Here is a 55,351-nt window from a genome sequence, read left to right as displayed (position 1 = left end):
TTGACGGCGCGTGCGAGGTCACCGCCGGCCCCAGCCGAGGCGGTGGGAGAGCTCCTCCGCGGCCTCCAGCAGCAGGGGCAGGACCTCGGCCTGCCGCGCGACGGTGAGCCGGAAGGTCGGCCCCGAGATGCTCATCGAGGCGATCACGTCGCCGTGCGCGTTGCGCACCGGGGCGGCGACCGCCGCGAGCCCGACCTCGAGCTCGTCGACCGCGGCCGCCCAGCCCTGCTGCTGGACCTGCTGGAGCTCCTTGCGCAGCGCCGCCCTGGCGGTGACCGTGCGGTCGGTGTACGCCGGCAGCCTGCCGAGCACCTCCTTGAGCACGGACTCGTCGAGCCAGGCGAGCAGCACCTTGCCGTTGCTCGTCGCGTGCAGCGGGATGTGCTGGCCGACCCAGTTGTGGGAGCCCAGCGCGCTGGGCCCGGCCACCTGGTCGAGGTAGAGGGCGCTGCCACCCGACAGCGTGGCCAGGTTGACGGTCTCGCCGCTGCCGGCCGCCAGCTGCTTGCAGAGCGGTCGCGCCTCCTGCACCACGTCGAGGCGCGCGCTGGTCGCGCCGGCCAGGCGCAGCAGCCCGACGCCGAGGCGGTACTTGCCGCGGCCCTCGACCTGCTCGACCAGGCCGTGCTGCTCCAGCGTGGCCACGAGCCGGAAGGCCGTGCTCTTGTGCACGCCGAGGTCGGCCGCGATCTCGGTGACGCCCGACTCGCCCGAGCGTGCGAGGATCTCGAGCACCGTCAGGGCCCGGTCGACCGACTGCACGCTCCCCCCGGATCCGGTCTCGGCGGCAGCGTTGCTCATGGCGCGACCGTAGACCGTGTGACGCAACGGCACCAGGTGTGTCCCGGTGGTGGTGGCCCGCGAGCCACAATGAGCGGGTGCAAGCCCGATACGCCACCACCTGTGCCGCCTGCTCGACCCGGATCGCGCCGGGGGAGGAGATCGCGCGCGGTCCCGGGGGCAACGGCTGGAAGCACCGGGAGTGCCCGGCGACGCTCGAGGGGGTCGCGCCCGCCACGAACCCCTCGGCCGGCTCGGCCGGCTCGACGGGGGCGCCGGTCGTCGACGGCGCCACGGAGGTCTTCACCGACGGCGCCTGCCGCGGCAACCCCGGTCCCGGCGGCTGGGCGTGGGCCGTCGAGGCCGGCCCGCAGGACTCCGGCCACGACCCCGCCACCACCAACCAGCGCATGGAGATCAAGGCGGCGCTCGAGGCGGTGCGGGCGCTGGAGGGGCCGCTGGTCGTGGTGAGCGACTCGACGTACGTCGTCAACTGCTTCCGCGACCGCTGGTGGGCGGGCTGGCGCCGGCGCGGCTGGACCACCAGCGCCAAGAAGCCGGTGGCCAACCGCGACCTGTGGGAGCCGCTGGTCGACCTGGTCGAGGAGCGTGGCGACGTCACCTTCCGCTGGGTCAAGGGCCACTCCGGGCACGCGATGAACGACCTCGTCGACAAGCTCGCGGTCGAGGCCAGCCACGCCGGTGGCTGAGCCCCCTGTCTCGCGGCCGCGGGCGCCCGGCGACGTGCTGGTGCACCTGCGCCGGGCGCGCGACCACATGGACGCCCACTACGCCGAGCCGATCGACCTCGCGACGCTCGCCGGGCGCGCCGGCCTCTCCAAGTGGCACTTCCACCGGCTCTTCGCGGCGACCTACGGCCTCACGCCCGCGGCGTACCTCTCCCAGCGGCGGGTGGAGCGCGCCCAGGACCTGCTGCGCGGCGCCAACCTCACCGTCACCGAGGTCTGCCACGCCGTGGGCTTCAGCAGCCTCGGCTCCTTCAGCGCCCGCTTCAAGGAGGTCGTGGGGGAGACGCCGAGCGACTTCCAGCGCCGCTGGGGTGGGGCGGCGCCCCGGATCCCGGGCTGCTACGTCTTCATGTGGGGCCTGGCGGAGCGGTCGGCGAGCTCCGCAAGCGAGGAGAAGCGCCGGCGCGACGACCCGGCCTAGCGTCGCCGCATGATCACGAACATCTCCCTGACCAGTGTCTTCGTCAAGGACATCACCGCCTCGAAGCGCTTCTACGTCGACGTGCTCGGCTTCGAGGAGCGCGAGGACATCGACCTCGGCGACTTCCGGTGGTGCACCGTCGGCCACCCCAGCCAGCCCGAGCTGCACCTGCACCTGACCACGCCCAGCCCGCCCTTCAGCCCCGAGATGATCGCCGCGCTCGAGCGGGCGCTCGACGAGGGCGGCCTCAACGGCCCCGGGCTCAACGTCAGCGACTGCCGCGCCACCGTGGCCGACCTCGAGGCGAAGGGCGTCACCGTGCTGCAGCAGCCCGAGGACCGCCCGTACGGCGTCGAGGCGCTGATCCGCGACAACTCCGGCAACTGGGTCGTCCTGGTGGAGCCCCGCGACTTCGACCCCGCCGAGATCAGCCGCGAGTCGCTCGGCCAGTAGACGGACCCGTCAGCCCGGGACCCAGCCCAGGGCGGGGCCGAGCCGGGTGGCGATGTCGGTGAGGATCTGCGTGTAGTCCTCGGGGGCGACGTCGAAGGGGAGCGCGAAGGCGACCTCGTCGACCTCGCGGTAGGCGACGTGGTCGAGCAGCCGCTCGGCGATCTGCTCCGCGCTGCCGACGAGGTCGGGGGCGAACATCATCCGGGCCGGCCCCTGCGGGCTGGTGGTGCGCGGCAGCCGCGACTCGGCGTACGCCGCGTAGCGGTCGCGCTGCGCAGGCGTGGCGGTGTCGGTCGGGACGACGACCAGCCCTTGGGAGACCCGTGCGGCCTGCCCCTGCGGGTGGTGGTCGCGGAAGGCCCGCACGTGGGAGAGCTGGATCTCGGCGAAGTCCTCGGACTCCTCGGCCTTGACCACGCTGCTCGTCAGCAGGTTGAGGCCGTGGCGCCCGGCCCACTCCGCCGAGCGCAGGCTGCCGGCGCCGTACCAGACCCGCTCGGCCAGGCCCGCGGCGTAGGGCTGCACGCGCTCGGAGAACTGCTCGATCCCGACGGTGCCCGCGAAGGGGCTGACGGGCTCGCCCCGCAGCATGCGGAGCAAGCGCTCCGCGCGGGCGTAGCCGAAGTCCTCCTGCTCGGCGGTGTCGGGGTAGAGCGCCTGCCTCACGTCGTCCCACCGCATCGGAGGCCCCACGCTGATGCCGGGGTTGAGGCGACCACCCGAGAGCAGGTCGACGGTGGCGAGGTCCTCGGCGAGCCGCAGCGGGTTCTCCCAGGCGAGCGGGGTGACCGCGGTGCCGAGCTCGATCCGGCTGGTGCGCTGCGCCGCGGCCGCCAGCATCGCCACCGGGGAGGAGATGCCGTGCTGCAGGTGGCGGTGGCGCACCCAGGCGCTGTCGAAGCCCAGCTGCTCGCCCTGCACGATCGTCTGCAGCGTCGACTCCAGCCCCGGCCGCGGGTCGGCCGCGTCGAAGAGCCCGATGGTCAGGAAGCCGAGCCGGCGCAGCGGCCGCGAGGGTGCGCCCACGTCAGCGGAAGACGACGGTGCGGTGGCCGTTGAGGCGCACCCGCGACTCGCTGTGCCAGCGGACGGCGCGGGAGAGCACGGCGGCCTCGACGTCGCGCCCGGCGGCCACGAGCTGGTCCTGGGTGTGGTTGTGGTCGACGCGGATGACGTCCTGCTCGATGATCGGGCCCTCGTCGAGGTCGGCGGTGACGTAGTGCGCGGTCGCGCCGACCAGCTTCACCCCCCGGTCGTGGGCCTGGTGGTAGGGCTTGGCGCCCTTGAAGCTCGGCAGGAAGGAGTGGTGGATGTTGATCGCCCGCCCCGACAGCTTGCGGCAGGCATCGTCGGAGAGCACCTGCATGTAGCGGGCCAGCACCACCAGGTCGATCCCGAGCTCGCGGTGGAGGTCCAGCAGCTCGGCCTCGGCGTCGGCCTTGGTGGCGGGCGTGACCGGGATGTGGCGGAAGTCGAGGCCGAAGGAGCGCACCAGCGGCTCGGCGTCGCGGTGGTTGGAGACCACCACCGGGATCTCCACGTGCAGGCTGCCGGTGCTCTGCCGGAAGAGCAGGTCGTTGAGGCAGTGCAGGTGCTTGGAGACCATGATCAGGGTGCGGTACGGCGCCCGCGCCGCCCACAGCTCGAAGGTCATGCCGAAGCGCTCGGCCACCGCGGCGAAGTCGGCGCGGAGCTCCTCGGCGGTGGTGCCGGAGTCGGTCTCGAAGTCGATGCGCATGAAGAAGCGGCCGCCCTCGCGGTCGCCGTACTGCTGGCTCTCGACGATGTTGCCGCCGTGCTCGACCAGGAAGCCGGTGACGGCGTGCACGATGCCGGGCCGGTCGGGGCAGTCGAGCGCCAGCACGAAGTCACCGGCGACGGGCCCGGCGTTGACCGAGGCGTGGGAGGGCGCGAGCTCGCTCATCAGTCACCGAGCTCCTTGCGGCGACGTGTCACGAACTCCTCCATCTCCTGCCGCACGCCCTCGTCGAGGGCGGGCTGCTCGTACTCCTCCAGCTTCTGCTGGTAGATCTTCCCAGCCCGGGCCGCGGTGTCCTGCGCGCCGTTGCGCATCCAGCGCTCGTAGTTCTCCGAGGAGGAGAGCAGCGGCCGGTAGAAGCAGGTGCGGAAGCGCTCCATGGTGTGCATCGCCCCCAGGAAGTGCCCGCCGGCACCCACCTCCTCGTGGGCGCCGAAGGCCAGCGACTCCTCGTCGATCTCGAGCGGGGTGAACTCGTGCTGCAGCATCTGCAGCAGCTCGACGTCGACCACGAACTTCTCGAAGCCGGCGACCAGGCCGCCCTCGAGCCAGCCGGCCGAGTGCATCACCCAGTTGGCGCCGGCCAGGAAGGTCGGCATCAGCGTCATCAGCGCCTCGTAGCCCGCCTGCGCGTCGGGCACCTGCGAGGAGGTCAGGGTGCCGCCGGAGCGGAAGGGCAGCCCGAAGTGGCGGGCGATCTGACCGGTGCAGAGAAGCCCGATGCCCGACTCCGGCGTGCCGAAGGTGGGCGAGCCCGACTGCATGTCGATGTTGGAGAGGAAGGAGCCGAAGACGACGGGGCAGCCCGGCCGGATCGTCTGGGCCAGCGCGATGCCCGTGAGCGCCTCGGCGATCTGCTGCACCAGCGCGGCCGGGATCGTCACGGGGCTCATCGCGCCCATCAGGATGAAGGGCGTCAGCACCACGGCCTGGTTGGCCTCGGCGTACTCGAAGAGCGAGTCGAGCATCCGGTCGTCCCAGCGCAGCGGGGAGTTGCAGTTGATCAGCGAGATCAGCGCGGGGGTCTGCTCGATGCTGGCGCGGCCCGCCTCACGGCCCGCGCTGCCGCCGAGCAGGATCGAGGTCAGCTCGATGGTGTCGCGCGCGTTGGGGCCCGAGACGACGTTGCCCATGAAGGGCTTGTCGGTCAGCGTGGCCAGCGCGTAGGTCATGTCGAGGTGGCGGCTGTCGAGCGGGGTGTCGTTGGGCTCGCAGATCACGCCGCCGGCCGAGTCGAGCACGGGGAAGGTCTGCGCGAGCTTGGTGAAGCGCTCGAAGTCGTCCATCGTCGCGTCGCGGCGTACGTCGCCCTCCCGCACGAAGGGCGGGCCGTAGACCGCGCCGAAGGCCATCGCGTCGCCGCCGATGTGCAGGTTGTGCGCGGGGTTGCGGGCCTGCAGGTCGAACTCGCGGGGCGCCTTGGCGACCTGCTCGAGGATCCACTCGGGGTCGAAGAAGACCTTGTCGCCCTCGACCTTCTGCCCGGCGGCGCCGAGCAGGTCGAGCGCGCGCTGGCTCATGAACTCCACGCCGAGCTCGCTGACCAGACGTCGCCAGCCGCGGTCGAGGGTCTCCATCGCGTCGGCGGAGAGGATCTCGTAGCGCGGCATCCGGTTGTGGAACATGGGGCTCCTCGAGCGGGGGGTCGGACGGGTGGGACACGGGTGGAGCAGTTGGTGCTTGACCTGGGCTCCGATCCAAACCTAGCCTCACCATATGGGCACGTGGTTCCACATCGTGGGAGTCGGTAGCGACACTCTCCCTCGCGCGCCGAGGGACGGTCAAGGGTGACCGCCGGCGCCGCGGGCGAGGGCAGCGGCACGCAGGCCGTCGACCGCGCGGCCGCGCTGCTGACGATGGTCGTCGAGGCCGACGCGCCCGTGACCTTCGGCGAGCTGACCGAGGCCACCGGCCTGGCCAGGTCGACCACCTCGCGGCTGATGGCGGCCCTCGAGCGCACCCACCTGGTCGAGCGCACCCAGCAGGGGGAGTACGTCGGCGGCCCGCTCTTCGTGCTGTACGCCGCCCGCCACGACCGCAACGCCCAGCTGGCCCGGCTGGCGACGCCCGTGCTCGAGGCCGTCGCGGCCGAGACCCGCGAGACCACCCACCTCGGGGTCGCCAACGGCGGCCGCGTGGAGCACATCGCCCAGGTGGAGGGCAGCTACCTGCTGGGCGCCCCCGACTGGAACGACGTCGAGGTGCCGGTCCACTGCTCGGCGCTCGGCAAGGTGCTGCTCGCGTGGAAGGCGCTGGACGTGCCCGACGGCCGGCTCGCCACGCCGACCTCGCAGACCCTCGCGGTGCGCGGCGACCTCGACGACGACTTGGCCTGGGTGCGCGAGCGCGGCTACGCCACCACCTTCGACGAGCTGGAGCTCGGTCTCTCCGGCATCGCCGCCCCCATCTTCGGCCCGGACGACGACGTCGTCGCCGCGGTCGGTGTGTCCGGTCCCACGACGCGCCTGGAGGCGCGCGCGGAGGAGGTCGGGCGATTCCTGGTCGAGCACACGGAGCGGCTGTCCCGGCAGCTCCGCCGCGGCTCCAGCACGAAAGGACCCACGTCATGACCCCTGAGGAAGTCCTGCGCGGCCTCTTCGACGAGACCCTGGTCGGCAACGGCCCACGCGTCCTCGAGCTCACCCACGAGGGCCTCGGCCTCGGCATGGAGCCGCAGACGATGCTCTTCGAGGCCCTGATCCCGTCGCTGGAGGAGGTCGGGGCGCGCTTCGAGCGCGGCGACTTCTTCGTCCCCGAGATGCTCATCGCCGGTCGCGCGATGGCCGGCGCGATGGAGGTGCTGCGGCCGCTGCTGGCCGAGACCGGGGTCGAGACCATCGGCAAGTTCCTGATGGGCACGGTCAAGGGCGACGTGCACGACATCGGCAAGAACCTCGTCAACATCATGCTCGAGGGCGCGGGCTTCGAGGTCATCGACCTCGGCGTGCAGGTGGCCCCCGAGACCTTCATCGCCAAGATCCAGGAGCACCAGCCCGACATCGTCGGCTTCTCGGCGTTCCTCACCACGACCATGCCGATGTTCAAGGCCAACATCAACGCGCTGCAGAAGGCCGGCATGCGCGACGACGTGATCGTCATGGTCGGCGGTGCCCCCGTCACCCAGGAGTACGCCGACGCGGTCGGTGCCGACGGCTACGCCGCCGACGCGTCCGGCTGCGTACGCCGTGCCAAGGACCTCCTCGCCACCCGACGCGCAAAGGTGCCCGCCTGATGTCAGAGACCACCCCCGCCACCCCGCTCCACACCTCCATCCGCTCGGCCTCCCGCGAGGTCGTCATCGGCAGCGACCTGCCCTTCTGCGTCATCGGGGAGCGGCTCAACCCCACGGGGCGTCGCATCTTCCAGGAGCAGATCAAGGCCGGTGACCTCTCCGCGATCGAGCGCGACGTCAAGGCACAGGTGCTCGGCGGCGCCGACGTCCTCGACGTCAACATGGGCGTCCCGCTGGTCGACGAGGCCGAGCTGCTCGCCAAGGTCATCACGATGGTGCAGGGCATGACCGACCTGCCGATCTGCATCGACTCCTCGGTCGTCGAGGCGCTCGAGGCCGGCCTGTCGGTCTACCAGGGCCGCGCGCTGGTCAACTCCATCACCGCCGAGGACGAGCGTCTCGAGCAGGTGCTGCCGCTGGTCAAGAAGTACGACGCCGCCGTCGTCGCGCTGCCCAACGACGTCGACGAGATCCCGATGGAGGCCGAGAAGCGCCTCGAGCTGGTGGAGAAGATCGTCCGGGTCGCGACGCAGGAGTACGGCATCGCGATCGAGGACATCGTCATCGACCCGTTGGCCATGCCCATCGGCGCCGACCAGGCGACCGGGATCTCCACCCTCGCGACGATGCGCGGCATCCGCGAGACGTGGGGCATGAACATGACCTGCGGCGCCTCCAACGTCTCCTTCGGCATGCCGGGGCGCCACGAGCTCAACGGCGCCTGGCTCGCGATGGCCATGACCGCGGGGCTCTCCAGCGCGATCATGGACGCCCGCACGCCGAGCGTCGTCGCCGCCGTACGCGCTGCCGACCTGCTCCTCGGCCACGACGAGTGGGGCATGGCATGGATCTCGCGTCATCGGGAGATGCAGCGGGCCGCCGAGGAAGCGGCCGCGCAGGCTCCCGCCGGCGTCTCGTGACCCGCCCGGCCAGCCCGCCGCCCGGGCTGGCCGACGAGGCCACGCTCGACCAGGTCGGCCGGGAGGGGCTGGTCGCCGTACCGGGGGCGCCCACGCCCGCGCACGACGGCAGCGGCCGGGTGCAGCTCTCCTTCACCGTCACCGACGGGCAGGACCGCGCGGTGCGGGTGCCCCCCGGCGTCACCGTCTTCGACTCCGCGTCGTGGAACGGCATCGCGATCGACTCCACCTGCGGCGGCCACGGCACCTGCCACAAGTGCAAGGTGCGCCTCGACGTGCCCACGCCGGTCTCGCGCCACGACCGCCGTACCTTCAGCGAGGGCGAGCTGGCCCAGGGCTGGCGGCTGGCCTGCCTGGCCACCGCGACGCAGGACCTGGCGGTCGAGGTGCCGCCGCTCACCACCCGGCCCAAGGCCGCCACGGTCGGGGTCGGACGGCAGGTGATCCTGCGCCCGGCGGTGCAGAAGCGCTACGTCGAGTTGACCGAGCCCACGCTCGCCGACCAGCGCACCGACCTGCAGCGGCTCTCCGACGCCGTCGACGACCTCGAGCTCCGGGTGCCGCTCGCGGTGCTGCGGCTGCTGCCGGGCGTGCTGCGCGACGCCGACTGGAAGGTCACCGCCGTCGTCGTCGACGACGAGCTGGTCGACGTCGAGCCCGGCGACACCACGGCCACGCGCTACGCCGTCGCCTACGACCTCGGCACCACCACGGTGGTCGCCACGCTGCTCGACCTCGGCACCGGCACGCCGGTGGCCGTGGCCTCGCGGCTCAACAAGCAGCAGCCCTTCGGCGGCGACGTGATCACCCGCATCAGCGCCACGATGATGGACCCCGACGCGCTCGCACGGCTCCAGTCGCTCGCCGGGGAGACCCTCGACGAGCTCGCCCAGCAGGTCTGCGCCGAGGGCGGCGTCGACCCGACGCAGGTCTACGAGGTCGCCATCGCGGGCAACGCGACCATGACGGCGCTGGCGCTGGGCATCGACCCCGAGCCGCTGGGGGTCGCCCCCTTCGTGATGTCCTCGGCCCACCCGCCGGTCGTGGCGGCCGCCGAGCTGGGGCTCTCGCTGCACCCGCGGGCGCGCGCCGTCGTCTTCCCCTCGCTCGGCGCCTACGTCGGCGGCGACATCGTCGCCGGCATCCTCGCCACCGGCATGGACCGCGACAAGCGCACCCGGCTCTTCATCGACGTCGGCACCAACTGCGAGATCGTGCTCAGCGACGGCGAGACCGTCGTCTCCACGGCAGCCCCGGCCGGACCGGCCTTCGAGGGCGGCGCCATCCGCTGCGGCATGCGCGCGGCCGACGGCGCCATCGAGGTGGTGCGCATCGAGGCCGACGCCGGCACCGTCGAGCTCGGCGTGATCGGCGACGTCGAGGCGCGCGGCCTGTGCGGCTCGGGACTGGTCGACGCGGTGGCCGAGCTGGTCAAGGTCGGCCTGCTCGACGGCTCCGGCCGCCTGGTCACCGACGAGGCCGCCGCCGCGATCTCCCCGGCGCTGGCGCAGCGGATGGAGAAGGTCGGTGAGGAGCGCGTCTTCGTGCTGCACCGCCCGACGCCGGAGTCGCCGACCGCGGAGTGCGTCTACCTCTCCCAGCGCGACGTGCGCGAGCTGCAGTTCGCCAAGGGGGCCATCGCCACCGGCTGGACGCTGCTGCTCGAGGAGCTCGGCCTCACCCACGACGACGTGCAGCAGGTCCTGCTCGCCGGGTCCTTCGGCTCCTACCTCTCACCCGCCTCCGCGGTGCGGATCGGGCTGGTCCCGACGCTGCCCGTGCTGCGGATCGTCTCGGCGGGCAACGTCGCGGGCGAGGGCGCCAAGATGGCGCTGCTCTCCCACCGCGAGCGCGCCGGCGCCGAGGCCCTGCTCGAGCAGGTGGCCTACGTCGAGCTCTCCGACCGCAGCGACTTCAACGACCGCTTCATCGAGCAGCTCGCCTTCCCGGGGGCCCAGGGTGGTTGAGGTGCGAGCGCAGCGAGCCTCGAAACCCCTGCACCCGACGGCGGCGCGCACGTCACCGGGTCTCGAGGCTCGGGCCCAGGGGGCCCTCGCACCTCGACCAGCGAGGAGGCTGGCGCTGATCGCGTGCGGGGCGATCGCGCAGCCCGCGGCCCGGGTGGCCGCCGCCGAGGGCTGGCCGCTCGACGTGCACCCGCTGCCGCCGCTGCTGCACAACCGGCCCGAGCGCATCGCCGGCGAGGTCGAGGGGCTCGCGTCGCGGCTCGCGGCGGCGTACGACCGGGTGGTGGTGGGGTACGCCGACTGCGGCACCTACGGCGCTCTCGACGAGGTCTGCGCGCGGCTCGGCCTCACGCGGCTGCCGGGGCTGCACTGCTACGACGTCTTCGCCGGCCCCGAGACCGTCGAGGCGGTCCTCGAGGCCGAGCCGGGCAGCTACCTGCTCACCGACTTCCTGGTGCGCTCCTTCGCGCGCACCGTCGAGCAGGAGCTGGGGCTCGACCGCCACCCCGAGCTGCTCGACGACTACTTCCGCCACTACACCCGCGTGGTGTGGCTGGCCCAGAGCGAGGACCCGGCCGAGCTGGCCGAGCTGCGCCCGCTCGCCCAGGACGCCGCGGACCGGCTCGGGCTGCCGCTGCACGTCGTCCCCACCGGCGTCGGGGGGCTCGCCCTCGCCCTGCGGCGCCTCGTCAGTCCCCAGCCCGAGGAGGCACCATGTCCGCTCTGAAGTCCTCGCCGCTCGGCCGCCGTGGCACCCGCGAGGCCCGCGACCAGGCCATGCGCCGGCTGCTGCAGCACGCGCGCTACGAGGTGCTGCCGACCGCGACGACCGAGGAGAAGGTCGTCGCCTCGGTGCCCCGCGACGTCGCCGTCACCGTCACCGCCTCGCCGGGCAAGGGGCTCGAGGCGACGCTGGCGCTCTCGGAGACCCTCGCCGGCCACGGCTTCACCGTCGTCCCGCACCTGGCCGCGCGCATGGTGCGCGACCACGCCGAGCTGGTCGAGATCCGCGCCCGGCTCCGCCAGGCCGGCATCTCCTCGGTCTTCGTGCCCGGCGGGGACGCCGAGCCCGCGGGCGACTACGTCGACGCCTTCGCGCTGCTGGAGGACCTCGCGACGCTCGAGGACCCCTTCACCCACGTGGGCATCGCCGGCTACCCCGAGAGCCACCCCACGATCGCCGACGACCTGACGGTGCAGGCGATGTGGGACAAGCGCCGCCACGCCACCCACGTCGTCAGCAACCTGACCTTCGACCCCGCCACCATCCGCGACTGGGTGGCCCGGATGCGGCTGCGCGGCATCACCATGCCGCTGCTGCTCGGCATGCCCGGCCCCATCGACCGCGCCAAGCTGCTCACCATGGCGACCAAGATCGGCGTCGGCGAGTCGACCCGCTTCCTGGCCAAGCACAAGGGCACCTTCGCCCGCCTCGCCGCCCCCGGCGGCTTCACCGGCGAGCGCTTCCTGCGCGACTGCGCCACCGTCGCCGCCCAGCCCGGCAGCGGCATCGAGGGCCTCCACGTCTTCACCTTCAACCAGATCGCCCAGACCGAGGAGTGGCGTCAGTCGCTGCTCGCCGAGCTCGGCTGACGCCGGTCCCTGGGCGAAGTCACTGGTTGACCAGTGACGTCGCCGCTTCGCCAAGGTTGTGCTCTTGGCGAAGCGGCAGACTTCGTGGCTACGTCGCGGGACATGTCGTGTTGCCGCCGCGACGGCCCGGGCGTACGCCGCCACTCGGCGGAGGTCCTCGGCGCGGGCAAAGTCACTGGTTGACCAGTGACGTCGCCACTTCGCCAAGGTTGTGCGCTTGGCGAAGCGGCAGACTTCGTGGCGACGTCGGGCAGGAGAGAGAGCCGCTCGGTCGTCGGCATGACCGAGCGGACCGCCGCCCCTCGGCGCTCCGCTACCAGATCCGGATGCGGTCCTCCGGGTCGAGCCACAGGCCGTCGCCGGGGCGTACGTCGAAGGCCTCGACGAACTCGGCGAGGTTGCGGGCGATGTTGGCGCGGAACTCCGGCGGGGAGTGCGGGTCGGTGGCCAGGAAGGTCTGGGCGAGCTCCTTGCGACGCTTGGTGCGCCAGCAGTAGGCCCAGTTCATGAAGAGCCGCTGCACGCCGGTGCGGCCGTCGACGACCGGCGGCTCCTGGCCGTCGAGGAAGATCCGGTAGGCCTTCAGGCCGATCGTCAGGCCACCGAGGTCGCCGATGTTCTCCCCGACGGTGAGCGCGCCGTTGACCTTCTCGCCGGGCAGGTCGCGCGGCTCGTAGCCGTCGTACTGCGCGATCAGGGCCTTGCTGCGCTGCTCGAAGGCGGCCTTGTCGTCGGCGGTCCACCAGTCGTTGAGGTTGCCGGCGCCGTCGTACTGCGCGCCCTGGTCGTCGAAGCCGTGGCCGATCTCGTGGCCGATCACGGCGCCGATGCCGCCGTAGTTCTCCGCCGGGTCGGCGTCGGCGTCGAAGAAGGGCCGCTGCAGGATGCCGGCGGGGAAGCAGATCTCGTTGGTGCCGGGGTTGTAGTAGGCGTTGACCGTCTGCGGGAGCATGAACCACTCGTCGCGGTCGACCGGGCTGCCGATCTTGCGCAGCTCGCGGTCGGTCTCGTACGCCGTCGACGCGAGGACGTTGCCGAGCAGGTCGTCGGCGCTGATCTCCAGCGGCGAGTAGTCGCGCCACTTGACCGGGTAGCCGATCTTGGGCAGGAAGGTGTCGAGCTTCTCGTGCGCCCGGCGCTTGGTCTCCTCGGTCATCCAGTCGAGGTCGTTGATCGACTGGCGGTAGGCCTCGATCAGGTGGGCGACGAGGTCGTCCATCGCCTCCTTCGAGCGCGGCGGGAAGTGCCGGGCGACGTACTCGCGGCCCACGGCCTCGCCGAGCGCGCCCTCGACCAGGCCGACGCCGCGCTTCCATCGGGCGCGCAGCTCGGGGGTGCCGGAGAGGGTGCGGCCGTAGAAGTCGAAGTTGGCCTCGACGAAGTCGCCCGAGAGGTACGCCGCCGCCGTGCGGATCGCGCGCACGGTCAGGAACGCGCGCCAGTCGGCCAGGTCGGTCTCGCCCAGCACGACCTCGAGGTGGTCGAAGAAGGAGGGCTGCCGCACGATCGTCTCGGCGATCGTCGCCTCCGAGCCGCCGAGCGTGGTCGCCCACGCCGTGAAGTCGAAGCTCGGCACGGCGCCCTGGAGGTCGGTCAGGGTGCGCAGGTTGTAGGTCTTGATGACGTCGCGGGTCTCGGCGCGCTCCCAGTGGCCCTCGGCGATCCGGGTCTCCAGCGCCAGCACGCGGGCGGCGGTGCCGGCGGGGTCGGGACGCTCGGCCAGCGTGAGCACCCGCTCGAGGTAGGCGAGGTACTTCTCGCGGATCTCGGCGAACTTCTCCTCGCGGTAGTAGCTCTCGTCGGGCAGGCCGATGCCGCCCTGGCCGACCTGCACCAGGTAGCGCTCGGAGTCGCGGTCGTCGGTGTCGACGAAGGAGCCGAAGAGGCCGCTGCCGCCGCGGCGCTCGAAGGAGCCGACGAAGGCGGCGAGGGCGGGGAGGTCCTGCACCTGCTCGATCTCCTCGAGCAGCGGCAGGATCGGGCTGTAGCCCAGCCGCTCGATGCGCTCCTCGTCCATGAAGCTGGCGAAGAGGTCGCCGATCTTCTGGGCGTCCTCGCCCTCGACCCGGCCGGCGGCGCAGTCCTCGATGATCTCGCGGACGTGCTCCTCGGCCTGCTCCGCGAGCCGGACGAAGGGCCCCCAGGAGGAGCGGTCGCCGGGGATCTCGGTGGTCTCCAGCCAGTGGCCGTTGACGTGGCCGAAGAGGTCGTCCTGCGGGCGTACGTCGAGGTCCATGCCGTCGCGGGCGTCGTCGAGGATCGTCACGCGGGGAAATCTACCGGTGGCGTCCCGACGGCGAGACCGCCCCGGGGCGGCCCGAGGCGGCCCAGGCCGGGCGGCGCGCAGGATGACAGGACGCCGAGGCCGCCGTCCCGAGAACGCGCCAGTCCGAATTTCCTGGGTCGCTGGTCTAGCAACCGGTCTAGGGCGATAGCAGGTTTTCGACGCCTCTGTCCGGGTTTCGTTAGGTCCTCGGCGCGTCGGTCGATCACCCTCGTGTCCAGGTCCTCGGCTCACCGGAGCCGCCTCACGGGAGGAGCAGCCCATGCCGCACCGCACGTGCTGCCTCGCGACGTCGAGGGCCGTCCCGAGCACGCCGTCGGGCCCGGTACGCCGGGGGGCGGCGACCGCCGTGGCGGCGGTGTCGGTCATGAGGGGGAGTCTCAGCGTCCCGGTCGTCGCAGGGGGCGACGGCTGGGGCGTACGGCCGGCACCGTCGTCACCTCCAGGAGGGGCCGACAGCTGACGTCGCGGTTCGATCGCCGACTTGGGGGGACGATCGACCCGCCGTGCCAGCTGTCGGCCGCGGGGGCAGGATCCACTAACAGTCAGTCTTGACTGTTTGTTTGTCGCGGGCCAGGATCGGCCGCGTGACCGCCACCCGTGTGCCGCAGGAGGAGCGCACCCGCGCGATGCGGCAGCGGCTGCTCGAGGCCACGGTCGAGTGCCTGGTCGAGCGCGGCTGGAGCGGCACGTCCACCACGCTGGTCTCCGAGCGCGCCGGGGTGAGCCGGGGCGCGCAGCTGCACCACTTCCCGACCAAGGCCGACCTGGTGCTCGCCGCCGTCGAGCACCTCAGCGAGGTGCGGGGCCAGGAGCTGCGCGAGGCGGCGGCACGGCTGCCGCGGGGGCGGCGGCGTACCCGCGCGGTCGTGGAGATGCTCGCGGAGCACTTCACCTCGCCCGTCTTCGACGCCGCGCTCGAGCTGTGGGTCGCGGCGCGCACCGACCCCGCGCTGCGCGAGGCCGTCGTCCCGCTCGAGCAGCGCGTGGGGCGCGAGGCGCACCAGATCGCCGTCGAGGCGCTCGGCGCCGACGAGTCCCAGCCGCGGGTGCGCGAGCTGGTGCAGGCGACGCTGGACCTCGTGCGCGGCCTCGGGCTGGCCAACACCATCAGCGACGACTCCGCACGGCGGCGTCGCATCGTCGACGCCTGGGCCCGGACGCTCGACACGGAGCTGAGGTCCGCGTGAGCGCGCTCGAGCAGGTGCTGGACGACCTGGCCACCGAGACCCAGGTGCTCGACGACCTCGTCGCCGGGCTCGACGAGGCAGGGTGGCGCACCCCCACGCCGGCCGCGGGCTGGGACGTCGGCGCCCAGGTCTCCCACCTGCGCTGGACCGACACCGCCGCGACGTACGCCGCCACCGACAAGGCCGCCTGGGACGCACTGGTGCTCGAGGCGCTCGCCGATCCCGACGGCTTCGTCGACCGCACGGCGCTCGCCGGGGCCCACGAGCCGGCACTGCTGCAGCGCTGGCGCGAGGGCCGGGCAGCGCTGGCCGCGGCGCTGCGGGACCACCCGCCGGGCGAGCGGCTGCCGTGGTTCGGCCCGCCGATGAGCCCGACCTCGATGGCGACCGCGCGCTTCATGGAGGCCTGGGCCCACGGGCTCGACGTGGCCGAGGCGCTCGGCGTCGAGGTCGCGCCGACCGACCGGATCCGCCACGTCGCCCACCTCGGCGTGCGCACCCGCCGCTTCGCCCTCGGCCTGCACGGCCTGGTGCCGCCGGAGGAGGAGCCGCGCGTCGAGCTGGTCGCGCCCTCGGGCGAGCTCTGGACCTGGGGCCCGGACGACGCGGCGCAGCGGGTGACCGGGCCGGCCTACGACTTCTGCCTGCGGGTCACCCAGCGTCGCCACCGCGACGACCTCGACCTCGTCGCCACCGGGCCCGACGCCGACCGCTGGCTCGACCTCGCCCAGGCCTTCGCCGGGCAGCCCGGCCCCGGACGGGAGCCGCGGTCGTGAGCGAGCCGATCAGGATCGCCAACTGCTCCGGCTTCTACGGCGACCGGCTGGCCGCGATGCGGGAGGTGGTCACCGGAGGACCGGTCGACGTCGTCACCGGCGACTACCTCGCCGAGCTGACCATGCTGATCCTGGGCCGGGACCGGATGCGCGACGCCTCGCTGGGCTACGCCAAGACCTTCGTGCGGCAGCTCGAGGACTGCCTCGGCGAGGTGCTCGAGCGCGGCGTGAAGGTGGTCGCCAACGCCGGCGGGCTCAACCCCGGCGGACTGGTGGCCGCGCTGCGCGAGGTCGCGGGCGGGCTCGGTCTCGACCCCGCCATCGCGCACGTCGACGGCGACGACCTGCTGCCGCGGGCCCAGGAGCTCGGCTGGGACGGCGCGCTCACGGCCAACGCCTACCTCGGCGGCCTCGGCGTCGCGCGGGCGCTCGGGGCCGGGGCCGACGTGGTGGTCACCGGCCGCGTCACCGACGCCTCGCTCGTCGTGGGCCCGGCCGCCTGGCACCACGGCTGGGGCCCCGAGGCGCTCGACGAGCTCGCCGGCGCCGTCGTGGCCGGGCACGTGGTCGAGTGCGGCACGCAAGCCACCGGGGGCAACTTCTCCGGCTTCCTCGACCTGCCTCGCGACGCCCGGCCGCTGGGCTTCCCGCTCGCGGAGGTGGCGGCCGACGGCTCGTCGGTCATCACCAAGCACGAGGGCACCGGTGGCGCCGTCACCGTCGACACGGTGACGGCCCAGCTGATGTACGAGGTGCAGTCGCGGCACTACCTCGGTCCCGACGTGACCGTCGACCTCGACAGCGTGCGGCTCGCCCAGGTGGGGGAGGACCGCGTGGCGGTCAGCGGCGTCCGCGGCCTGCCGCCGCCGGAGACCCTGAAGGTCTGCGTCAACGAGCTCGGCGGCTGGCGCAGCTCGGTCGAGCTGGTGCTCACCGGCCTCGACGTCGAGGCCAAGGCCGACTGGGTCCGCGAGCAGCTGGCGCCGCGGCTCGACGCCGCCGAGGTGGTGTGGTCGCCGGTGCGTGCGCCGGCGCCCGACGCCGACACCGAGGAGGGCGCCTCGGTGCTGCTGCGGTGCACGGTCAAGGACGCCGACCAGGCCCGCGTCGACCGCGCCTTCAGCAGCGCCGTGGTCGAGCTCGCGCTCGCGTCGTACCCCGGCTTCACGATGACCGCCCCGCCCGGCCGCGCCACGCCGTACGGCGTCTACCGGGCGGCGTACGTCGACCGCGCGCTCGTCACCCACACCGTCCACCTCCCCGACGGCACCTCCGAGGTCGTGCCGGACGCCGCAGCCGTCTCACTGGGTCTCGAGGCTCGGGCCCAGGGGCCCTCGCACCTCGACCAGCCCGAGGTGGTCGAGGTGCGAGGCGCCCTGGCGCCGAGCCTCGAGACCGCCGCACCCGTCGTGGGTAGACCCACCCGGCGGGTCCCGCTGGGCACCTTCTGCCACGCGAGGTCGGGTGACAAGGGGGGTGACGCCAACGTGGGGGTGTGGGTCGGGCAGGGCGACCAGCTCGACGAGCGCACCGCCTGGCTGCTCGGCTTCCTCACCCCCGACCGGGTGCGCGAGCTGCTGCCGGAGGCGGCCGGGCTCGAGGTGGAGGTGCACCCGCTGCCCCACCTGCACGGCGTCAACGTGCTGCTGCGGGGCCTGCTCGGCGACGGTGTCGCGGCCGGCACCCGCTTCGACCCCCAGGCCAAGGGCCTCGGTGAGTGGCTGCGGTCGCGGTACGTCGAGATCCCCGAGGAGCTGCTGTGACCGCTTGGACCCCCGAGCAGCTGGCGCTGCAGGAGACCACCCGCGCCTTCGTGCGCCGCGAGGTCGCCCCGCACCTGCAGCGGTGGGAGGACGACGGCGAGGTGCCCCGCGCGCTGCACCGGGCGGCGGCACGGGCCGGGCTGCTGGGCGTCGGCTTCCCCGAGGAGGTCGGCGGCCAGGGCGGCACCCTGCTCGACAGCGTCGCGATGCAGGAGGCCTTCTTCGACGCCGGCGGCTCCTCCGGGCTCGCGGCGGCGCTCTTCACCAGCGGCATCGCGCTGCCCCACCTCGCGGCCCGCGGCACCCCCGCGCAGGTCGACCGCTGGGTGCGGCCGACCCTGGCCGGCGAGCTCATCGGGTCGCTCGCCGTCACCGAGCCGGGCGGGGGCTCCGACGTCGCCGCGATCACGACGCGGGCGGTCCGCGACGGCGACCACTACGTCGTCGACGGCGCCAAGACCTTCATCACCAGCGGCGTGCGCGCCGACTTCGTCACCACCGCGGTGCGCACCGGAGGACCCGGGCACGGCGGCGTCAGCCTGCTCGTGGTCGAGCGCGGCACACCCGGCCTCGCCGTCGACCGCGCGCTGCGCAAGATGGGCTGGCACTGCTCCGACACCGCCGAGCTGTCGTACGCCGCCGCGCGTGTGCCCGTCGACCACCTGGTCGGCGAGGAGGGCAGCGGCTTCGCGCAGATCGCCGAGCAGTTCGTCGTCGAGCGGATCGCGCTGGCCGTGCACGCCTATGGCATAGCCGCGCGCTCGCTGGCGCTGGCGGCGGCGTACGCCCGCGAGCGGGAGACCTTCGGCCGTCCTCTCGCCAGCCGCCAGGTGGTGCAGCACCAGCTGGTGGAGATGCACCGCCGGGTCGACGTCGCCCGCAGCTACACCCGGGCGGTCGCCGCGCGGCACGTGGCCGGCGAGGACGTCGTCGCCGAGGCCTGCCTGGCCAAGCAGACGGCCGTCGAGGCCTGCGACCACGTGGTCGACCGCGCCGTGCAGCTGCACGGCGGGTCCGGCTACATGCACGGCACCGAGGTCGAGCGCCACTACCGCGACAGCCGGATCCTCGGCATCGGCGGCGGCGCGACCGAGGTGCTCACCGACCTGTCCGCACGACTGTTGGGGTACGCGGGCGCGGAGCGGCCGCGTACGGCGGTGGTCGAGCAGCGACCACGGCCGAGGCACGAGGCCGTGACGGAGCGTGTCGAGACCCCTGCACCCGAAAGAGGACCGAGACCATGAGGCTGCTCGCACCGCTCACCGACGAGGTCTCCCTCTACGTCGACGCCCCGCCCGCCGAGGTGTGGGCGCTGGTCAGCGACGTCACCCGGATCGGCGAGTTCTCGCCCGAGACCTTCGAGGCCCGCTGGACGCGCGGGTCGACCGGCCCGGAGGTCGGCGCCACCTTCAAGGGCCACGTCAAGCGCAACGGCGTCGGGCCGACGTACTGGTCGGGCTGCAAGGTCACGGTTTGCGAGCCCGAGCGGCACTTCGAGTGGTCGGTGGGCTCCGACAGCGTCACCGTCAACAACTGGGGCTACCGGTTGCAGCCGGAGGGCGACGGCACCCGGGTCACCGAGTACTTCCGGCTCGAGCCCTCGCTCGCCACCCGCGCCTACTGGCTGCTGCTGGGCCACCTGCGCGGCCGCACCAACCGTCGCGGCATGCGGACGACGCTGCAGCGGATGAAGGCGGTGCTCGAGTCGTGAGCAGCAACCGGGAGGCGATGCTCGAGAAGGTCGCCGCGCTGGACGCCGAGCACGCCAAGGCGGTCGCCGGCGGCGGGGAGAAGTACGTCGAGCGCCACCACCGCCGGGGCAGGCTGCTGCCGCGGGAGCGGATCGAGCTGCTCGTCGACCCCGGCTCCGCCTTCCTGGAGCTCTCGCCCCTCGCCGGCTGGGGCTCCGACTTCACCGTCGGCGCCAGCATCGTCACCGGCATCGGGGTGGTCGAGGGCGTCGAGTGCGTCATCACCGCCAACGACCCGACGGTCAAGGGCGGCGCCAGCAACCCGTGGACGGTGAAGAAGGCCTTCCGCGCCGCGCAGATCGCGGAGGAGAACGGCCTGCCGACCATCGCGCTGGTGGAGTCGGGCGGCGCCGACCTGCCCACGCAGAAGGAGATCTTCATCCCGGGCGGCCGCACCTTCCGCGACATCACCCGCTCCAGCGCCCGCAAGCAGCCCACGATCGCGCTGGTCTTCGGCAGCTCGACCGCCGGGGGCGCCTACATCCCCGGCATGAGCGACTACACCGTGATGGTCAAGGAGCAGGCCAAGGTCTTCCTCGGCGGCCCGCCGCTGGTCAAGATGGCGACCGGCGAGGAGAGCGACGACGAGTCGCTCGGGGGCGCGGAGATGCACGCGCGCACCTCCGGCCTCGCCGACTACCTCGCCGTCGACGAGCACGACGCGCTGCGGATCGGACGCCGCATCGTGGCCAGGCTGCAGCGGCCGCCGAAGCGGCCGGTGGCCGACCCGGCGTACGCCGAGCCCGCGGGCGACGTCGAGACGCTGCTCGACCTGGTGCCCAGCGACCTCAAGGAGCCCTTCGACCCGCGCGAGGTCATCGGGCTCGTCGTCGACGGGGCGAGCGAGCACAACGCGGTGCCCTTCGACGAGTTCAAGCCGCTCTACGGCACGTCGCTGGTCACCGGGTGGGCGCGCATCCACGGCCACCCGGTCGGCATCCTCGCCAACGCCCAGGGGGTGCTCTTCAGCGAGGAGGCGCAGAAGGCGACGCAGTTCATCCAGCTGGCCAACCAGGTCGACACGCCCCTGCTCTTCCTGCACAACACGACCGGCTACATGGTCGGCGCGGAGTACGAGCAGGGCGGGATCATCAAGCACGGCGCGCAGATGATCAACGCCGTCTCCAACAGCTCGGTGCCCCACCTGACCGTCGTGATGGGGGCGTCGTACGGCGCGGGCAACTACGGGATGAACGGTCGCGCCTTCGACCCGCGCTTCCTCTTCACCTGGCCGAGCGCCAAGTCGGCCGTGATGGGTCCGGCGCAGCTGGCGGGGGTGCTGAGCATCGTGGCCAGGGCGGCCGCCGAGGCCAAGGGGGCGGCGTACGACGAGGAGGCCGACGCCGGCATGCGGGCCTTCATCGAGCAGAGCGTGGAGGAGCAGAGCCTGCCGCACTTCCTCTCCGGGATGCTCTACGACGACGGCGTCATCGACCCGCGCGACACCCGCACCGTGCTCGGCATCTGCCTCTCGGTGATCGGCTGCTCGACGTGGGAGGGCGCCCGCGGCTACGGGGTGTTCCGGCCATGATCAAGCGAGCAGCGGCGCCCATGATCCGCACCCTCCTCGTCGCCAACCGTGCCGAGATCGCGAGCCGCGTCTTCCGCACCTGCCGCGAGCTCGGCATCGGCACCGTCGCGGTGCACTCCGACGCCGACGCCGAGCTGCCCTACGTCGCGGAGGCCGACGCCGCCGTCCGCCTCCCGGGCACGGCGCCGTCCGACACCTACCTGCGCGCCGACCTGCTGGTCGAGGCCGCGCTCCGGGCGGGGGCCGACGCCGTGCACCCCGGATACGGCTTCCTCTCCGAGAGCGTCGACCTCGCCCGCGCCGTCGTGGCGGCCGGGCTCACCTGGGTGGGTCCCTCGCCGGAGTCGATCGAGCAGATGGGCTCGAAGGTGCGCGCCAAGGACCTGGTGCGCGCGGCCGGCGTGCCGGTGCTCGACGCCCCGGCGTCGCCCGGGCAGGACGACCTGCCGCTGCTGGTGAAGGCGTCGGCGGGGGGCGGTGGCCGCGGCATGCGCGTGGTGCGCGACCTCGACGCGCTGGCCACGGAGGTCGAGTCGGCGCGCGCCGAGGCGCTGTCGGCCTTCGGCGACGGCACCGTCTTCGTCGAGCCGTACGTCGAGCGCGGCCGCCACGTCGAGGTGCAGGTCGTCGGCACCGACGAGGGCGTGCTGGTGCTCGGCACGCGCGACTGCTCGCTGCAGCGGCGCCACCAGAAGGTGATCGAGGAGGCCCCCGCCCCGGGGCTCCCGCAGGCCACCCGCGAGGCGATGCACGACGCGGCCCGGCGCGCCGCCGAGGCGGTCGACTACCGCGGCGCAGGCACCGTCGAGCTGCTCTACGACGAGCCCGCCGACCGCTTCTTCTTCCTGGAGATGAACACCCGGCTCCAGGTGGAGCACCCCGTCACCGAGCTCGTCCACGACGTCGACCTGGTCGCGATGCAGCTCGCCGTGGCCGAGGGACGCGTCCCCGAGCCGGCGCCCCCCGCCCGGGGCCACGCCCTCGAGGCGCGGCTGTACGCCGAGGACCCGCTGCACGACTACCAGCCGCAGAGCGGCCCGCTGACCTGCTTCGAGATCCCGGACGAGGCGGGCGTGCGGGTCGACGCGGGCTTCCGGAGCGGCAGCGAGGTCTCCACCCACTACGACGCGATGCTGGCCAAGGTGGTCGTGCACGCGCCCACCCGCGAGCTGGCGGCCCGCAGGCTCGCCGGCGTGCTGCGCCGCTCGCGCATCCACGGCGTGCGCACCAACCGCGACCAGCTCGTCGCCGCGCTGCGCGACCCGGGCTTCCTGGCCGGCGAGGTCAGCACCGCCTTCCTCGACGAGCTCGCGCTGCCCGGGCCGGTCGACGACGCGGCCCCGGTGGCCGCGGCGCTCGCGCTGGCGGAGCGCGCCGGTGCCGCGCGCCGGGTGCAGCGCGGCGTCCCGGTCGGGTGGCGCAACGTCGTGAGCGGCCCGCAGCTCACCCGCCTCGTCCACGACGGCACCGACGGGGGCGACGACGTCGAGGTCGCCTGGTGGGGCGGGCGCGACGGGCCGCGCGTCGACGGCCACGTCGTGGTGGCCAGCAGCCCGACCGAGGTGACCCTGGACACCGGCGGCGTGCGCACGACGTACGCCGTCAGCACCGTCGGCGACCGCGTCGACGTCGACTCCGCCCACGGGCACGTGGCGCTGCGGCTGCGACCGCGCTTCGTCGACCCCGCCGACGTCGTGGCCGCCGGATCGCTGCTGGCGCCCATGCCCGGCACCGTCGTCGCCGTGCCCGCGAGCGACGGCGCCACGGTCGGCGCGGGCGACCCCGTGGTCGTGCTCGAGGCGATGAAGATGCAGCACACCATCAAGGCCCCCACCGACGGCGTCGTCAGCGACCTCGCCGCCGTGGGCTCGCAGGTGGCCGCGGGCGACGTGCTCGCGGTCGTCTCGACAGGCTCGACCAGCAACGACCCCGAAGGAGATCCGGCATGAGCACCTACACCGAGACCGAGGAGCGCCAGGCACTGCGGCGCGAGGTCAGCAGGCTGGCCTCGGCGTACGGGCGCGACTACTTCACCCGGTGCGCCCGCGAGGGCGAGAAGACCACCGAGCTGTGGCTGGCGATCGGCAAGGCCGGCTTCCTGGGGGCCAACCTCTCCGAGGAGTACGGCGGCGGGGGCGGCGGCATCGGCGACGTCGCCGCCGTGTGCGAGGAGCTGGCCGCGCAGGGCTGCCCGCTGCTGATGATGGTGGTCTCGCCGGCGATTTGCGGCACCGTGATCGAGCGCTTCGGGACCGAGGCGCAGAAGCAGCGCTGGCTGCCCGGGATCTGCGACGGCACCGCCACCATGGCCTTCGCCATCACCGAGCCCGACGCCGGCACCAACTCCCACAACATCACCACCACCGCGCGCCGCGACGGCGAGGAGTGGGTGCTCAAGGGCCAGAAGATCTACATCTCCGGCGTAGACGAGGCCGAGCACGTGCTCGTGGTCGCGCGGGCCGAGGACCAGCGGACCGGCCGGCTCAAGCCGTGCCTCTTCGTGGTGCCGACCGACGCCCCCGGGCTGTCGTACACCGCGATCCCGATGGAGATCGTGAGCCCGGAGAAGCAGTTCCAGGTCTTCGTCGACGACGTCCGCCTGCCGGCCGACGCGCTCGTGGGCGACGAGGACGCCGGCATGGTGCAGCTCTTCGCCGGGCTCAACCCCGAGCGGATCATGGCCGCGTCGTTCTCCACCGGCCTGGCGCGCTTCGCGCTCGACCGCGCGACGGCGTACGTCAAGCAGCGGGAGGTCTTCGGCGCCCCGATCGGCACCCACCAGGGGCTGGCCCACCCGCTGGCGCAGAGCAAGATCGAGATCGAGCTGGCGCGGCTGATGACGCAGAAGGCCGCCGCTCTCTACGAGGCCGGCGACGACGCGGGCGCGGGCGAGGCCGCCAACATGGCCAAGTACGCCGCCGCCGAGGCCGCCTGCGACGCCGCCGACCGCGCCGTGCAGGCCCACGGCGGCAACGGCATCACCACCGAGTACGGCGTGGCCGGCCTCCTCGTCGCCGCCCGCGCCGGCCGGATCGCCCCCGTCTCGCGCGAGATGATCCTCAACTACGTCGGCATGCACTCCCTGGGCCTGCCGAAGTCGTACTGACCGCCCGGCCCATGTAACGCTCCGTTGCACCGGCCGTACACCCCCCACAGTGGTCACTCAGCCCGTGCAACGGAGCGTTACATGGGGCGCGGGCCGTCACCCCGAAGGAGCCACCGATGACCGACCCGCTCGTGACGTACGCCGCCGACGGCGCGGTGGGCACGATCACCCTCGACTCGCCGCACAACCGCAACGCGCTCTCCGCGGCGCTGGTCGAGCAGCTGCAGGCGGCGCTGGCGGCCGCAGCGGCCGACGAGACCCGCGTGGTGGTCGTGGGCAGCGCCGACCGGGTCTTCTGCTCGGGCGCCGACCTGAAGGAGGCGGGAGCCGGCGGCATGGAGCAGGGGGCGCGCACGCTCGCCGACCTGCAGCGCACGATCGTGACCCACCCCAAGGCGGTGGTGGTGCGGCTGGCCGGCCCCGTGCGGGCCGGCGGCCTGGGGATCGTCGCGGCGGCCGACCTGGTGGTCTGCGCCGACGACGTCACCTTCGCCTTCACCGAGAGCCGCCTCGGGCTCGCGCCCGCGGTCATCAGCCTGACGGTGCTGCCACGGCTGACCAGCCGGGCGGCGGCCGACACCTTCCTCTCCGGGCGCACCTTCGGCGCCGCCGAGGCGGCCGCGATGGGGCTCGTCACCCGTGCCGTCCCGCCGGAGCAGCTCGACGCGGCCGTGGCGCAGGTCTGCGGCGACCTCGCCCAGGCCCACCCCCAGGGCCTGCGCGAGACCAAGCAGCTCCTGGCCCGCGACCTGGTCGCCCGGATCGACGCCCAGGCCGCGGAGATGGCGACGCTGAGCGCCCGCCTCTTCGCCTCCGACGGCGCACGCGAGGCGATGACGGCCTTCCTGGAGCGCCGCCGTACCTGAGGCTCAGCGCGGCACCCGGGGCCCCAGCTTCATCTCGTCACGGATGCTGCCGTCGCGCAGCGCGTCGTCGACGTAGAGGCGCTCGCCGAGCATGGTGCCGATGCCCCCGCCGACGCGGACCCAGCGCGGCGAGCCGAGGCAGCGGCTCGGGATGTTGAAGACGACCCGGTCGGCGGCGTATTCGACCCGGGTCGCGACGCCACGGCAGGGACGGTCGGCCAGCTCACCCTGACGATCGGACCGGTCGGTGAGCAGGATGGTGTCGACGTCCTTGCCCTTGCTGGTGCGCAGCGAGAGCACGTGCACCACCTGCTTGCCTCCGGTGGGCCGGGTCAGCCGGTCGTAGACGATCGCTGCGCGCACGCGTCGCTCGTCGTGCGAGACCCGCAGCGCCACCACGTCGCCCTCGCGCCGCCGCGGCGCCGGGGCCGCGTTGGCGACGTCGTCGTCGCCCGCGTCGAGCCTGACCACGTCGCGCGCCGTGTCGCGCGCGAACCACGTGTCCGCGTGCGCCGGGGCGCCGACCGCCGTCAGCACGGTGGCGGCAGCCAGCACGCCCACGAGCCTGTGCCTGATCCTCATGGTGCTCCTCCCTGCGGACCGCCGCGCGCCGCCCGACACACCCGACGCTAGGGACGCCGCGTCCCGGTGGTCAGCGCGCGCGTACTCGTCGTGGGTGAGCCTGCGTACTCAGGCCCTCGCTACGGTGTGCCGATGGTCGCCGAGCACAAGACCGTCGTGGAGTCCCTCACCGTCGCAGTGGCCACCTTCGGGTGGGTGGCCGCGCCCGACTGGTCGAGCAGCCCGCGCGACCGGCGCCGCCTGCGGCTCGCCTCGCTCGCACTGACGGGCCTCGCCGGGGCGTCGTACGCGCTGCGCACCCCGGGTGCCGAGCCGGAGCAGGCCGAGGAGCCGGAGGAGGAGGGCTGGACGCCGCGGGGCGCGACCCTCGCGGCGCTGGCCGGTGGCGGCGTGCTCGCCACGATCGCGGTGCACCGCGGCTCGGAGCGGCTCACCCAGCGGGGTGCGGAGTCGCTGGGCCGCCGGGGCGTACGCCGTCCCTACTCGGTGATGGGACTCGGCTGGGCCGCGCTCTCCCTCGGCCTCGACCTCGTGGAGCGCCGGACCGGCGGCAGCCGCGACTAGAGCCAGGCCTCCAACCGGTCGAGCCCCTCGCTGATCGCGGCGCCGTCGCCGGCGAAGGAGAGCCGCACGAAGTGACGGCCGCGGCGGGTGTCGAAGTCGATGCCTGGTGCGGTGGCGACGCCGGTCTCGGCGAGGAGCCGCAGGCACCAGCCATGGGAGTCGTCGGTGAGGTGGCTGATGTCGGCGTAGACGTAGAAGGCGCCGTCGGCCGGGGCCAGCCGGTCGAGGCCCAAGCCGGGCAGGCGGTCGAGCAGCAGCCGGCGGTTGGCGGCGTAGCGCGCGACGTGCCCGTCGAGCTCGGCGTACGACGCGTCGGTGAAGGCCGCGACCGCGGCGCGCTGGCTGAGCACCGGCGGGCAGATCGTGAAGTTGCCGGTGAGCACGTCGACCGGGCGGCGCAGGTCCTCGGGCACGAGCATCCAGCCGAGCCGCCAGCCGGTCATGGAGAAGTACTTGCTGAAGGAGCCGAAGACGACGCCCGTGCGCGAGGTCTCCCAGGCGCTGGAGGTCGGCTGGCCGAAGCTGATGCCGTGGTAGATCTCGTCGCTGATCAGGCGCACGCCCTGCTCCTCGCACCACGCGGCGAGGCGGGCCAGCTCGGCGGGGGCCAGCATGGTGCCGGTGGGGTTGGCCGGCGAGGCGACGACGAGGCCGTGCACCGGTCCGGCGACCTGCTCCAGCACCTCGACCGTGGGCTGGTAGCGGGTCTCGGGGCCGCAGTCGACCTCGACGACCTCGACGCCGAGGGCGGCCAGCACGTTGCGGTAGCAGGGGTAGCCGGGCCGGGCCATCACCACGCGGTCGCCGGGCTCGAAGGCCGCCAGGAAGGCGAGCAGGAAGCCGCCGCTGGAGCCGGTCGTGACGACGACGTCGTCGGGGCCCACGTCGATGCCGCTGGTGCGGCGGTGGTGGTCGGCCACGGCCCGGCGCAGCTCGGGCACGCCGGTCGCGACCGTGTAGCCGAGCCGGTCCTGGTCGAGCAGCCGCTTGGCCTCCTCGCGCACGTCGCGGGGGGCGGGCGTCGAGGGCTGCCCGGCCACGCAGTCGACCAGGTCGCCGTGGGTCAGCTGCCGCCGCTGCGCCGCGGCGAGCAGGTCCATCACGAAGAAGGGGGGCACGTCGGCGCGGCGCGCCACCTGCATCCGGGCCGAAGAGGCACTCATGCGGCAGCCCTCATGCGGCGGGGGGAGCGGTCGAGCCGCGGACCTTCAGCGTGAGCGGCAGCAGCACCGACCGCGCCGGCCGCGACGGGTCGGCGATCGCCTCCAGCAGCAGCCGCGCGGCCTCGGCGCCGATCTGCTGGTGGGGCACGCTCACCGTGGTCAGCGGGGGGCGCAGCTTGTCGAGGAAGGGCATGTCGTTGAAGCCGACGACGCTCACGTCGCCGGGACACTGCAGCCCGCGCTCGGCGAAGACGTCGTAGCAGCCGAGCGCGATCAGGTCGTTGCCCGCCACGACGGCGGTGAAGTCGGTGCCGGCGTCGAGCATGCCGCGCAGCGCCTCGGCACCCGCCTCCTCGCTCCAGTGGGAGCACGACGCCACCAGCGCGGGGTCGTGCTCGAGCCCCAGGTCGCGCACGGCGTTGCGGAAGGCGCGGGCCCGGGCGACGCCGGTGGAGGTGTTGTCGGGCCCGGCGAGGTGGACGATGCGGCGGTGTCCGAGCTCGGCCAGGTGGCGCACCGAGAGCTCGACGCCCACGGCGTCGTCGGGGGTGATCGAGGGCAGGTCGAGCCCCTCGGGCCGCCGGTTGACCATCACCATCTGCACGCCCTCGCGCTGCAGCTGCTCCAGGAGCGGGTGCTCCAGCCGGGCGGTCGCGATGATGAAGCCCTCGACCTGGCGCGAGCGCAGCGTCTCGATGTGCACCCGCTCGCGGTGCGGGTCGTTGTCGGTGTTGACGATCAGCCCGCTGTAGCCGGCGGCCTCCAGGATGGCCTCGATGCCGCGCACGATGGGCGGGAACATCGGGTTGGTCAGGTCGGGGAGGACCAGCCCGATCGTGCCCGACTTGGCGGTCTTCAGGCCGCGGGCGATCGGGTTGGGCCGGTAGCCGAGCGTCTCGGCCACCTTCATCACGCGGCGGGCGGTGTCGGCGTTGACCAACCCCCGGGTGCCCGGGTTGAGCGCGCGCGAGGCGGTGGCCGGGTGGACGCCGGCGGCGTCGGCCACGTCGCGGAGGGTCGGGGTCTGCACAGCAGGCATCCTAGGAGCCTCCTCGGGTCCCTGGCGGCCTCACGGGCGCACCCAGCGGCGGCGGGTCGCCGTCGCGGCCAGCCCCAGCGGCACCGCGAGGGCGGCGTACGCCGCGTAGACCACGGCGTAGCGGCCGGCGTCGGCGAGGTCGGCGACCAGCACCGCGCCGAGTGAGCTGCCGACGAAGAGCGAGCCGGCGAAGAGCGAGACCACGCTCGCCCGGGCCGCCGGCAGCAGCTCGGTGGCCCAGGTCTGGAGCGAGGAGTGCATGCCGGTCCACGCCAGGCCCAGCAGCACGGCCACCACGATCCCCATCGCCGGTGCGCGGCTCACGACCAGCAGCAGGCAGCCCAGCAGCGCGGCCAGGGCGCCGCCGAGGATGAGCCACGCGGGGTGCCAGGTGCGCGCCAGTCGGCCGACGAGCCGGGAGCCGGCGTACACCGCGACGCCGTACGCCGCCGTGACCGCGCCGGCGACGGCGGCCGTGCTGCCCGCGCTCTCGATCGCCGGCGGCAGCAGCGTCAGCGCTCCCAACAGCACCAGGCCCTCGGTGAAGGCGAAGAGCAGCACCAGCAGCGTGATGGGGGAGCGGCCGATCTGGCGCAGCGGCTCCCACGGCGAGCTCGGCCGCGCCAGGTCGGGCTCGGGCAGCCGGCGCAGCAGGACCACCAGGACCAGCGAGGCGATCCCGGTCACGACGAAGGCCGCGCGCCAGGTCACCAGGTCGGCCAGCAGGCCCGCGCCCAGGGACGCCAGCGCGGTGCCGGTGGCGACGCCCACCATCAGACGGGTGATGTCGGTCTGGCGGCGCTCGGCGGGCACGGTGTCGCCGACGTAGATCAGCGTCGCGGGGTAGGCCGCGCCGAAGAAGCCGCCGGCCAGGCCGCGGCTCACCACGAGCAGCAGCGGCGACCAGACCACCGCCGAGGCGAGGGTGCACAGGCCGGCGAGCAGCAGCGTGAGCCGCATCGTGCGCACCCGGCCGAGCCGGTCGGAGACCGCCCCCCACAGCGGCTGCGAGAGGCCGTAGACCAGGAAGTAGGCCCCGGCCGCGTGCACCACGGTGGTGAGCGGCACGTCGAGGTCGCGCGACATCGCCACCAGCATCGGCGGCATCGCGAAGCGGTCGAGGGTGCTGGTGAAGGTGGTCAGCTGGAGCAGGGGTAGCGCCGACCCGGGTCCGCGGGACCCTCCCGGCGCTTCGCCGGCTGGCTCCGGCGGAGGGCGGGACGGCACGGCAGCACCCTAGCCGTGCGTGCATTCGATTGCAGCACCCGAACCGGTACGGGTGCGCATTCGGTGGTCGCCGCCGGTGCCGTCGTGCCGTGTGCTGCGGGACGGCGCTGTCCGACGCGCCACAGAAGGTGATTGACGTCACACGGTCCCCTCCCTACGATGCGACAATCGTTTGCAACCGAGCCCAACACTTCGAGGGAGAGCACCGATGGGGCGACCGGGCACGGAGAGTCACGGGACGACCCGGGGGGACGCGGCCAGGACCGGCGCGTCGTCCCCCGTCGTCATCGAGGCGCGCGGCGTCACCGCGGGCTACGAGAACAGGCGGGCCAAGACCAGGCTGATCGCGCTGCGCGAGGTGTCGCTGGACATCCGGCGGGGTGAGTTCCTCGCCATCGTCGGCCCCTCCGGGTGCGGCAAGAGCACCTTCATCAACATGATCGCCGGCTTCCTCAAGCCGCTGCAGGGCGAGGTGCTCGTCGACGGGGAGCCCGTCCGCGGCACTGGCGCCGACCGCGCCATGGTCTTCCAGGACTACGCGCTGCTGCCCTGGCGCACGGTCGAGCGCAACGTCAGGTTCGCCATGGAGAACCGCGGCTCGCGACCGTCCAAGGCCGAGCAGGACGAGCGCATCGCCGAGGCGCTGGGCCTGGTCGGTCTCACCGGGTTCGAGAAGTCCTACCCCCACGAGCTCTCCGGAGGCATGCGGCAGAGGGTCGGCATCGCCCGTGCCTTGGTCACCAAGCCCGCCATCCTGCTGATGGACGAGCCCTTCGGCGCGGTCGACGCGATGACCCGCGAGGCGATGCAGGCCGAGTTCGAGCGGATCATCGCGCAGACCCAGCAGACCGTCGTCTTCATCACCCACTCCATCGACGAGGCGGTGATGCTGGGTGACCGTGTGGCTGTGATCTCCAACCGCCCCGGGCGGATCAAGGAGCTGGTCGAGGTCGACCTCCCCCGGCCGCGGCTCGACAGCGACGTGAAGAGCTCGCCACGCTTCGCCGAGCTGCGCGAGCACATCTGGTCGCTGCTGCAGGACGAGGCGCTCGGCGCGAAGGCGGCCGGCTGATGTCCACGCCGACGGCCAACTCGCCCATGACCAACACCGCCGTGGGCCCGAGCCCGCGCCTGTCCGCCGACAAGGTCACCGAGGAGCTGCGGGTCTCCCGCTTCGCGCCCTTCCGCAACACAGTCATCACGATCCTCAACCTGACCATCTTCTTCACCATCTGGGAGCTCATCGCCCGCGCGGAGCTGGTCAACCCGCTGTTCTTCCCCAAGATCACCGACACCTTCGCGGCGATCTGGAACGGCTTCGCGGACGGAGTCATCGGCCCGGAGCTGCAGCACAGCGTGACCAACCTGATGATCGGCCTGCTGATCTCGGCCGCCATCGGCATCCCGGTCGGGCTCTTCATGGGGGCCAGCCGGACGGCCGACCTGATCCTGAGCCCCTACGTCTGGGCGATGACCTCGCTGCCGCGGGTGGCGCTGATCCCGCTGCTCATCATCATCCTGGGCTTCGGCAACGAGATGCTGCTGACCATCATCGTGCTCTCCGCCGTCTTCCCGATCATGGTCAACTGCATGGCGGGCGTGAAGACGGTGGATCCCTCGCTGCTGCGCGCCGGGCAGGTCTTCGGAGCCGGACGGCTGCAGATGTACACCAAGGTCATCCTGCCCTTCACGCTCCCCTTCGTGGTCTCCGGCATCAACCAGGGCATCGCCCGCGGGCTGGTCGGGATGCTCATCGGCGAGCTCCTCGGCGGTGGCGGCAAGGGTCTCGGCTTCCTGCTCGACCGGGCCGGCGACCGCTTCGACTCCCCGATGCTCTACGGCGTGCTCATCCTGCTGGCCGTCATGTCCGTCGGCCTGATCCAGTCGATGCGCTGGCTCGAGGGCCGCGTCGCCCCCTGGCGCGAGCAGCGCGGCTGAGTCGCCGCCGCGTCGTCCCCCGCTCCCTCCCGCACCTCTCACAACCCCAAGGAAGAAGTGGCACATGAAGCGCAATCGTTTGCTCAGCCTGGCGACCGCGTCGCTGCTGGCCGTGACCCTGACCGCGTGCGGCGGGGGTGACGACGAGGCGTCCTCGGGCGAGGGGCCGCCGGAGATGCCGGCCAGCGCCGACGACATCGACGGCGAGATCGACACCTCGAAGGTGCGCTCGGAGCTCACCGTCGGCGTCGACAACCCCTACTACCTCTTCCACCACGACATCTTCATGGCCGAGGAGCTGGGCTACTTCGACGAGGTCGGCATCGACGACGTCGAGGTCGTGACCGTGGAGGACCCGCTCCCGGCGCTCATCGGCGGCTCGCTCGACCTCGCCCTGTACGACACCGACTCGGCCATCGCGGCCGCGGCCGAGGGCGCCGACGAGGTCACCTTCATCGGCAGCTACCTCGGCGGCGAGGCCAACATCCTCGGGGTCGGCCCCGGCATCGACAGCGCCGAGGACCTGGCGGGCAAGACCATCACCGGTGGCCAGTTCGGCAGCCGCAACGACTTCCTGATCCGCCGCCTGCTGACCGACAACGGCGTGAACCTCGACGACCTCGAGCTCGTCAGCACCGGCGGCCAGTCCAACGAGCGGCTGCAGGCCGTGCTGTCGGGCACGGTCGACGGCGCCAGCCTGCAGCTGCGCCACCGCAGCCTGCTGGAGAAGGAGGGTGGGAAGTTCCTCTTCGAGGAGGTCTACGACGTGCCGCAGAACGGGTGGTCGACCGCCGAGCTGCTCTCGGAGAGCCCGGAGACCGTCGCCGCCTTCCTCGCGGCCACCCTCAAGGCGCGCCAGTTCATCACCGACCCCGCCAACAAGGAGGAGGTGCTGGCCAAGGCCGAGGAGCTCGACTTCGAGCTGCCGCAGGAGTACAAGGACGCCTACGAGGAGGAGAACGCTCCCGACTACCACACCAGCGACGGTGGCTTCGAGGTCGCCGACCTCGACGGCTTCGTGGAGGAGCAGATCTCCCTGGAGGAGATCCCCGAGGGCACCGAGTGGCGCGACCACACCAACCTGGTGCCGCTGTGGCGGGCGCAGGCGGCCAACGGGCTGGAGCTCCGACCGGCCGTCGAGGACGTCGTGCAGTGACGCTGGGCACCGCCTCGGCCGCGGGGCTCCGGCTCCTCGGCCACCACGACCTCGCCGGTCGTGGCGACGGGATGCAGGTGCTGCGCGAGGGAGACGTGCTCTACGTCGCCCACAACGGCACCTCCGGGGCGGGCACGTCGATCCTCGACGTGTCCGACCCGGCCCACCCCCGCCTGGTGCGGCAGTGGGACGCCCCGGCCCACACCCACACCCACAAGGTGCAGGTCGCCGACGGCCTGCTGCTGACCAACCACGAGGGCTTCCCGCTGCGTGCTCCCGGGCCGCAGGGCCCCTGGTCGGCGGGCCTGGCGGTGTACTCCCTGGAGGACCCGACCGACCCCCAGCAGATCGGCTGGTGGGACTGCGGCGGGCGGGGCGTGCACCGGATCGTCTGGGAGGGCGGGCGCTACGCCCACATGTCGGCGACTCCGCCGGGCTTCAACGACCGCATCTGGGTGGTCGTCGACATGAGCGACCCCACCGCGCCGACGCCGGTCGCGGAGTGGTGGTGGCCGGGGCAGTGGACAGCGGGCGGGGAGCAGCCGTCGTGGCCCGAGGGGGAGCGGTACGCCGCCCACCACGCGCTGATCGACGGCGACCGCGCCTACCTCGGCTACGACGACGCCAACCTCGTCGTCCTCGACGTCTCCGACATGACCGAGCCGCGTCAGGTCGACCACCTCAGCTGGGGCGGCATCGCCACGCACACGTGCCTGCCGCTGCCGAGCCGGGGGCTGGTGCTGGCCACCGACGAGCAGCAGAAGGACGGTCCGGGCGCGCCCGAGCTCTTCAGCCACGTCGTCGACGTGTCGGGGGAGCGGGCGCGCCACGTCTCCCGCTTCCCCAGCCCGGGGGCGGCGTACCTCGAGCAGCCGCTGCGGTGCGGACCGCACAACTTCCACGAGAACAGGGCCGGCTCCTACCGCAGCGAGCGCGTCGTCTTCGCGACGTACTTCAACGCCGGGCTCCGGGTCTACGACACCGCCGACCCCGAGCACGTCGAGGAGGTCGCCCACTGGGTCGCCTCCCCGCCGGAGGGGCAGCCCGTGGCCCAGGCCAACGACCTCTTCGTCGACGCCGACCACCTGGTCTGGGTCACCGACCGGGTCTCGGGTGGCGTGGCGTGCCTGGAGCCCGAGGCCGGGCTCGCGGCGCTGATGGACGAGGCGGCCCTGTGACGGGTGCTCCCGGGGCCGACGCGCGCGGGCTGGAGCTGGTGGCCTACACCGAGGCGGCCGGCAGCCCCGTCTTCAAGCTCGCCATGCAGGTGGTCGACGGGCGCTGGTACCTGTGGGCGACCCACTTCTGGGAGCCGAGGCTCTCCGTCCTCGACGTCACCGACCCCTCGGCACCCCGGTTGGTGGCCTCGATCGAGGGGCCCGACCGCACGGCCACGTGGCAGGTCCAGGTGGCCGACGGGCTCCTCGTGCAGGGGCTGGAGCACCGCCCGACCCCGTGGGGCGGTGATCCGGCGCACCCGGGTGACGAGGGGGTGCGCCTCTTCGACGTCGCCGACCCGGCCTCACCCAGGCTGCTGGGTCACTGGCGCACGGGCGACGCGGGCGTGCACCGCAACCACTGGACGGGCGGGCGCTACGTGCACTGCGCGGCCCACCAGCCGGGCCTCGACGGCAACGTCTACGTCGTGCTCGACGTCGCCGACCCGACCTCGCCGCAGGTGGCCGGGAGGTGGTGGCTCCCCGAGCAGGAGACCGGCACCGGAGCACCGCCCGCCCAGCGGGTGTCCCTGCACGGCCCGGCGTACGTCGAGGGCGAGCGGGCCTACCTGCCCTACGGGGCCGCCGGGCTCGTCGTGCTCGACGTCGCGGACCCGACCGCTCCCGAGCTCGTGGGCCGCCTCGACATCGGGTCGGCCTTCAGCAGCATGATCGCCATGCACACCGCGGTGCCGCTCGCCGCCCGCGGTCTCGTCCTCGTCAACACCGAGGCCATCGCGGAGCGGTCGCAGGAGCCCTACAACTTCGCCGGCATCGTCGACGTCAGCGACGAGCGGACGCCCCGCCTGCTCTCGGTCCTGCCCATCCCGGTGCCGCCGGCCGGGGCGGCGTACCCGAACTTCTCCCTGCGCGGCGGCCGCTTCGGGCCGCACAACCAGCACCACCCGCAGAACGCCGACCCCGCGCTCCTGCACTCCGAGGAGCTGATGTTCCTGACCTGGTTCAACGCCGGCCTCCGGGTCTACGACATCCGCGACCCCTACCTGCCGCGGGAGGTCGCCCACTACCTGCCCGACGACCCCACGGAGCGGCGCGGGCTGCTGCCCCGCGACCTGGTCACCCAGTCGGAGGACGTGCTGGTCGACGCCCGCGGCTACGTCTACCTCTCCGACAAGAACCACGGCCTGCACGTGCTCTCCTGCCGCAGCCTGCTGGGCTAGCGACGTCCGTAGCGGCTGCGGCCCCAGGTGGCGACCACGCCGAGCGGCACGGCCAGCACCAGCGCCAGCAGGTAGAGCTCGGTGTGCCTGCCCGCCGCGACGAGGACGCCGCCGATGCCGGCGGCCGCCGAGGTGCCGGTGAAGAGCACGGTCGCGAAGAGGCTGACCGCCATCGCCCTCGCGTGCGGCACCACGTCGGTCACCCAGGTCTGGAGGCTCGAGTGCATCAGAGCCCGCGCGGCGCCGAGCAGCAGGCTGGCGACCAGGATGCCGACGAGGTCGGGGTCGGACGCCGCCGCCACGAAGGCCGCCGCGGCGCACACGGCGCCGGAGCCGATCAGCCGGGCCGGGCTGACGGTCCGGCTCAGCCGCTTGACCAGCGAGGCGAAGACGATGGTGGAGAGGCCGAAGGCCGTGGTGACGGCCCCGGCCACGGTGGCCGAGTGCCCCACCTGCTGCAGGGTGGTCGGGAAGAAGGTGAGGAAGCCGAGCACGACCATGCCCTCGAGGAAGGCCAGGCCCAGCACGAGCCGTGCCCACGGCGCCCGCAGCACCGCCGTCAGGGCCGGCAGCGGGCGCGGCCTCTGGCCCCCCTCGGGCTCGGTGAGCAGCCGCAGCCGCCACCCCAGCGCCAGCGCGAGCACGGCGGTGCTCGCCATCGCGACCCGCCACGAGGTCAGCTCGGCGACCGCGGCCGCCGAGATCGTCGAGACCGCCATGCCGACGGCGCCGCCGGTCATGAGGTCGGTGACCGGCCCCTGGCGGCGCTCGACCGGGACCGTGTCGCCGAGGTAGACCATCGCGGTCGGGACGGCGGCGGCGAAGGCGGCGCCAGCGACGGTGCGAGAGACGAGCAGCACCTCGAGGGTGGGCGAGAGCGCCGAGAGCACCCCGGTCATGCCCGCCACCGACATCGCCAGGCGCATGGTCCGCACGCGTCCGAGCCGGTCGGAGAGCACGCCCCAGACCAGCTGCATCAGGCCGTAGGCCAGGAAGTAGGCGGTGGCCACCCAGGTGACGGCGACCAACGGCTCGTCGAGGTCGCGCGCGATCAGCACCAGCAGCGCGGCCACCATGAAGCGGTCGAAGTTGCTGGTGAAAGTGCTGATCGACAGCAGCCTGACGGCGCCGCGCTCGTCCACCTCAGCCGCGTCCCGGCGCCGGACGCCTCACGCGGCGGGCTCGTCGTCCAGCAGTCCGGAGCCGCGCTCGAGGGCGCGCGCGAGAGGGTCGCTGCCGTCGGGCTCGGGCAGGTAGCGGCGGCGCAGGTCGACCAGGGTCGCCAGGGCGGCCCGGTCGACGGGGCCGGTCACCAGGCCCTCGTCGGGGTCCCGGAGCCCGGCGACGTAGCGCGCGGCGAGGTCGGCGGGCAGGCCCAGCACGCGCTGCGCCTCCTCGACGGCCTCGCCGTCGAGGTGGCCGTCGAGCAGGGATGCGGCGGTCTCCGTGAGCGCCGCGGTGAGACGCCTCGCGGCGTCGAGGTGACGCTCCCCGACCACCGCGACGACCGTGCCGAGGTACGGCGCGCAGACCTCCGCGGCGCTCCCCAGCCGGACGCAGCCGGCGGCCTCCGCCGGGAGCTGGTTGCCGGCGTTGAGCATCGTCGCGTCGCAGTCGCCGCGCAGCAGCGCCTGGAGCCGCTTGGGGGTGGAGCCCAGGGCGGTGAGGTCGTAGGCGTCGCGAGGCACCCCGAGGTGCTCCGCGACGGCGTACATCGCCAGCGCGAAGCCGGAGGTGGGCACGTCGACCCCGAGCGTCGCACCGCGCAGCTGCTCGGGGCCGGTGAGCCCGGGCCTGCCGTAGAGAGCCAGGCCGGTGCCGCGGTCGAGGGCCCCCACGATCGTCGCGTCGAGCCGCTCGCCGAGCGGGTTGCGCGGGGCGAAGCGGTAGGCCAGGACGTTGTCGGGGCTGGTGAGCGCGACGTCGAGCTCGCCGTCGCGCAGCGAGGCGAACTGGGCGGGGGAGGAGGGCACCGGCCGCTCGTGCACGCGCAGGCGCACGCGGTCGAGGGCGCCGTTGCGCTGGGCCAGGGCGAGCAGCACCGAGGGCGTGAAGGACCCGACCCGGACGGTCGTGCCGGGCGTGGCGTGGGTCACATCGGAGGTCATGAGGCGCGAGGCTAGTGCATTCGATTGCACCCGTCACGCACCGGCCTGATCCTGCCCCTCCACGCCGGAGCGCCCTGCTTGACACCACCACCGCTGTTGCGGAAGTCTGCACTCGATTGCAGTGAGCCGGAGCCGAGTACGGAGCCGAGTACGGAGGGAGTCGCCATGACCCAGGACCCGCTGGTCGCCTCCGCGATCGCCCACTGGGGTCCGCGCTTCACGGTCAACGGCGTCACCGTCGCCGACTTCGAGCGCGTGACCGCCGGCGTGGAGCAGTGGTCCGACTGGTGCGTGGCCTGGGTCGAGGCCGGCGACGCCCACGAGCAGCTCGGACGTGAGGCGCTCGCGGAGGGTCGCAGCCGGTCCGCGGGGGAGCACCTCGCGCAGGCCGCCGTCTACCACCACTTCGGCAAGTTCGTCTTCGTCGAGGACCTCGAGCAGATGCGGGCCGCCCACACGCGTGCGGTCGCCTGCCTCGACGACGCGCTGCCCCACCTCGACCCGCCGGGCCGTCGGGTGGAGATGCCCTTCGAGCGCAGCTGGCTGGTGGGGATCCTGCGCCTGCCCGAGGGTGAGGGCCCCCACCCCGTCGTGGTGCTGCTGCCGGGCCTCGACTCCACCAAGGAGGAGCTCCGCTCCACGGAGGAGACCTTCCTGGCCCGCGGCCTCGCGACCTTCGCGATCGACGGACCCGGCCAGGGCGAGGCGGAGTACGACCTGCCGATCCGCGGTGACTGGGCCCCCGTGGCCGAGGTCCTCTGGGAGACGCTCGGCGAGATCCCCGGCATCGACCGCGACCGGCTCGGGGTGTGGGGCGTCAGCCTGGGCGGCTACTACTCCCCTCGCGTGGCGGCCGCGCTCGGCGACCGGGCCAAGGCCTGCGTCTCGCTGGCCGGCCCCTTCGACTTCGGCGACTGCTGGCCCGGACTGCCGCAGCTGACCCGCGACACCTTCCGGGTGCGCTCGGGGGCCGAGACCGACGACGAGGCGCGGGCGATCGCGCACACGCTCTCCATGACCGACGTCGCCGCCGACCTCGTCGCGCCGCTGCTGATCGTCTTCGGACGCCAGGACCGGCTGATCCCCTGGCGCAACGCCGAGCGGCTGCGGGACGCCGTCGCCGGCCCCGTCGAGGTCCTCATGCTCGAGGACGGCAACCACGGCTGCGCCAACGTCGCTCCCTGGCACCGCCCCCGCACGGCCGACTGGCTCGCCGCACACCTGACCACCCCACCGCCCACCGACACGAAGGACGGCTCATGACCGCGCACACCCACACCCCCGGCAGCATCCGTGTCGGCTGGATCGGCGCCGGCCGCATGGGCGCCGCGATGGCGACGAGGCTGGCGCGTGCCGGCGAGGACGTGACCGTCTGGAACCGCACCCGGGCCAAGGCCGAGGCCCTCACCGACGTCGGCTGCGCCGTGGCCGACACGATCGCGGACCTCCGCGGCCACGACGTCGTCTTCACCATGGTCTCGACGCCCGCCGACCTCGAGCAGGTGCTCACCGGCGAGGGCGGCCTGCTGGCCGACCCCGACCACGTGCCCGGCGCCGTCGTCGACTGCTCCACCGTCTCCACCGAGAGCTCGGCGGCGATGCGGGCGGCTTGCGCCGAGCGCGGGGTCGACTTCCTGGCCTCCCCTGTGAGCGGCAACGGCAAGGTCGTGCTGGCCGGTGGCCTCAGCCTGGTCGTCTCGGGTCCCGAGGAGACCTACCTCAAGGTCGCGCCGCTGCTCGAGCACCTCGGCAAGGGGGCGACGTACGTCGGCGACGGCGACGTCGCCCGCCTGGCCAAGATCGCGCACAACCTGATGCTCGGCGTCGTCACCCAGACCCTCGCCGAGATCACCGTGCTCGCCGAGAAGGGCGGCATGCCGCGCCACGCCTTCCTGGAGTTCCTCAACAACTCGGTGATGGGCTCGGTCTTCACCCGCTACAAGAGCCCGGCCTTCGTCAACCTCGACTACACGCCGACCTTCACCCCGATCCTGCTGCGCAAGGACTTCGACCTCGGCTTCGCGGCCGCCCACGAGCTCGACGTGCCGATGCCGGTGTGCGCGGCGACCGCCGCCGCCGTGCAGGGCACCGTCAGCAGCGGGCGCGTGACCGAGGACTTCGCGATCCTGCTCGACCAGCAGGCCGCGCTGTCGGGCATCACCCTCGAGCCCGAGAACGTCGCGGTCGACGACGGGCTGTCCGCGGCGGACCCAGGATCGGGCGAGGCGTGATGGACGACCGTCCGGCACCAGCCACGCAGCCCGCGCCGCTCCCGGCACCGGGCCACATGGCGGTGGACTACGAGGAGCGGGTCGACTTCGCCCGGCTGCGCGACTACCGGCTCGGCCGCGCGAAGGCGGCGCTGGAGTCGAGCGAGTGCGGCGCCTTCCTGCTCTTCGACTTCTACAACATCCGCTACACCACGCAGACCTGGATCGGCGGCGCCCTCGGCGACAAGATGATCCGCTACGCGCTGCTGCGGCGGGGCGAGGACCCGATCCTGTGGGACTTCGGGTCGGCGGTGAAGCACCACAAGAAGTACAGCCAGTGGGTGCCCGACGACCACTACCGCGCCGGCTTCCTCGGCTTCCGCGGCGCCGTGGCCCCGACCGTCGGGCTGATGGCCGACGCCGTCGCCGAGATCAAGTCGCTGCTCGTCGAGCAGGGCCTGGCCGACATGCCGGTGGGCATGGACATCGTCGAGCCGCCCTTCCTCTTCGAGATGGAGCGGCAGGGCCTGCGCGTCGTCGACGCCCAGCAGCTGATGCTCGACGCCCGCTGCATCAAGAGCCACGACGAGATCGTGCTGCTCAACCAGGCCGCGGCCATGGTCGACGGCGTCTACCAGGACATCGTGGAGATGCTCAAGCCCGGCGTGCGGGAGAACGAGATCGTCGCCCACGCCAACAAGCGGCTCTACGAGATGGGCTCCGACCAGGTCGAGGCCGTCAACGCGATCTCGGGCGAGCGGTGCAACCCACACCCGCACAACTTCACCGACCGGCTGGTCCGGCCCGGCGACCAGGCCTTCTTCGACATCATCCACTCCTACAACGGCTACCGGACCTGCTACTACCGCACCTTCGCGGTCGGCAGCTCGACCCCGGCGCAGCGCGACGCCTACACCAGGGCGCGGGAGTGGATGGACCGCGGCATCGACGGCATCAAGGCGGGCGTCGGCACCGACGAGGTCGCGGCGCTGCTCCCTGCGGCCGAGGAGTTCGGCTTCGGCAGCGAGATGGAGGCCTTCGGGCTGCAGTTCGCCCACGGCCTGGGCCTGGGGCTCCACGAGCGCCCGATCATCTCGCGGCTGAACTCGATGAAGGAGCCGATCGAGCTCCAGGTCGGCATGGTCTTCGCCCTGGAGACCTACTGCCCCGCCTCCGACGGCGTCTCCGCCGCGCGCATCGAGGAGGAGATCGTGATCACCGAGGACGGTCCCGTGGTGCTCACGCTCTTCCCCGCGCAGGAGCTCGTCGTCACCAATCCGTACTAGCCCCTACCGAGAGGCAGCACCATGGGTGACTTCTCCCTCGACCAGATCTACGACCTGCCGCTCGACCTCTGGGTCGGCGGTGCGTCGGTGCCCGCCTCCGACGGCGGCCGCTTCGACGTGCTCGACCCCGCCACGGGCGAGGTGCTGACCAGCGTCGCCAACGGCACCGTCGACGACGCGATGGCGTGCGTCGAGGCGGCCGACGCCGCGGCGGCCGGCTGGGCGGCGACCTCGCCCCGCGAGCGCGCCGAGGTCCTGCGCCGTGCCTTCGAGCTGATGACCGCACGCGCCGACGAGATCGCGCACCTGATCTCGCTGGAGAACGGCAAGGCCCTGCCCGACGCGCGCGGCGAGACGGCGTACGCCGCCGAGTTCTTCCGCTGGTACGCCGAGGAGGCCGTGCGCGCGGCCGGCACGGTGATGACCGCGCCCTCCGGGGCCAACAAGATCGTGGTGCTGCACCAGCCGGTCGGCATCGCGGTGCTCGTCACGCCGTGGAACTTCCCGGCCGCGATGGCCACCCGCAAGATCGGCCCCGCCCTGGCCGCCGGCTGCACCGTGGTGCTCAAGCCCGCCAGCGACACGCCCCTCACCGCGCTGCTGATGGCGCAGATCCTGGCCGACGCCGGCGTCCCGCCGGGCGTGGTCAACGTGCTCCCCGCACGTCGCTCGGGCGCGGTCGTCTCGGCGATGCTGCACGACCCGCGGGTGCGCAAGCTCTCCTTCACCGGCTCGACCGAGGTCGGCCGGGTGCTGCTGCGCGAGGCCGCCGACCAGGTGGTCAACTGCTCCATGGAGCTGGGCGGCAACGCGCCCTTCCTGGTGCTCGACGACGCCGACCTCGACGCCGCCGTCGAGGGCGCGATGGTGGCCAAGATGCGCAACGCGGGCGAGGCGTGCACGGCCGCCAACCGCTTCTACGTGCACGCCGACGTGGCCGAGGAGTTCAGCCGCCGGCTCTCCGAGCGGATGTCGGCGCTGGTGGTCGGGCCCGGCACCGACGACGCCACCCAGGTGGGGCCGCTCGTCAACGACGAGTCGGCCGCCAAGGTCGACGATCTGGTGCGAGGCGCGGTGTCGGCGGGGGCGCGCGTCGTCGTCGGCGGCAGCCGGCCCGACCGCGAGGGCTACTACTACGAGCCCACCGTGCTGCTCGACGTGCCGCGGGGCGCGGAGATCCTCGGCGAGGAGATCTTCGGGCCGGTGGCGCCGATCATCACCTTCACCGACGAGGCCGACGCGATCGCGATGGCCAACGACACGGAGTACGGCCTGGTGTCCTACGTCTACACCCGGGACCTCGCGCGCGGCCTGCGCGTCAGCGAGGCGCTCGACGCGGGCATGGTCGGGCTCAACCGCGGCCTGGTCTCCGACCCCGCGGCGCCGTTCGGCGGCACCAAGCAGTCGGGGATCGGCCGCGAGGGCGGCCACGAGGGGATGCTCGACTACCTGGAGAGCAAGTACGTCGCCGTGGAGTGGTGAGTCCTCCACCGCAACGACGAGACCCCGGACGCGAGCGCGTCCGGGGTCTCGTGCGTGACGGGGTGCGTCAGCTGTTGACGGCGTTCTTGAAGGCCGTGCCCGCCTTGAAGGCCGGGGCCTTCGACGCGGCGATCTGGATCTCCTCGCCGGTCTGGGGGTTGCGGCCGGTGCGGGCGCTGCGCTCGCGGGCCTCGAAGGTGCCGAAGCCGGGCAGCGTCACCTTGTCGCCACCGGCGACCGCGGTCGTCACCGCGGTCAGGACGGCGTCGAGGGCACGCTCGGCGTCGGCGTTGGTGAGACCGGCGTGCTCGGCGACGGCGTCACGCAGCTGGGACTTGTTCATGGGGAGCTCCTTCGCTCGGGTTCAGCCCTGTCGGGCCTTCAAACGCGGGTTGCGCTTGTTGATCACGTAGAGCCGGCCGCGGCGTTTGACCACCTGCGAGCCGGGTTGGTTCTTCAGTGACCGTAGCGAGTTGCGGACCTTCATCGGGCACCACCCACCCCGCGAGTCGCGTCCTGACTGAGTTTCCGACCCGTTTCGGGGTCGATCAAGCCTCGCTGGACGGCGTTGACGAGGCGTCGGGGCACCCGGTGCTCCCGTCCGTCGACGCGCACCGGCACGAGGTCGGGGGCGCTGGCCCGCCACTGGGAGCGGCGGTGGCGGGTGTTGCTGCGCGACGTACGTCGCTTGGGGACGGCCATGGGGTCTCCTCGGAGTGGGGATCGGTGTGCGTCAGGCGGCGTCGGGGATCGGGCCCAGCCACGGCTCGAGCCCGTCGTAGGTGGTCTGCCAGCGGTCGTCGGCGACCGCCTCGTCGTGGCTGAGCAGCATCGAGCGGAAGGCGTCGGCCAGCTCGAAGGGCGGCCTGCCGAGACCGGTCAGCACGATCCGGGTCAGCGGCGTACGTCGTCCCCAGGGCTCGGTGTTGCCGATGCTGAGCTGGCCGCCGGCGCCGTCCCAGGTGCAGACCCGGTCGGGGCGGGTCGGCAGCCAGAAGCAGCCGCGGGAGCGGTGGCGGCCCGTGCCGAGCCGCTCGATGTCGTCGAGCAGCCGGTGCGGGTGGAAGGGCATCGGCGAGACCAGGTCGAGGCGCCACTCGTGCTCGAAGCGTGTCAGCGGCAGCTCGGCGGCGCGCACGGGCGCGACCCACGCCTGGGTGCGGTCGTGCCGGTGCAGGTCGGCGACCAGTGCGGTCGGCTCGAGATGCTCGGTGCCCTCGACCACCTCGACCCCGGGACGCGCGAGGGCCGCCAGCAGCTCGGTCGCGGCCGGGCTCGCCGTGCCGTGCGTGACGACCAGGTCGGCGTGCTCCACCATCGCGGCGGCCACCTCGCCGAGGCCGCGCCGGTCGTCCTCCGAGCTGTGCCGCCCACGCTCGGCCAGCAGGTCGTCGCCGAGGAGGTCGTCCTCCACGCCGGGCCCCTCGACCGCAGCCAGGACCGCGCTGACGCGGAGCCGGCGGGCCAGCACCGTGTCGAGCGCCAGCACGTGGCAGACCTGGGCCGCCTCGGCGCCGACGGGGAGGTGCGCCAGGACGGTGCTCCAACGCCCGTCCGCCGCCAGCCGCTCCAGCGTGGGGAGCACGTCCTCGCGGATCGCGCAGGTGACGCAGGCGTGCGCGAGGTCGATCACCTCGCGCTCCACGACGCCGCTGAGGTCGCTGACGACGCGGGTGAGCTCGGAGCGCTCCGGGTCGATGCGGTGCTGCACGGCGACGGCGTGCGGCAGGTCGAACTGCAGCCCCACCATCGTCGCGGCCATCGCGTCGGGGTCGACGCCGGTGACCAGGACGACGGGCGTCCTCATCGGCCGCTCCTGCCGTAGCGCCGCTCGAAGGCCTGCACCCGGCCCTCGGTGTCGACGACGCGCCCGCGGCCGGTCCAGAAGGGGTGGCTGGCGCTCGAGACGTCGACGTCGACCACCGGGTAGGTCCTGCCGTCGAGCTCGACGGTCTCGTCGCTGGTGCGCGTCGACCTGGTGAGCAGCCGCAGGCCGCCGGAGCGGTCGCGGAAGACGACGGGTCGGTAGTCGGGATGGATGCCCTGCTGCATGTGCCCTCCTGTCGAGTACAATGAGAATCATTCTCATGATGCCAGAAGGAGTGCCATGTCAGCCACCTGCCAGGTGACCGGCCGCAGCGTCGGCTTCGGCCACCACGTCTCCCACTCGCACCGCCGCACCAAGCGCCGCTTCGAGGTCAACCTGCAGCGCAAGCGCTACTGGGTGCCGTCGCTGGGTCGCCACGCGACGCTGCGCCTCTCCGCTCGCGGCATCAAGGTCGTCGACGCCCGCGGCATCGACGCCGTGGTCGCCGACCTGCTGGCCCGCGGGGAGCGTGTCTGATGGCGCGCAAGGGCTCCGACGTCCGCCCGGTCGTGAGGCTGCGCTCCACGGCCGGCACCGGCTCGGTCTACGTGACCCGCAAGAACCGCCGCAACGACCCCGACCGTCTCGTCCTGCGCAAGTACGACGCCCGCGTCCGGCGCCACGTCGACTTCCGCGAGGAGCGCTGACCCACGCGGGGGAGAGGTCGCCCAGCGCCGCCGGGTGGTCGAGGAGGTCGCGCAGCGACCGTCTCGAGACCCCGTCCGCCGTCCGCCCACCGCGCCCCACCCGTCTCGCCGGGTCTCGAGACAGGCGCTGCGCGTCTTCCTCGACCACCCGGAGGGGTGGGCCGCGCGCCTTCCTCGACCACCCGGAGGGGTGGGCGGGCGGTCCGGGTGAGTCGGAGCTAGCGCGCGGCGCCGGGGGCGAGGCCGGCGTCGGACTCGATGCCCGCCACGGCGTACTCCTGGTGGCCGATGCCGAGCAGCCGGATCCAGCTCTGCTGGCCGAAGGTGAGGGCGACGAAGCAGCCGAGCTCGACGAGCTCGCGCTCGGAGAAGTGCTCGTGCAGCCGGCCCCAGAGCCCGTCGAGGTCCTGCTCGCCCCAGGCGATCGCCTGGGCGTAGGCCAGGGCGGCCTTCTGGCGCTCGTCGTAGTGCTCGGAGCCCTCGAAGTTGAGCAGGTCGTCGTCGGCGTACTCCGGGAGGCCGGCGGTCGAGGAGCGCTGGTTGCCGCAGAACTGGCAGTTGGTGGTGCGGGTGATGTAGAGCCGCGCGAGCTCCTTGGTCGCGTGGTCGAGCTCGCCGGTGCGGAAGGTCGCCTCCCAGTACGCCGTGAAGGTCTCGAAGACCTCCGGTGCGTGCGCGCGCACGGCGCTGCTCTCGGGGCGCGGCGTGCCCTCACGGGCGCAGCGCTCCATCTCCGCGCGCATCGACGGGGTCATGGCGTCCATCGGGACGTAGCTGATCCGGGGCATGGGGTCTCCTAGGTGCTCTCGATGGCCCGGACGACGGCGGCCGCGTCGAGCGGGAGGTCTCGCACGCGCACCCCGAGCGCGTCGTGCACGGCGTTGGCGATGGCGGCCGCCGTGGGGCCCTGGGCCGCCTCGCCCGCCCCCACGGAGGGCGCGTCGGTGCCGACCAGGTGCGCCGCCACCTCGGGGGTCTCGGCGAAGCGCAGGATCGGGTAGGACTCCCAGTCGTCGCTGGTGATCCGGGTGCGGTCGAAGCGCACCCGCTCCCTGACCGTCCAGCTGGTCGCCTGCACGGCGCCGCCCTCGAGCTGGTTGCGCGCCCCCTCGGGCGCGACGGCCAGGCCGACGTCGGCGACGACGGTGAGGCGGCGTACGCGCACGTCGGCCTCGGCCTCGACCTGCGCCACGACGGCGCAGTAGGCGCCCCGGTCCTTGTAGCGCGCGAAGCCGAGGCCGCGCCCGTGGCCCTCCGGGAGCGCCTCGCCCCAGCCGCCGAGCCGCGCCGCCTCCCGCAGCACGTGGCGGGCGCGCTCGTCGGCGAGGTGGGCGAGCCGGAAGTCGAGGGGGTCGGCACCCGCCTCGAGCGCGAGCTCGTCGAGGAAGCTCTCGATGGCGAAGACGTTGAGGTAGGCCCCCAGCGCACGCATCGCGGAGGTGCGCAGCGGGGAGTCGACCTTGCGCCGGCCGACGACGCGTCGCGTGCCGACGTCGTACGTCGGCACGCCGTTGCGCATGCTGCCGTGCCCCGCCGCGGCGGGCGGGTCGGTGGACGGCGGGAGCGGCACGGGGTCGGCGAGGTGGGCGCCTGCTAGCAGACCGGGGGCGCCGCGGTAGCCCGGGCGGGCGCTGTGGCCCAGGCTCCAAGTCTCGTGGCTCCACGACGTGATCCGGCCGCCCTCGACGGTGGCCCCCAGCGTGGCCGTCATCGCGGGCGACAGCGGCGCCCAGGTGAGCTCGTCACCCCGGCTCCAGCGCACCAGGACGGGGCGACCGGGGTGGGCGCGGGCGAGGAGGGCGGCGTCGAGCGCGGCGTCGTCGGCGGCGTTGTGGCCGTAGCAGCCGGCGTGCTCGACGTGCTGCACCTCCACCTGCTCCGCGGTCAGTCCCAGGGTGGTCGCGAGGGCGTCGCGGAGCGCGTGCACGGCCTGGCTGTGGCTCCACACCCGTAGGAGCGGGCCCGCCGCGGCGTCGTCCCAGCGCGCCATGCCGGCGCTCGGCGCGATGGAGGCGTGCACCAGGAAGGGCTTGGAGTACGACGCGGCGTGCGTCGGGGCGCCGGCGCCCTCGTCGAGCACCTCGACCACCTCGTGCTCGCCAGCGCGCAGCCAGTCGGGCAGGTGGTCCTCGTCGGGGAGCGCGGAGCCGCCCTCCCAGGTGCAGGCCCGGCGCAGGGACTCGAGCGCGCGGTCGGCATCGGCCTCCCGGTCGGCGACGACGCCGACGAAGGAGCCGTCGCGGACCAGCCCCGGCACCCAGTCGGAGACGGAGGCGAGCCGCGCGCCGGGTCGCGGCGGGCGCAGCACGCGCCCGTGCAGCAGGCCGTCGGGCCGCAGGTCGGTGAGGTAGCGGGGCCGGCCGAGCACCTTGTCGGGCAGGTCGGCGCGGGGTACGTCGCACCCGACGGCGCGGGCGGGCAGCGGCGGCGCGGGCGTGACGGCGGTGAGGTCGGTGGCCGGGTCGAGGGCCGCGACCCGGGCGACGTACCCCTCGTCGACCGGGCCGGCGAGCGCGCGCACGACGCCGCCGAGGTGGCGCAGGGCGGGACCGCTCTGCAGCACCGACAGGCTGCCCGCGGTGACGCCCTGGTCGGGACCGTGGGTGGTGTGGGCGGCGACCATGCGCACGTCGCCGACGGGCACGCCGAGGGCATCGGCGGCGAGCTGCTGCAGCGCCGTGAGGATCCCCTGCCCGAGCTCGACCTTGCCCACCTGCACGTGCAGCACGCCGTCGGCGACGTGCAGCCAGGTGCCGAGGCGGGGGTTGGCGACGACGTGGGGCGGCAGGGTCACGCCGACCCCCGGGCCGCGAGCACCGCCGCCACGATGCGCCGCTGGGCGCCGCAGCGGCACAGGTGCCGGTCGAGCGCCTCGGCGACGCGGTCGGCGTCGGCGTCGGGCTCCCGCTCGAGCAGCGCGGCGGCGGCCACGACGATGCCCGAGACGCAGTAGCCGCACTGGGCCGCCTGGCTGTTGATCAGCGCTTGCTGCACCGGGTGCGGGACGCCGTCGCGGGCCAGGCCCTCGACGGTGGTGACCGGCTGGCCCTCGGCCTGCCACAGCGGGGTGTCGCAGGCCGGCACCACGGCGTCACCGAGCCGCACCACGCAGGCCCCGCACAGCCCCTGCCCGCAGCCGAAGCGCGAGCCGACCAGCCCGAGCTCGTCGCGCAGCACCGTCAGCAGCGGGGTCTCGCCGTCGGCGTCGACCGCGACGGTCTCGCCGTTGACCTGCAGCTCGGTCACGGGGCGCTCACCGGAAGACCTCGGGGTGGTGCGAGAGCTCGATGCGGGTGCGCCGGATGTGGCCGCCGAGGTAGCGCTCGGCGTCGTCGGCGTCGCCGCGGCGCACGGCGTCGAGGATCAGCCGGTGCTCGGCGTTGACCGCCCACATCGCGCGGTGCCCGGCCAGGGCCAGGTAGGTGCGGCGGTGGTGCTGGGTGGAGTTCCACAGCCGGGTCACGACGGTCATCAGCGTGTCGACGTGGCAGCCGCTGTAGGTGAGCATGTGGAACTCGCGGTCGAGGTCGAGGAACTTCTCGACGTCGGTGTTGTCCTCGATGCGGCGCTGCACCTCCTCGAGCTGCTCGTGGGCCCCGTCGTCGAGGTGCGGCATGCTCTCGACGATCGCGATCGGCTCCAGGCGCTCGCGCATCCGGTAGACCACGTCGACCTCGTGCTGCGAGAGCCGCGGCACGCGGGCGCCCTTGTGGGCCTCGTGCTCGACCAGTCCGTCGGCCGCGAGGATCCGCAGCGCCTCGCGCACGGGGAGCCGGCTCGCCCCGAGCCGCTCGGCGACGTCCTCCTGCCGGATCCGCGCCCCGGGGGCCAGCTCGCCGGAGAGGATCGCCTCGCGCAGGTACGCCGCCACGCGGGTGCTGCTCACGCCGTCAGTCATGGGGCGCATCCTGCCCCTGCTGCTCGAGGTCGAAGGCCTTGCCGTGGGGGTAGGAGACCAGCTCCATCTGCATCCCCCAGGGCGTGCGGAAGTAGATCCACCGGTTGCCCAGGGCCGGGCCGCGGCTCGCGGTCGGCCCGTCGAAGACCTCCACGCCGGCCTCGACCAGGTGCGCGACCGCCGCGTCGAGGTCGTCGACGTAGAGCGCGACGTGGTGGCCGCCGACGTCGCTGTTGCGCGGCATCGCCTCCTCGGCCCCGCGCTGGTCGGGCGACTCGTAGCCGAAGACCTCGAAGACCGCCTGGTCGCCGACGCGGTACCAGCGGTTGCGCATCACCGCGCGCGGGTGGACGCCGAGGTGGGTCGTCATCCAGTCGGAGTCGCCGTGGGAGAAGGGCCCCAGGGAGTAGAGGTACTCGCAGCCGAGCACGTCGACCAGGAAGCGCTCCGCCTCGTCGAGGTCGGGCACGGTGAAGCCGACGTGGTCCATGCGGCGCAGGCCGGGCAGTGCCACGACGTCCCCTTTCGGATCCGATCCATACTCCGGGGCCAGCCTCGCACGCCTCCACGTGTGACGTCCACCACCACGAACTCTGGAAGTTGGATCCAATCCGTGGCAAGGTGCCGGGTGACGTCACGGACCGACGGCGACGCCCGCCAGCCCCAGGAGGAGCCCCCATGCCCCAGCACAGCCCGCTGACCCCGGACGTGCCGTGGGTCGAGGTGGTCGCGACGGAGGCTGACTGGGACGCCGCCGACCCCGACCTGCTGCGGGCGGCGTACGCCCAGCTGGTGTGGATCCGCGCCTTCGAGCAGCAGGTGCTCGACCTCGCCGGCGCCGGGCTGATCCACGGGCCGGCCCACTCCAGCATCGGCCAGGAGGGCGGCGCGGTCGGGTCGGCCCTCACGCTCGGCACCGCCGACACCGTCAACGGCTCGCACCGCGGCCACCACCAGTTCCTCGCCAAGGCGCTGCAGCACCTCGCCCCCAAGGGCCTGGACCCCCTGGCCGCCCCCGACGAGGAGCTGCGCGAGGTCCTGCTGCGCACCCTCGCGGAGATCTGCGGCCTCGACCGCGGCTGGAGCCACGGGCGCGGCGGGTCAATGCACCTGCAGTGGAAGGCCGCGGGCGCCATGGGCACCAACGCGATCGTGGGCGGCGGCGTGCCGCAGGCGGCCGGCTTCGCGTGGACGCACCGCTTCTCCGGCACCGACGCCGTCTCGGTGACCTACTTCGGCGACGGGGCGGTCAACATCGGCTCCACCCTCGAGACGATGAACCTCGCCGCGGCCTGGTCGCTGCCCGTCTGCTTCTTCATCGAGAACAACCAGTACGCCGTGTCGACCTCGGTGCACGAGGCCACCGGCGAGCCCCGGCTCTCGGGCCGCGGCCCCGGCTTCGGCATCGCCAGCTGGAAGGTCGACGGCATGGACCCGCTGGCGACGTACCTGGCGATGAGCGAGGCCGTCGCCCACATGCGGGCGGGCAGGGGCCCGGCCGTGGTCGAGGCCGACACCTACCGCTTCTTCCACCAGAACGGCGGCTTCGCGGGGAGCGCCTTCGGCTACCGCGAGAAGGCCGAGGAGAAGGCCTGGCGCGCCCGCGACCCGCTCACCCAGACGGCCGGGCACCTGCAGCGCCGCGGCCTGCTGAGCGCGGAGGAGACCGACGCGGCCCTCGCGCAGGCCAAGGCCGTGATGGCCGAGGTGGCCGGCGAGCTGCTCGAGCCGCTGCCCGGGGGCAAGCCCGGCCAGCAGCGGATCCGGCCCTCGGAGTGGCCCGACGCCTCCTGGGTCGACGTCGGCGTGCGCGGCGACCTCGGCGAGCTCGACGACGCCCCGCTGGTCACCGGCGTGGGCCACGAGGTGGAGGTGCGCGACACCCCCTTCATCGAGGCCGTCGCGCGGGTGATGGACCGGCGCATGGAGACCGACCCGGGCGTCGTGGTCATGGGGGAGGACGTGCACCGCCTCAACGGCGGCACCAACGGCGCCACCCGCGGGCTCGCCGACCGCCACCCCGGTCGCGTCCTCGGCACGCCGATCAGCGAGAACGCCTTCACCGGCCTCGCCTGCGGCATCGCGCTCGACGGCCGCGCCCGGCCCGTCGTGGAGTTCATGTACGCCGACTTCATGTGGGTCGCCGCCGACCAGCTCTTCAACCAGGTCGGCAAGGCGCGTCACATGTACGGCGGCACCGGCGGCGTCCCGCTCGTGCTGCGCAGCAAGGTCGCCATGGGCACCGGCTACGGCTCGCAGCACTCGATGGACCCCGCCGGCGTCTTCGCCACCCAGCCCGGCTGGCGCATCGTCGCGCCGTCGACGCCGTACGACTACGTGGGGCTGATGAACACCGCGCTGCGCTGCGAGGACCCCGTGGTCGTGCTGGAGCACGTCGACCTCTACGGCTCCACCGGGCCGGGGCCGGTCGACGACCTCGACTACTGCCTGCCGGTCGGCAAGGCGGCGGTACGCCGCGAGGGCGGCGACGTCACGATCCTCACTTACCTGGCGATGACGTCGTACGTGCTCGAGGCGGTCGCCGCCCAGGACGACGTCGACGCCGAGGTGATCGACCTGCGCTGGCTCGACCGCGCCAGCATCGACTGGGAGACGATCGAGGCCTCGCTGGCCAAGACCAACCAGGTGCTGATCGCCGAGCAGGGCGCCGTCGGCACGTCGTACGGCGGCTGGCTCGCCGACGAGATCCAGCGACGCTTCTTCGACCTGCTCGACGCACCCGTGCGCCGCGTCACCGGCGGCGAGGCCTCGCCCAGCATCAGCAAGGTGCTCGAGCGCGCGGCCATCGCCCAGGCCGACGAGGTCGGCGCCGCGCTGGCCGAGATCGCGAGGTACTGAGATGGCCTGGGTCCTGCGGATGCCCGAGGTGGCCGCCAACGCCACCGAGGCCGTGCTCGCCGACTGGCTGGTGGCCGAGGCCGCCGACTTCGCCGTCGGCGACACCCTGGCCACGGTGGAGACCGAGAAGGCGCTGGTCGACGTCGAGGCCGAGACGGCGGGCACCGTGCTCAAGACGCTCGTGCCGCCCTCCTCCCAGGTCGAGGTGGGCGCGCCGATCGCCGTGCTCGCGGCGGCCGGCGAGACCGTCGCCGACCTCGACGCCCTGCTGCGCGAGCTCGGCGTCACCGGCCCGACGCCCGTGGCCGAGCCCGAGCGCCGCGACGTCCCCGACCTGCCCGACGCCCCCGCCGTCGACCCCGGGTCCGGCGCGCCGGTCGTCGAGCCGCCCGAGATGCCCGCCGACCCGCCTCAGATGCCGGCATCTCAGGCGGATGGCGCAGCATCTGGGGCGGATGGCGCAGCATCTCGGGCGGGTCGGATCTTCTCCAGCCCGCTCGCGCGCAAACTCGCCAAGGACGCCGGCATCCCGCTGGCGGAGATCACGGGCACCGGACCGCGGCAGCGCATCCTGCGCCGCGACGTCGAGGTCGCCCGGGCCGCGCGCGCCGCCCCGGCGGCAGCGGAGGTCGCGCCGCCCGCGGCGCCCGCTCCCGCGGCGGCCGGCGGCACCACCGAGGTGCCCCACACCCGGCTGCGCCGCGCGATCGCCGCCAGGCTCACCGAGAGCAAGCAGAGCGCCCCGCACTTCTACCTGCGTGCCACCGTGCGTGCCGAGCGGCTGCTCGCGCTGCGGGCGGAGGTCAATGAGGGGACGGACGCGGGCGGCGGCAGCCGGATCTCGGTCAACGACCTCGTCCTCAAGGCCGTGGCGGCCGCCCACCGCCGGGTGCCGGAGATGAACGCCGAGTGGACCGACGACGCGACCGTGCTGCACGAGCGCGCCGACGTCGCCGTGGCCGTCGCGACCGACCGCGGCCTGCTCACCCCGGTGGTGCGCGACGTGGGCTCCCTGAGCGTCACCGCCGTGGCCGAGCGGGTGCGCGACCTCGCCGGCCGCGCCCGCGAGGGCCGGCTGCGGCAGGAGGAGCTCGAGGGCGGCACCATCAGCGTGACCAACCTCGGCATGTACGGCGTCGAGGAGTTCGCCGCGATCATCAACCCGCCCCACGCCGCGATCCTGGCCGTGGGGGCCGTGCGCGAGGCCCCCGTCGTGGAGGGCGGGGGCGTCGTGCCCGGTCAGGTGATGACCCTGACGCTCTCGGTCGACCACCGCCCCGTCGACGGCGTGCTGGCCGCGCGCTGGCTGGCGGTGCTCACCGAGCTGCTCGAGCACCCCGTGCGGCTGCTCGCCTGAGTCTCGGACCCACCCCTACGTCGGCGCCGTCGGGGTGCCGGAGGCCTCGATGAGGAGGACCCTATGGAGATGAGCAGGAGATCGGTGCTGGGCGGCGTGGCGGCCGCGGGCGCGGTGGGCGTCGGAGGGGCCGCGACGGCGGCGGCACCGGCGTACGCCACCGGGTGGCGGCACCGCGAGTACGTGCTCACCGGCGCCTACGTGCTGTCGATGGACCCCACCATCGGCGACGTCGTCGACGGTGACGTGCACGTGCGCGACGGCAAGATCGTCGCGGTCGGCAAGCGGCTGCGCGGGCGCGGTCCCCGGATCCCGGCCGACGGGATGATCGCGATGCCCGGGCTGGTCGACACCCACTGGCACCTGTGGACGACGCTCTTCCGGTCGATGTCGAGCACGTCCGCCGACACGGCGTACTTCGCGCTCAACGTGCGACTGGGCACCAAGGCGACCCCGGGCGACCTCTACCACGGGGCCAGGCTCGCCCTGGTCGATGCGCTCAACACCGGCGTGACCACGGTCAACGACTGGTCGCACAACCTGCGGACGCCGGCCCACGCCGACGCCAACCTCAAGGCGCACCGCGAGGTCGGGCTGCGCGGCCGCTTCTCCTACGGCACCCCGCAGGGCCACCCGGCGACCTCGCTGATCGACCTCGACGACATCGCCCGGGTCAAGCGGCAGTGGTTCGACTCGCGCCGGCTGCCGCTGATGCACCTCGGGCTCGCCGGCCGGCCGCCGGGGCTCGTGGCGGAGTCCGTCTTCCGCCCGGAGTACGACGCCGCGCGCGACCTCGGCATCCCCGTCAGCTACCACGCCAACTCGACCCGCGCCCACGGCGCGATCGGCATGATCCGGCAGCTGGGGGAGCAGGACATGCTCACGCCCGACACGCAGCTGATCCACGCGCTCTACACCTCCGAGGCCGAGCGCGCGGTCGTGCGCGAGCGGGGCGCGTCGGTGAGCGTCTCGCCGTACTCGGAGCTGCTGATCGGCTACGGCATCGCGCCGGTGCGCGACATGGTCGCCAGCGACGTGCTGCTCACGCTGTCGGTCGACACGATGTCGCTGGTGGGCTCGGCCGACCTCTGGGCGGTGATGCGGCTCGCGACCGGGCTGCACCGTGGCGTCTCCGAGCAGGAGCTCTCGGTCAACACCCGGCGGATCGTGCAGATGGCCACCATCGACGGGGCCCGGAGCCTCGGGCTTGGCGACGTCGTGGGCTCGCTGACGCCCGGCAAGCGGGCCGACATCGTGCTGGTGCGCAGCCGCGACGTCGCGACGGCCCCGCGCACCGACGTGCCCAACCTGCTCGCGCTCGCGGCGGGTGCGGAGAACGTCGACACCGTCATCGTCGACGGCAAGGTGCGCAAGCGGGGAGGCCGGCTCCTCGACGTCGACGCCCCCCGCGTCGTCCGCGACACCGAGAAGGCCCTCGCCGCTCTCCTGGCCCGCTGACCCGGCGCTGCTGCTCGTCGACCCGGCGCGTGTGCGCGCACACGCGCCGGGTCGGCGTAGGCACGCGCCGGGTCAGGTGGTGCCCATGACGAGGCGGGGGTCGAGGCCGAGGGAGGTGAGCACGGTGCGGGCGGCGTTGCGGCCGGGACGTCCCGAGACCGAGCCGCCCGGGTGCGTGGTCGAGCCGGTGAGGAAGAGGCCGGGCAGGTCGGTGTCGTAGCGCTGCCAGCCGGCCAGCACCTCGTCGTCGGTCGCCCCGGACGGCGGCACGAACTCGCCGCCGTGGCAGGAGCCGCCGAGGTTCTGCGGGTTGTGCGCCGCGACGTCGAGCGGCGACTCCGTGCGCATCGCGAGGATGTCGTCGACCTCGAGGCCGCGGCAGCGGCGGCGCACGAGCTCGACGAGCCGCTCGCCGACCGCGTCCTTCTCGCCGGCCCAGGAGCGACCCCCGGAGAGCTGCTCGGGGGCGATCGTGAGGATCTTGAAGGTGCCGCCGCCGGCGTCCGGACGGCGGCTGGGGTCGACGACGCTCTGGTTGACCACGAGCAGCCACGGGTCCTCGGTGTCGGCCTCGCCCGCGGCGAAGCGGTCGAGCTGCCGGGCGAACCCCTCGGCCGTGCCCAGTCCGGCGGCCGCGCTGGCCAGCCCGTCGGGCCCGAAGCCGAGGTCGCCGCGGAGCGCGGCGTGCACCGCGAGCACGCTGAGCCCCGGCCGCCACCGGTCGCGGGCCTCGACGAGGTCGGCACCGGGCGCGGCGCCCTCGACCATGCCGGCCAGCCGGGCGAGGTGGCTGCCGGCGACGACGGCCAGGTCGGCGCGCAGCTCCCGACCGTCCGCCAGCCGTACGCCGTGCGCCCGCTCGCCGTCGGTGAGCACCTGGGCCACCGCCGCGTCGCACACCACCCGGCCGCCGTGCGCCTCGATCACCCTCACCAGCGCGTCGGGCAGGGCCTGGCTACCGCCGACGGGGG

55 protein-coding genes (1 of these 55 cut by a window edge) are annotated in these 55,351 nt (G+C 73.5%); 33 read left to right on the top strand and 22 right to left on the bottom strand.

What is annotated here, in order from left to right:
• Window positions 1–18: 18 nt before the first annotated feature.
• Window positions 19–801 carry an IclR family transcriptional regulator gene (locus IG63_RS0105800; RefSeq protein WP_030483435.1) on the bottom strand — a complete coding sequence of 261 codons (783 nt, stop codon included), beginning with the start codon at window positions 799–801 and terminating at the stop codon, window positions 19–21.
• Between the two features lie 77 nt (window positions 802–878).
• Between IG63_RS0105800 and IG63_RS0105795 the strand changes: the two genes are divergently transcribed.
• Genes IG63_RS0105795 through IG63_RS0105785 form a run of 3 tightly spaced genes read left to right on the top strand, consistent with a single transcriptional unit; the run spans window position 879 to window position 2,403 of the window.
• The gene (locus tag IG63_RS0105795) at window positions 879–1,490 is read left to right on the top strand and encodes a ribonuclease H family protein (protein WP_036194426.1); all 612 of its coding nucleotides are present in this window, start codon (window positions 879–881) and stop codon (window positions 1,488–1,490) included.
• On the top strand, window positions 1,483–1,950 hold the full coding sequence (locus IG63_RS0105790) for a helix-turn-helix domain-containing protein (RefSeq protein WP_030483433.1): 468 nt from the start codon (window positions 1,483–1,485) through the stop codon (window positions 1,948–1,950). The genes IG63_RS0105795 and IG63_RS0105790 overlap by 8 nt, the downstream gene beginning before the upstream one ends.
• Before the next feature lie 9 nt (window positions 1,951–1,959).
• A complete protein-coding gene (locus IG63_RS0105785) occupies window positions 1,960–2,403 on the top strand; it encodes a VOC family protein (protein ID WP_030483432.1) in 444 nt (147 codons plus the stop codon).
• 9 nt (window positions 2,404–2,412) lie between these two features.
• Here IG63_RS0105785 and IG63_RS0105780 read toward each other — a convergent pair whose 3' ends face one another.
• The 3 genes from IG63_RS0105780 to IG63_RS0105770 are packed head-to-tail and all read right to left on the bottom strand — an operon-like array spanning window position 2,413 to window position 5,787.
• Complete coding sequence (locus IG63_RS0105780) at window positions 2,413–3,429, bottom strand: LLM class flavin-dependent oxidoreductase (protein ID WP_030483431.1); 1,017 nt, start codon at window positions 3,427–3,429, stop codon at window positions 2,413–2,415.
• A 1-nt stretch (window position 3,430) separates the two neighbouring features.
• Complete coding sequence (gene purU, locus IG63_RS0105775; RefSeq protein ID WP_030483430.1) at window positions 3,431–4,327, bottom strand: formyltetrahydrofolate deformylase; 897 nt, start codon at window positions 4,325–4,327, stop codon at window positions 3,431–3,433.
• Window positions 4,327–5,787 (bottom strand): trimethylamine methyltransferase family protein, encoded by a 1,461-nt coding sequence (locus IG63_RS0105770; protein ID WP_030483429.1) that lies wholly within the window; start codon window positions 5,785–5,787, stop codon window positions 4,327–4,329. The genes purU and IG63_RS0105770 overlap by 1 nt, the downstream gene beginning before the upstream one ends.
• 162 nt (window positions 5,788–5,949) lie before the next feature.
• On the opposite strand from IG63_RS0105770, the gene IG63_RS0105765 reads away from it, so the two are divergent.
• The 6 genes from IG63_RS0105765 (at window position 5,950) to IG63_RS0105740 (ending at window position 11,874) form a co-directional block, all read left to right on the top strand.
• Window positions 5,950–6,732 (top strand): IclR family transcriptional regulator, encoded by a 783-nt coding sequence (locus tag IG63_RS0105765; RefSeq protein WP_030483428.1) that lies wholly within the window; start codon window positions 5,950–5,952, stop codon window positions 6,730–6,732.
• Window positions 6,729–7,394: a corrinoid protein gene (locus IG63_RS0105760; RefSeq protein WP_030483427.1), complete on the top strand. Its 666-nt coding sequence runs from the start codon at window positions 6,729–6,731 to the stop codon at window positions 7,392–7,394. Before IG63_RS0105765 ends, IG63_RS0105760 begins: the two co-directional genes overlap by 4 nt.
• On the top strand, window positions 7,394–8,314 hold the full coding sequence (locus IG63_RS0105755) for a methyltetrahydrofolate--corrinoid methyltransferase (protein ID WP_030483426.1): 921 nt from the start codon (window positions 7,394–7,396) through the stop codon (window positions 8,312–8,314). Before IG63_RS0105760 ends, IG63_RS0105755 begins: the two co-directional genes overlap by 1 nt.
• A complete protein-coding gene (locus IG63_RS0105750; protein WP_211249200.1) occupies window positions 8,311–10,281 on the top strand; it encodes an ASKHA domain-containing protein in 1,971 nt (656 codons plus the stop codon). Before IG63_RS0105755 ends, IG63_RS0105750 begins: the two co-directional genes overlap by 4 nt.
• Window positions 10,282–10,435: 154 nt before the next feature.
• Window positions 10,436–11,008 (top strand): DUF1638 domain-containing protein, encoded by a 573-nt coding sequence (locus tag IG63_RS0105745; RefSeq protein WP_211249199.1) that lies wholly within the window; start codon window positions 10,436–10,438, stop codon window positions 11,006–11,008.
• Window positions 10,996–11,874, top strand: coding sequence for a methylenetetrahydrofolate reductase (locus IG63_RS0105740; protein WP_211249198.1), 879 nt, complete (start codon window positions 10,996–10,998; stop codon window positions 11,872–11,874). Before IG63_RS0105745 ends, IG63_RS0105740 begins: the two co-directional genes overlap by 13 nt.
• Window positions 11,875–12,187: 313 nt before the next feature.
• On the opposite strand, the gene IG63_RS0105735 is transcribed toward IG63_RS0105740, so the two are convergent.
• Window positions 12,188–14,140: a M13 family metallopeptidase gene (locus IG63_RS0105735; RefSeq protein WP_030483422.1), complete on the bottom strand. Its 1,953-nt coding sequence runs from the start codon at window positions 14,138–14,140 to the stop codon at window positions 12,188–12,190.
• Window positions 14,141–14,745: 605 nt separating this feature from the next.
• On the opposite strand from IG63_RS0105735, the gene IG63_RS0105730 reads away from it, so the two are divergent.
• From IG63_RS0105730 to IG63_RS0105690, 9 genes are all read left to right on the top strand, one after another.
• The gene (locus IG63_RS0105730) at window positions 14,746–15,348 is read left to right on the top strand and encodes a TetR family transcriptional regulator (RefSeq protein ID WP_030483421.1); all 603 of its coding nucleotides are present in this window, start codon (window positions 14,746–14,748) and stop codon (window positions 15,346–15,348) included.
• Entirely contained in the window at window positions 15,345–16,124 is a 780-nt protein-coding gene (locus IG63_RS0105725) for a TIGR03084 family metal-binding protein (protein ID WP_030483420.1), read from the top strand. Before IG63_RS0105730 ends, IG63_RS0105725 begins: the two co-directional genes overlap by 4 nt.
• The gene (locus IG63_RS0105720) at window positions 16,121–17,887 is read left to right on the top strand and encodes an acyclic terpene utilization AtuA family protein (protein WP_030483419.1); all 1,767 of its coding nucleotides are present in this window, start codon (window positions 16,121–16,123) and stop codon (window positions 17,885–17,887) included. The genes IG63_RS0105725 and IG63_RS0105720 overlap by 4 nt, the downstream gene beginning before the upstream one ends.
• A complete protein-coding gene (locus IG63_RS0105715) occupies window positions 17,884–19,131 on the top strand; it encodes an acyl-CoA dehydrogenase family protein (RefSeq protein WP_084596686.1) in 1,248 nt (415 codons plus the stop codon). Before IG63_RS0105720 ends, IG63_RS0105715 begins: the two co-directional genes overlap by 4 nt.
• Window positions 19,128–19,598, top strand: a complete 471-nt coding sequence (locus IG63_RS0105710) for an SRPBCC family protein (protein WP_030483417.1) — start codon at window positions 19,128–19,130, stop codon at window positions 19,596–19,598. The genes IG63_RS0105715 and IG63_RS0105710 overlap by 4 nt, the downstream gene beginning before the upstream one ends.
• 17 nt (window positions 19,599–19,615) lie before the next feature.
• Window positions 19,616–21,169: an acyl-CoA carboxylase subunit beta gene (locus IG63_RS0105705; RefSeq protein WP_051706283.1), complete on the top strand. Its 1,554-nt coding sequence runs from the start codon at window positions 19,616–19,618 to the stop codon at window positions 21,167–21,169.
• Between the two features lie 20 nt (window positions 21,170–21,189).
• Window positions 21,190–23,118, top strand: coding sequence for an acetyl/propionyl/methylcrotonyl-CoA carboxylase subunit alpha (locus tag IG63_RS0105700; RefSeq protein ID WP_030483415.1), 1,929 nt, complete (start codon window positions 21,190–21,192; stop codon window positions 23,116–23,118).
• Complete coding sequence (locus IG63_RS0105695) at window positions 23,115–24,275, top strand: acyl-CoA dehydrogenase family protein (RefSeq protein WP_030483414.1); 1,161 nt, start codon at window positions 23,115–23,117, stop codon at window positions 24,273–24,275. Before IG63_RS0105700 ends, IG63_RS0105695 begins: the two co-directional genes overlap by 4 nt.
• Before the next feature lie 116 nt (window positions 24,276–24,391).
• A complete protein-coding gene (locus tag IG63_RS0105690; protein WP_030483413.1) occupies window positions 24,392–25,141 on the top strand; it encodes an enoyl-CoA hydratase family protein in 750 nt (249 codons plus the stop codon).
• A 3-nt stretch (window positions 25,142–25,144) separates the two neighbouring features.
• On the opposite strand, the gene IG63_RS0105685 is transcribed toward IG63_RS0105690, so the two are convergent.
• The gene (locus IG63_RS0105685) at window positions 25,145–25,723 is read right to left on the bottom strand and encodes a hypothetical protein (RefSeq protein WP_157210042.1); all 579 of its coding nucleotides are present in this window, start codon (window positions 25,721–25,723) and stop codon (window positions 25,145–25,147) included.
• A 132-nt stretch (window positions 25,724–25,855) separates the two neighbouring features.
• Here IG63_RS0105685 and IG63_RS0105680 point away from each other — a divergent pair, with 132 nt between their 5' ends.
• Complete coding sequence (locus tag IG63_RS0105680) at window positions 25,856–26,287, top strand: hypothetical protein (RefSeq protein ID WP_157210041.1); 432 nt, start codon at window positions 25,856–25,858, stop codon at window positions 26,285–26,287.
• On the opposite strand, the gene IG63_RS0105675 is transcribed toward IG63_RS0105680, so the two are convergent.
• Genes IG63_RS0105675 through IG63_RS0105665 form a run of 3 tightly spaced genes read right to left on the bottom strand, consistent with a single transcriptional unit; the run spans window position 26,284 to window position 29,716 of the window.
• Window positions 26,284–27,450 carry a pyridoxal phosphate-dependent aminotransferase gene (locus IG63_RS0105675; protein ID WP_030483410.1) on the bottom strand — a complete coding sequence of 389 codons (1,167 nt, stop codon included), beginning with the start codon at window positions 27,448–27,450 and terminating at the stop codon, window positions 26,284–26,286. The genes IG63_RS0105680 and IG63_RS0105675 overlap by 4 nt on opposite strands.
• A 10-nt stretch (window positions 27,451–27,460) precedes the next feature.
• Window positions 27,461–28,480: a LacI family DNA-binding transcriptional regulator gene (locus tag IG63_RS0105670; protein WP_245604339.1), complete on the bottom strand. Its 1,020-nt coding sequence runs from the start codon at window positions 28,478–28,480 to the stop codon at window positions 27,461–27,463.
• A 39-nt stretch (window positions 28,481–28,519) separates the two neighbouring features.
• Entirely contained in the window at window positions 28,520–29,716 is a 1,197-nt protein-coding gene (locus IG63_RS0105665; RefSeq protein ID WP_030483408.1) for an MFS transporter, read from the bottom strand.
• 208 nt (window positions 29,717–29,924) lie between these two features.
• On the opposite strand from IG63_RS0105665, the gene IG63_RS0105660 reads away from it, so the two are divergent.
• The 5 genes from IG63_RS0105660 to IG63_RS0105640 all read left to right on the top strand — a co-directional run bounded on the left by IG63_RS0105660 (window position 29,925) and on the right by IG63_RS0105640 (window position 35,208).
• On the top strand, window positions 29,925–30,788 hold the full coding sequence (locus tag IG63_RS0105660) for an ABC transporter ATP-binding protein (protein WP_051706183.1): 864 nt from the start codon (window positions 29,925–29,927) through the stop codon (window positions 30,786–30,788).
• Window positions 30,788–31,654, top strand: coding sequence for an ABC transporter permease (locus IG63_RS0105655; protein ID WP_030483406.1), 867 nt, complete (start codon window positions 30,788–30,790; stop codon window positions 31,652–31,654). The genes IG63_RS0105660 and IG63_RS0105655 overlap by 1 nt, the downstream gene beginning before the upstream one ends.
• A 64-nt stretch (window positions 31,655–31,718) precedes the next feature.
• The gene (locus IG63_RS0105650) at window positions 31,719–32,810 is read left to right on the top strand and encodes an ABC transporter substrate-binding protein (RefSeq protein ID WP_084596680.1); all 1,092 of its coding nucleotides are present in this window, start codon (window positions 31,719–31,721) and stop codon (window positions 32,808–32,810) included.
• The gene (locus tag IG63_RS0105645) at window positions 32,807–33,988 is read left to right on the top strand and encodes an LVIVD repeat-containing protein (RefSeq protein ID WP_030483404.1); all 1,182 of its coding nucleotides are present in this window, start codon (window positions 32,807–32,809) and stop codon (window positions 33,986–33,988) included. Before IG63_RS0105650 ends, IG63_RS0105645 begins: the two co-directional genes overlap by 4 nt.
• Window positions 33,985–35,208, top strand: a complete 1,224-nt coding sequence (locus IG63_RS0105640; protein WP_051706182.1) for an LVIVD repeat-containing protein — start codon at window positions 33,985–33,987, stop codon at window positions 35,206–35,208. Before IG63_RS0105645 ends, IG63_RS0105640 begins: the two co-directional genes overlap by 4 nt.
• Here the strand turns inward: IG63_RS0105640 and IG63_RS0105635 are convergent.
• Together IG63_RS0105635 and IG63_RS0105630 are read right to left on the bottom strand one after the other, a co-directional pair.
• The gene (locus IG63_RS0105635) at window positions 35,205–36,350 is read right to left on the bottom strand and encodes an MFS transporter (protein ID WP_030483402.1); all 1,146 of its coding nucleotides are present in this window, start codon (window positions 36,348–36,350) and stop codon (window positions 35,205–35,207) included. The genes IG63_RS0105640 and IG63_RS0105635 overlap by 4 nt on opposite strands.
• 27 nt (window positions 36,351–36,377) lie before the next feature.
• Window positions 36,378–37,316, bottom strand: coding sequence for an ABC transporter substrate-binding protein (locus tag IG63_RS0105630; RefSeq protein ID WP_157210040.1), 939 nt, complete (start codon window positions 37,314–37,316; stop codon window positions 36,378–36,380).
• A gap of 165 nt (window positions 37,317–37,481) precedes the next feature.
• Here IG63_RS0105630 and IG63_RS0105625 point away from each other — a divergent pair, with 165 nt between their 5' ends.
• The 4 genes from IG63_RS0105625 to IG63_RS0105610 are packed head-to-tail and all read left to right on the top strand — an operon-like array spanning window position 37,482 to window position 42,294.
• Complete coding sequence (locus IG63_RS0105625; protein WP_051706181.1) at window positions 37,482–38,579, top strand: alpha/beta hydrolase family protein; 1,098 nt, start codon at window positions 37,482–37,484, stop codon at window positions 38,577–38,579.
• Window positions 38,576–39,547, top strand: a complete 972-nt coding sequence (locus IG63_RS0105620) for an NAD(P)-dependent oxidoreductase (protein WP_030483399.1) — start codon at window positions 38,576–38,578, stop codon at window positions 39,545–39,547. The genes IG63_RS0105625 and IG63_RS0105620 overlap by 4 nt, the downstream gene beginning before the upstream one ends.
• Complete coding sequence (locus IG63_RS0105615; protein WP_051706180.1) at window positions 39,547–40,812, top strand: M24 family metallopeptidase; 1,266 nt, start codon at window positions 39,547–39,549, stop codon at window positions 40,810–40,812. The genes IG63_RS0105620 and IG63_RS0105615 overlap by 1 nt, the downstream gene beginning before the upstream one ends.
• Before the next feature lie 21 nt (window positions 40,813–40,833).
• Window positions 40,834–42,294 (top strand): NAD-dependent succinate-semialdehyde dehydrogenase, encoded by a 1,461-nt coding sequence (locus tag IG63_RS0105610; RefSeq protein WP_030483397.1) that lies wholly within the window; start codon window positions 40,834–40,836, stop codon window positions 42,292–42,294.
• 67 nt (window positions 42,295–42,361) lie between these two features.
• Here the strand turns inward: IG63_RS0105610 and IG63_RS0105605 are convergent, their stop codons facing one another.
• Genes IG63_RS0105605 through IG63_RS0105595 form a run of 5 tightly spaced genes read right to left on the bottom strand, consistent with a single transcriptional unit; the run spans window position 42,362 to window position 44,346 of the window.
• Window positions 42,362–42,637 (bottom strand): HU family DNA-binding protein, encoded by a 276-nt coding sequence (locus IG63_RS0105605; protein ID WP_030483396.1) that lies wholly within the window; start codon window positions 42,635–42,637, stop codon window positions 42,362–42,364.
• A gap of 21 nt (window positions 42,638–42,658) precedes the next feature.
• Window positions 42,659–42,781 (bottom strand): type B 50S ribosomal protein L36, encoded by a 123-nt coding sequence (gene ykgO / locus IG63_RS22040; RefSeq protein ID WP_084596677.1) that lies wholly within the window; start codon window positions 42,779–42,781, stop codon window positions 42,659–42,661.
• Window positions 42,778–42,996, bottom strand: a complete 219-nt coding sequence (gene rpmF / locus IG63_RS22035) for a 50S ribosomal protein L32 (protein WP_084596674.1) — start codon at window positions 42,994–42,996, stop codon at window positions 42,778–42,780. The genes ykgO and rpmF overlap by 4 nt, the downstream gene beginning before the upstream one ends.
• Window positions 42,997–43,027: 31 nt before the next feature.
• Entirely contained in the window at window positions 43,028–44,101 is a 1,074-nt protein-coding gene (locus IG63_RS0105600) for a GTP-binding protein (RefSeq protein ID WP_030483395.1), read from the bottom strand.
• A complete protein-coding gene (locus IG63_RS0105595; protein WP_030483394.1) occupies window positions 44,098–44,346 on the bottom strand; it encodes a type B 50S ribosomal protein L31 in 249 nt (82 codons plus the stop codon). Before IG63_RS0105595 ends, IG63_RS0105600 begins: the two co-directional genes overlap by 4 nt.
• Window positions 44,347–44,401: 55 nt before the next feature.
• On the opposite strand from IG63_RS0105595, the gene rpmB reads away from it, so the two are divergent.
• Together rpmB and rpmG are read left to right on the top strand one after the other, a co-directional pair.
• A complete protein-coding gene (gene rpmB / locus IG63_RS0105590) occupies window positions 44,402–44,638 on the top strand; it encodes a 50S ribosomal protein L28 (RefSeq protein WP_030483393.1) in 237 nt (78 codons plus the stop codon).
• Complete coding sequence (gene rpmG / locus IG63_RS0105585) at window positions 44,638–44,808, top strand: 50S ribosomal protein L33 (RefSeq protein WP_030483392.1); 171 nt, start codon at window positions 44,638–44,640, stop codon at window positions 44,806–44,808. The genes rpmB and rpmG overlap by 1 nt, the downstream gene beginning before the upstream one ends.
• A 218-nt stretch (window positions 44,809–45,026) precedes the next feature.
• Here the strand turns inward: rpmG and IG63_RS0105580 are convergent, their stop codons facing one another.
• The 5 genes from IG63_RS0105580 to IG63_RS0105560 are packed head-to-tail and all read right to left on the bottom strand — an operon-like array spanning window position 45,027 to window position 49,220.
• A complete protein-coding gene (locus IG63_RS0105580; RefSeq protein ID WP_051706179.1) occupies window positions 45,027–45,596 on the bottom strand; it encodes a carboxymuconolactone decarboxylase family protein in 570 nt (189 codons plus the stop codon).
• Between the two features lie 8 nt (window positions 45,597–45,604).
• A complete protein-coding gene (locus tag IG63_RS0105575) occupies window positions 45,605–47,602 on the bottom strand; it encodes a xanthine dehydrogenase family protein molybdopterin-binding subunit (RefSeq protein ID WP_030483390.1) in 1,998 nt (665 codons plus the stop codon).
• Window positions 47,599–48,054 (bottom strand): (2Fe-2S)-binding protein, encoded by a 456-nt coding sequence (locus tag IG63_RS0105570; RefSeq protein ID WP_030483389.1) that lies wholly within the window; start codon window positions 48,052–48,054, stop codon window positions 47,599–47,601. Before IG63_RS0105570 ends, IG63_RS0105575 begins: the two co-directional genes overlap by 4 nt.
• A 7-nt stretch (window positions 48,055–48,061) precedes the next feature.
• The gene (locus IG63_RS0105565) at window positions 48,062–48,706 is read right to left on the bottom strand and encodes a GntR family transcriptional regulator (RefSeq protein WP_084596671.1); all 645 of its coding nucleotides are present in this window, start codon (window positions 48,704–48,706) and stop codon (window positions 48,062–48,064) included.
• Entirely contained in the window at window positions 48,699–49,220 is a 522-nt protein-coding gene (locus tag IG63_RS0105560) for a VOC family protein (RefSeq protein WP_030483555.1), read from the bottom strand. Before IG63_RS0105560 ends, IG63_RS0105565 begins: the two co-directional genes overlap by 8 nt.
• Window positions 49,221–49,384: 164 nt before the next feature.
• On the opposite strand from IG63_RS0105560, the gene IG63_RS0105555 reads away from it, so the two are divergent.
• From IG63_RS0105555 to IG63_RS0105545, 3 genes are all read left to right on the top strand, one after another.
• Entirely contained in the window at window positions 49,385–51,565 is a 2,181-nt protein-coding gene (locus IG63_RS0105555; protein WP_030483387.1) for an alpha-ketoacid dehydrogenase subunit alpha/beta, read from the top strand.
• Window position 51,566: 1 nt separating this feature from the next.
• Window positions 51,567–52,922 (top strand): dihydrolipoamide acetyltransferase family protein, encoded by a 1,356-nt coding sequence (locus IG63_RS0105550; protein ID WP_030483386.1) that lies wholly within the window; start codon window positions 51,567–51,569, stop codon window positions 52,920–52,922.
• A 69-nt stretch (window positions 52,923–52,991) separates the two neighbouring features.
• Complete coding sequence (locus IG63_RS0105545; protein ID WP_169741760.1) at window positions 52,992–54,380, top strand: amidohydrolase family protein; 1,389 nt, start codon at window positions 52,992–52,994, stop codon at window positions 54,378–54,380.
• Window positions 54,381–54,452: 72 nt separating this feature from the next.
• On the opposite strand, the gene IG63_RS0105540 is transcribed toward IG63_RS0105545, so the two are convergent.
• Window positions 54,453–55,351, bottom strand: the 3' portion of a protein-coding gene (locus IG63_RS0105540; protein ID WP_030483384.1) for a phytoene desaturase family protein. The gene runs 706 nt beyond the window's last position; the window shows 899 of its 1,605 coding nt (coding positions 707–1,605); the start codon falls outside the window, past its right edge — the gene reads right to left on this strand; it ends in the stop codon at window positions 54,453–54,455.

The sequence above is a fragment of the Nocardioides aequoreus genome, from assembly GCF_000720335.1.
Classification (GTDB): Bacteria; Actinomycetota; Actinomycetes; order Propionibacteriales; family Nocardioidaceae; genus Marmoricola; species Marmoricola aequoreus.
Note: the sequence above shows the minus strand (reverse complement) of the source record. Positions and strands in the feature narration are given on the sequence as shown.

Coding starts and splice junctions, on each gene's coding strand:
- IG63_RS0105655 (WP_030483406.1), top strand. CDS start 30,788: ATGTCCACGCCGACGGCCAACTCGCCCATGACCAACACCGCCGTGGGC.
- IG63_RS0105650 (WP_084596680.1), top strand. CDS start 31,719: ATGAAGCGCAATCGTTTGCTCAGCCTGGCGACCGCGTCGCTGCTGGCC.
- IG63_RS0105800 (WP_030483435.1), bottom strand. CDS start 801: ATGAGCAACGCTGCCGCCGAGACCGGATCCGGGGGGAGCGTGCAGTCG.
- IG63_RS0105700 (WP_030483415.1), top strand. CDS start 21,190: ATGATCCGCACCCTCCTCGTCGCCAACCGTGCCGAGATCGCGAGCCGC.
- IG63_RS0105695 (WP_030483414.1), top strand. CDS start 23,115: ATGAGCACCTACACCGAGACCGAGGAGCGCCAGGCACTGCGGCGCGAG.
- IG63_RS0105710 (WP_030483417.1), top strand. CDS start 19,128: ATGAGGCTGCTCGCACCGCTCACCGACGAGGTCTCCCTCTACGTCGAC.
- IG63_RS0105785 (WP_030483432.1), top strand. CDS start 1,960: ATGATCACGAACATCTCCCTGACCAGTGTCTTCGTCAAGGACATCACC.
- ykgO (WP_084596677.1), bottom strand. CDS start 42,781: ATGAAGGTCCGCAACTCGCTACGGTCACTGAAGAACCAACCCGGCTCG.
- IG63_RS0105580 (WP_051706179.1), bottom strand. CDS start 45,596: ATGCCCCGGATCAGCTACGTCCCGATGGACGCCATGACCCCGTCGATG.
- IG63_RS0105630 (WP_157210040.1), bottom strand. CDS start 37,316: ATGACCTCCGATGTGACCCACGCCACGCCCGGCACGACCGTCCGGGTC.
- IG63_RS0105690 (WP_030483413.1), top strand. CDS start 24,392: ATGACCGACCCGCTCGTGACGTACGCCGCCGACGGCGCGGTGGGCACG.
- rpmG (WP_030483392.1), top strand. CDS start 44,638: ATGGCGCGCAAGGGCTCCGACGTCCGCCCGGTCGTGAGGCTGCGCTCC.
- purU (WP_030483430.1), bottom strand. CDS start 4,327: ATGAGCGAGCTCGCGCCCTCCCACGCCTCGGTCAACGCCGGGCCCGTC.
- IG63_RS0105565 (WP_084596671.1), bottom strand. CDS start 48,706: ATGACTGACGGCGTGAGCAGCACCCGCGTGGCGGCGTACCTGCGCGAG.
- IG63_RS0105760 (WP_030483427.1), top strand. CDS start 6,729: ATGACCCCTGAGGAAGTCCTGCGCGGCCTCTTCGACGAGACCCTGGTC.
- IG63_RS0105615 (WP_051706180.1), top strand. CDS start 39,547: ATGGACGACCGTCCGGCACCAGCCACGCAGCCCGCGCCGCTCCCGGCA.
- IG63_RS0105595 (WP_030483394.1), bottom strand. CDS start 44,346: ATGCAGCAGGGCATCCATCCCGACTACCGACCCGTCGTCTTCCGCGAC.
- IG63_RS0105675 (WP_030483410.1), bottom strand. CDS start 27,450: ATGAGTGCCTCTTCGGCCCGGATGCAGGTGGCGCGCCGCGCCGACGTG.
- IG63_RS0105755 (WP_030483426.1), top strand. CDS start 7,394: ATGTCAGAGACCACCCCCGCCACCCCGCTCCACACCTCCATCCGCTCG.
- IG63_RS0105545 (WP_169741760.1), top strand. CDS start 52,992: ATGAGCAGGAGATCGGTGCTGGGCGGCGTGGCGGCCGCGGGCGCGGTG.
- IG63_RS0105740 (WP_211249198.1), top strand. CDS start 10,996: ATGTCCGCTCTGAAGTCCTCGCCGCTCGGCCGCCGTGGCACCCGCGAG.
- rpmB (WP_030483393.1), top strand. CDS start 44,402: ATGTCAGCCACCTGCCAGGTGACCGGCCGCAGCGTCGGCTTCGGCCAC.
- IG63_RS0105555 (WP_030483387.1), top strand. CDS start 49,385: ATGCCCCAGCACAGCCCGCTGACCCCGGACGTGCCGTGGGTCGAGGTG.
- IG63_RS0105685 (WP_157210042.1), bottom strand. CDS start 25,723: ATGAGGATCAGGCACAGGCTCGTGGGCGTGCTGGCTGCCGCCACCGTG.
- IG63_RS0105660 (WP_051706183.1), top strand. CDS start 29,925: ATGGGGCGACCGGGCACGGAGAGTCACGGGACGACCCGGGGGGACGCG.
- IG63_RS0105600 (WP_030483395.1), bottom strand. CDS start 44,101: ATGAGGACGCCCGTCGTCCTGGTCACCGGCGTCGACCCCGACGCGATG.
- IG63_RS0105705 (WP_051706283.1), top strand. CDS start 19,616: ATGCTCGAGAAGGTCGCCGCGCTGGACGCCGAGCACGCCAAGGCGGTC.
- IG63_RS0105680 (WP_157210041.1), top strand. CDS start 25,856: ATGGTCGCCGAGCACAAGACCGTCGTGGAGTCCCTCACCGTCGCAGTG.
- rpmF (WP_084596674.1), bottom strand. CDS start 42,996: ATGGCCGTCCCCAAGCGACGTACGTCGCGCAGCAACACCCGCCACCGC.
- IG63_RS0105625 (WP_051706181.1), top strand. CDS start 37,482: ATGACCCAGGACCCGCTGGTCGCCTCCGCGATCGCCCACTGGGGTCCG.
- IG63_RS0105610 (WP_030483397.1), top strand. CDS start 40,834: ATGGGTGACTTCTCCCTCGACCAGATCTACGACCTGCCGCTCGACCTC.
- IG63_RS0105770 (WP_030483429.1), bottom strand. CDS start 5,787: ATGTTCCACAACCGGATGCCGCGCTACGAGATCCTCTCCGCCGACGCG.
- IG63_RS0105550 (WP_030483386.1), top strand. CDS start 51,567: ATGGCCTGGGTCCTGCGGATGCCCGAGGTGGCCGCCAACGCCACCGAG.
- IG63_RS0105605 (WP_030483396.1), bottom strand. CDS start 42,637: ATGAACAAGTCCCAGCTGCGTGACGCCGTCGCCGAGCACGCCGGTCTC.
- IG63_RS0105620 (WP_030483399.1), top strand. CDS start 38,576: ATGACCGCGCACACCCACACCCCCGGCAGCATCCGTGTCGGCTGGATC.